At 26.7% G+C, this 57,671-nt stretch carries 58 protein-coding genes, 2 tRNA genes, 2 pseudogenes and 1 riboswitch (2 of these 63 cut by a window edge); of the genes and pseudogenes, 7 read left to right on the top strand and 55 right to left on the bottom strand.

Features of this window, described 5'->3' with window-relative positions; all coding sequences use genetic code 11:
* The 10 genes from DR020_RS08830 to DR020_RS08785 form a co-directional block, all read right to left on the bottom strand.
* Nucleotides 1–1,276 carry the 5' portion of a MutS-related protein gene (locus DR020_RS08830; RefSeq protein WP_112365747.1) on the bottom strand. 284 nt of this gene lie to the left of the window's left edge, so only the first 1,276 of its 1,560 coding nucleotides appear in the window; it begins with the start codon at nt 1,274–1,276; its stop codon lies off the left edge, out of view.
* 216 nt (nt 1,277–1,492) lie between these two features.
* Nucleotides 1,493–1,954: a PIN domain-containing protein gene (locus DR020_RS08825; protein ID WP_055259416.1), complete on the bottom strand. Its 462-nt coding sequence runs from the start codon at nt 1,952–1,954 to the stop codon at nt 1,493–1,495.
* Between the two features lie 117 nt (nt 1,955–2,071).
* Nucleotides 2,072–3,322 carry a YceG family protein gene (locus DR020_RS08820; RefSeq protein WP_112365746.1) on the bottom strand — a complete coding sequence of 417 codons (1,251 nt, stop codon included), beginning with the start codon at nt 3,320–3,322 and terminating at the stop codon, nt 2,072–2,074.
* A 240-nt stretch (nt 3,323–3,562) separates the two neighbouring features.
* Nucleotides 3,563–3,730, bottom strand: a complete 168-nt coding sequence (locus tag DR020_RS08815) for a (2Fe-2S)-binding protein (protein ID WP_070101197.1) — start codon at nt 3,728–3,730, stop codon at nt 3,563–3,565.
* A gap of 92 nt (nt 3,731–3,822) precedes the next feature.
* The gene (gene yjeM / locus DR020_RS08810; RefSeq protein ID WP_112365745.1) at nt 3,823–5,316 is read right to left on the bottom strand and encodes a glutamate/gamma-aminobutyrate family transporter YjeM; all 1,494 of its coding nucleotides are present in this window, start codon (nt 5,314–5,316) and stop codon (nt 3,823–3,825) included.
* 347 nt (nt 5,317–5,663) lie between these two features.
* Entirely contained in the window at nt 5,664–6,218 is a 555-nt protein-coding gene (locus DR020_RS08805) for a flavin reductase family protein (RefSeq protein ID WP_112365744.1), read from the bottom strand.
* Between the two features lie 185 nt (nt 6,219–6,403).
* The gene (locus tag DR020_RS08800) at nt 6,404–7,183 is read right to left on the bottom strand and encodes a histidinol-phosphatase (protein ID WP_055259423.1); all 780 of its coding nucleotides are present in this window, start codon (nt 7,181–7,183) and stop codon (nt 6,404–6,406) included.
* A gap of 35 nt (nt 7,184–7,218) precedes the next feature.
* Nucleotides 7,219–8,877, bottom strand: coding sequence for an acyl-CoA dehydratase activase (locus DR020_RS08795; protein WP_112365743.1), 1,659 nt, complete (start codon nt 8,875–8,877; stop codon nt 7,219–7,221).
* A gap of 10 nt (nt 8,878–8,887) precedes the next feature.
* Nucleotides 8,888–10,150 carry a 2-hydroxyacyl-CoA dehydratase subunit D gene (locus DR020_RS08790; RefSeq protein WP_112365742.1) on the bottom strand — a complete coding sequence of 421 codons (1,263 nt, stop codon included), beginning with the start codon at nt 10,148–10,150 and terminating at the stop codon, nt 8,888–8,890.
* Between the two features lie 122 nt (nt 10,151–10,272).
* Nucleotides 10,273–10,818 carry a DUF6512 family protein gene (locus DR020_RS08785; protein WP_112365741.1) on the bottom strand — a complete coding sequence of 182 codons (546 nt, stop codon included), beginning with the start codon at nt 10,816–10,818 and terminating at the stop codon, nt 10,273–10,275.
* Between the two features lie 202 nt (nt 10,819–11,020).
* On the opposite strand from DR020_RS08785, the gene DR020_RS08780 reads away from it, so the two are divergent.
* A complete protein-coding gene (locus DR020_RS08780; RefSeq protein WP_112365740.1) occupies nt 11,021–11,662 on the top strand; it encodes a VC0807 family protein in 642 nt (213 codons plus the stop codon).
* Between the two features lie 262 nt (nt 11,663–11,924).
* Nucleotides 11,925–13,292 (top strand): SLC45 family MFS transporter, encoded by a 1,368-nt coding sequence (locus DR020_RS08775; RefSeq protein WP_112365739.1) that lies wholly within the window; start codon nt 11,925–11,927, stop codon nt 13,290–13,292.
* A 58-nt stretch (nt 13,293–13,350) separates the two neighbouring features.
* Here the strand turns inward: DR020_RS08775 and DR020_RS08770 are convergent, their stop codons facing one another.
* The 7 genes and pseudogenes from DR020_RS08770 to DR020_RS08740 form a co-directional block, all read right to left on the bottom strand.
* The gene (locus tag DR020_RS08770) at nt 13,351–15,018 is read right to left on the bottom strand and encodes an alpha-glucosidase (RefSeq protein WP_112365738.1); all 1,668 of its coding nucleotides are present in this window, start codon (nt 15,016–15,018) and stop codon (nt 13,351–13,353) included.
* An 86-nt stretch (nt 15,019–15,104) separates the two neighbouring features.
* Nucleotides 15,105–16,019 (bottom strand): helix-turn-helix domain-containing protein, encoded by a 915-nt coding sequence (locus DR020_RS08765; protein WP_112365737.1) that lies wholly within the window; start codon nt 16,017–16,019, stop codon nt 15,105–15,107.
* A 133-nt stretch (nt 16,020–16,152) separates the two neighbouring features.
* Entirely contained in the window at nt 16,153–17,208 is a 1,056-nt protein-coding gene (locus DR020_RS08760) for a sulfate/molybdate ABC transporter ATP-binding protein (protein ID WP_112365736.1), read from the bottom strand.
* A 32-nt stretch (nt 17,209–17,240) separates the two neighbouring features.
* Nucleotides 17,241–17,918 (bottom strand): annotated as a pseudogene (gene modB, locus DR020_RS08755) (molybdate ABC transporter permease subunit).
* Between the two features lie 37 nt (nt 17,919–17,955).
* Nucleotides 17,956–18,771 carry a molybdate ABC transporter substrate-binding protein gene (gene modA, locus DR020_RS08750; RefSeq protein WP_112365735.1) on the bottom strand — a complete coding sequence of 272 codons (816 nt, stop codon included), beginning with the start codon at nt 18,769–18,771 and terminating at the stop codon, nt 17,956–17,958.
* Nucleotides 18,772–18,973: 202 nt separating this feature from the next.
* Nucleotides 18,974–19,183, bottom strand: a complete 210-nt coding sequence (locus tag DR020_RS08745; RefSeq protein WP_055259441.1) for a TOBE domain-containing protein — start codon at nt 19,181–19,183, stop codon at nt 18,974–18,976.
* Between the two features lie 126 nt (nt 19,184–19,309).
* On the bottom strand, nt 19,310–19,783 hold the full coding sequence (locus DR020_RS08740) for a flavodoxin family protein (RefSeq protein ID WP_055259443.1): 474 nt from the start codon (nt 19,781–19,783) through the stop codon (nt 19,310–19,312).
* A 222-nt stretch (nt 19,784–20,005) separates the two neighbouring features.
* Between DR020_RS08740 and DR020_RS08735 the strand changes: the two genes are divergently transcribed.
* Complete coding sequence (locus DR020_RS08735) at nt 20,006–20,353, top strand: winged helix-turn-helix transcriptional regulator (protein ID WP_055259445.1); 348 nt, start codon at nt 20,006–20,008, stop codon at nt 20,351–20,353.
* 90 nt (nt 20,354–20,443) lie between these two features.
* On the opposite strand, the gene DR020_RS08730 is transcribed toward DR020_RS08735, so the two are convergent.
* Together DR020_RS08730 and DR020_RS08725 are read right to left on the bottom strand one after the other, a co-directional pair.
* Nucleotides 20,444–21,181: an NADPH-dependent oxidoreductase gene (locus tag DR020_RS08730; RefSeq protein ID WP_112365734.1), complete on the bottom strand. Its 738-nt coding sequence runs from the start codon at nt 21,179–21,181 to the stop codon at nt 20,444–20,446.
* 139 nt (nt 21,182–21,320) lie between these two features.
* Nucleotides 21,321–22,181 (bottom strand): aldo/keto reductase, encoded by an 861-nt coding sequence (locus DR020_RS08725; RefSeq protein ID WP_055259448.1) that lies wholly within the window; start codon nt 22,179–22,181, stop codon nt 21,321–21,323.
* A gap of 109 nt (nt 22,182–22,290) precedes the next feature.
* Here DR020_RS08725 and DR020_RS08720 point away from each other — a divergent pair, with 109 nt between their 5' ends.
* A complete protein-coding gene (locus DR020_RS08720; RefSeq protein WP_112365733.1) occupies nt 22,291–22,692 on the top strand; it encodes a MerR family transcriptional regulator in 402 nt (133 codons plus the stop codon).
* A gap of 58 nt (nt 22,693–22,750) precedes the next feature.
* On the opposite strand, the gene rlmD is transcribed toward DR020_RS08720, so the two are convergent.
* The 34 genes and pseudogenes from rlmD to DR020_RS08550 form a co-directional block, all read right to left on the bottom strand.
* Nucleotides 22,751–24,106 (bottom strand): 23S rRNA (uracil(1939)-C(5))-methyltransferase RlmD, encoded by a 1,356-nt coding sequence (gene rlmD / locus DR020_RS08715; RefSeq protein ID WP_112365732.1) that lies wholly within the window; start codon nt 24,104–24,106, stop codon nt 22,751–22,753.
* Nucleotides 24,107–24,118: 12 nt separating this feature from the next.
* Nucleotides 24,119–24,367 carry a hypothetical protein gene (locus DR020_RS08710; protein ID WP_055259453.1) on the bottom strand — a complete coding sequence of 83 codons (249 nt, stop codon included), beginning with the start codon at nt 24,365–24,367 and terminating at the stop codon, nt 24,119–24,121.
* Between the two features lie 146 nt (nt 24,368–24,513).
* A complete protein-coding gene (locus tag DR020_RS08705; RefSeq protein ID WP_112365731.1) occupies nt 24,514–25,170 on the bottom strand; it encodes a helix-hairpin-helix domain-containing protein in 657 nt (218 codons plus the stop codon).
* Nucleotides 25,171–25,269: 99 nt separating this feature from the next.
* A complete protein-coding gene (locus tag DR020_RS08700) occupies nt 25,270–26,130 on the bottom strand; it encodes a fumarylacetoacetate hydrolase family protein (RefSeq protein ID WP_112365730.1) in 861 nt (286 codons plus the stop codon).
* 136 nt (nt 26,131–26,266) lie between these two features.
* Nucleotides 26,267–27,157: an RluA family pseudouridine synthase gene (locus tag DR020_RS08695; protein WP_112365729.1), complete on the bottom strand. Its 891-nt coding sequence runs from the start codon at nt 27,155–27,157 to the stop codon at nt 26,267–26,269.
* 2 nt (nt 27,158–27,159) lie between these two features.
* Nucleotides 27,160–28,392, bottom strand: coding sequence for an LCP family protein (locus tag DR020_RS08690; RefSeq protein WP_160110460.1), 1,233 nt, complete (start codon nt 28,390–28,392; stop codon nt 27,160–27,162).
* A 44-nt stretch (nt 28,393–28,436) separates the two neighbouring features.
* Nucleotides 28,437–29,012, bottom strand: coding sequence for a bis(5'-nucleosyl)-tetraphosphatase (symmetrical) YqeK (gene yqeK, locus DR020_RS08685; RefSeq protein ID WP_055259462.1), 576 nt, complete (start codon nt 29,010–29,012; stop codon nt 28,437–28,439).
* Between the two features lie 3 nt (nt 29,013–29,015).
* A complete protein-coding gene (gene nadD, locus DR020_RS08680; protein WP_055259464.1) occupies nt 29,016–29,627 on the bottom strand; it encodes a nicotinate-nucleotide adenylyltransferase in 612 nt (203 codons plus the stop codon).
* A 1-nt stretch (nt 29,628) separates the two neighbouring features.
* Complete coding sequence (gene yhbY / locus DR020_RS08675) at nt 29,629–29,934, bottom strand: ribosome assembly RNA-binding protein YhbY (RefSeq protein WP_055259625.1); 306 nt, start codon at nt 29,932–29,934, stop codon at nt 29,629–29,631.
* 19 nt (nt 29,935–29,953) lie between these two features.
* Nucleotides 29,954–31,240 (bottom strand): GTPase ObgE, encoded by a 1,287-nt coding sequence (obgE, locus tag DR020_RS08670; RefSeq protein ID WP_112365727.1) that lies wholly within the window; start codon nt 31,238–31,240, stop codon nt 29,954–29,956.
* 186 nt (nt 31,241–31,426) lie between these two features.
* On the bottom strand, nt 31,427–31,723 hold the full coding sequence (gene rpmA / locus DR020_RS08665; protein ID WP_055259468.1) for a 50S ribosomal protein L27: 297 nt from the start codon (nt 31,721–31,723) through the stop codon (nt 31,427–31,429).
* Between the two features lie 4 nt (nt 31,724–31,727).
* Nucleotides 31,728–32,102, bottom strand: coding sequence for a ribosomal-processing cysteine protease Prp (locus DR020_RS08660; protein WP_055259470.1), 375 nt, complete (start codon nt 32,100–32,102; stop codon nt 31,728–31,730).
* Nucleotides 32,103–32,109: 7 nt separating this feature from the next.
* Entirely contained in the window at nt 32,110–32,421 is a 312-nt protein-coding gene (gene rplU, locus DR020_RS08655) for a 50S ribosomal protein L21 (RefSeq protein ID WP_055259472.1), read from the bottom strand.
* Nucleotides 32,422–32,540: 119 nt separating this feature from the next.
* Nucleotides 32,541–33,986 carry an Rne/Rng family ribonuclease gene (locus DR020_RS08650; protein WP_112365726.1) on the bottom strand — a complete coding sequence of 482 codons (1,446 nt, stop codon included), beginning with the start codon at nt 33,984–33,986 and terminating at the stop codon, nt 32,541–32,543.
* A 20-nt stretch (nt 33,987–34,006) separates the two neighbouring features.
* Complete coding sequence (locus DR020_RS08645; RefSeq protein WP_055259476.1) at nt 34,007–34,708, bottom strand: TIGR03936 family radical SAM-associated protein; 702 nt, start codon at nt 34,706–34,708, stop codon at nt 34,007–34,009.
* Nucleotides 34,692–36,551, bottom strand: a complete 1,860-nt coding sequence (locus DR020_RS08640) for a TIGR03960 family B12-binding radical SAM protein (RefSeq protein ID WP_055259478.1) — start codon at nt 36,549–36,551, stop codon at nt 34,692–34,694. The genes DR020_RS08645 and DR020_RS08640 overlap by 17 nt, the downstream gene beginning before the upstream one ends.
* Before the next feature lie 110 nt (nt 36,552–36,661).
* Nucleotides 36,662–37,543 carry a site-2 protease family protein gene (locus DR020_RS08635; RefSeq protein ID WP_058992622.1) on the bottom strand — a complete coding sequence of 294 codons (882 nt, stop codon included), beginning with the start codon at nt 37,541–37,543 and terminating at the stop codon, nt 36,662–36,664.
* A 176-nt stretch (nt 37,544–37,719) separates the two neighbouring features.
* Nucleotides 37,720–37,992 carry a cell division topological specificity factor MinE gene (gene minE / locus DR020_RS08630; protein ID WP_055259481.1) on the bottom strand — a complete coding sequence of 91 codons (273 nt, stop codon included), beginning with the start codon at nt 37,990–37,992 and terminating at the stop codon, nt 37,720–37,722.
* A gap of 12 nt (nt 37,993–38,004) precedes the next feature.
* Nucleotides 38,005–38,808, bottom strand: coding sequence for a septum site-determining protein MinD (gene minD / locus DR020_RS08625; RefSeq protein WP_055259483.1), 804 nt, complete (start codon nt 38,806–38,808; stop codon nt 38,005–38,007).
* A 37-nt stretch (nt 38,809–38,845) separates the two neighbouring features.
* Complete coding sequence (gene minC / locus DR020_RS08620; RefSeq protein ID WP_055259484.1) at nt 38,846–39,481, bottom strand: septum site-determining protein MinC; 636 nt, start codon at nt 39,479–39,481, stop codon at nt 38,846–38,848.
* Nucleotides 39,482–39,737: 256 nt separating this feature from the next.
* Nucleotides 39,738–40,418 carry a RadC family protein gene (radC, locus tag DR020_RS08615; protein WP_112365725.1) on the bottom strand — a complete coding sequence of 227 codons (681 nt, stop codon included), beginning with the start codon at nt 40,416–40,418 and terminating at the stop codon, nt 39,738–39,740.
* A gap of 75 nt (nt 40,419–40,493) precedes the next feature.
* Nucleotides 40,494–41,072 carry a Maf-like protein gene (locus DR020_RS08610; RefSeq protein WP_112365724.1) on the bottom strand — a complete coding sequence of 193 codons (579 nt, stop codon included), beginning with the start codon at nt 41,070–41,072 and terminating at the stop codon, nt 40,494–40,496.
* Between the two features lie 168 nt (nt 41,073–41,240).
* Nucleotides 41,241–42,044, bottom strand: a complete 804-nt coding sequence (locus DR020_RS08605; RefSeq protein ID WP_146739592.1) for a hypothetical protein — start codon at nt 42,042–42,044, stop codon at nt 41,241–41,243.
* A gap of 189 nt (nt 42,045–42,233) precedes the next feature.
* Nucleotides 42,234–43,688 (bottom strand): aminoacyl-histidine dipeptidase, encoded by a 1,455-nt coding sequence (locus tag DR020_RS08600; protein ID WP_055259492.1) that lies wholly within the window; start codon nt 43,686–43,688, stop codon nt 42,234–42,236.
* A 148-nt stretch (nt 43,689–43,836) separates the two neighbouring features.
* Nucleotides 43,837–44,989: pseudogene (rpsA, locus tag DR020_RS12680) on the bottom strand (30S ribosomal protein S1).
* Nucleotides 44,990–45,139: 150 nt separating this feature from the next.
* A complete protein-coding gene (locus DR020_RS08590) occupies nt 45,140–45,343 on the bottom strand; it encodes a heavy-metal-associated domain-containing protein (RefSeq protein WP_055259496.1) in 204 nt (67 codons plus the stop codon).
* Nucleotides 45,344–45,461: 118 nt separating this feature from the next.
* On the bottom strand, nt 45,462–45,878 hold the full coding sequence (locus DR020_RS08585) for a CBS domain-containing protein (protein ID WP_112365722.1): 417 nt from the start codon (nt 45,876–45,878) through the stop codon (nt 45,462–45,464).
* Between the two features lie 97 nt (nt 45,879–45,975).
* Nucleotides 45,976–46,905, bottom strand: a complete 930-nt coding sequence (locus DR020_RS08580; protein WP_112365721.1) for a 3'-5' exonuclease — start codon at nt 46,903–46,905, stop codon at nt 45,976–45,978.
* A gap of 231 nt (nt 46,906–47,136) precedes the next feature.
* Nucleotides 47,137–48,879, bottom strand: coding sequence for a DUF262 domain-containing protein (locus DR020_RS08575; RefSeq protein ID WP_112365720.1), 1,743 nt, complete (start codon nt 48,877–48,879; stop codon nt 47,137–47,139).
* Nucleotides 48,880–49,084: 205 nt separating this feature from the next.
* Nucleotides 49,085–50,872 carry a MutS family DNA mismatch repair protein gene (locus tag DR020_RS08570; RefSeq protein WP_112365719.1) on the bottom strand — a complete coding sequence of 596 codons (1,788 nt, stop codon included), beginning with the start codon at nt 50,870–50,872 and terminating at the stop codon, nt 49,085–49,087.
* Between the two features lie 127 nt (nt 50,873–50,999).
* Nucleotides 51,000–51,923, bottom strand: a complete 924-nt coding sequence (locus DR020_RS08565; RefSeq protein ID WP_112365718.1) for a metal ABC transporter solute-binding protein, Zn/Mn family — start codon at nt 51,921–51,923, stop codon at nt 51,000–51,002.
* Between the two features lie 763 nt (nt 51,924–52,686).
* Entirely contained in the window at nt 52,687–52,869 is a 183-nt protein-coding gene (locus DR020_RS08560) for an alpha/beta-type small acid-soluble spore protein (RefSeq protein ID WP_055259508.1), read from the bottom strand.
* 266 nt (nt 52,870–53,135) lie between these two features.
* Nucleotides 53,136–53,210 (bottom strand) — tRNA-Trp (locus tag DR020_RS08555).
* A 28-nt stretch (nt 53,211–53,238) separates the two neighbouring features.
* Nucleotides 53,239–53,313, bottom strand: a tRNA-Trp gene (locus tag DR020_RS08550).
* 183 nt (nt 53,314–53,496) lie between these two features.
* Here DR020_RS08550 and tsaE point away from each other — a divergent pair.
* The 3 genes from tsaE to rimI are packed head-to-tail and all read left to right on the top strand — an operon-like array spanning nt 53,497 to nt 55,104.
* Nucleotides 53,497–53,961, top strand: coding sequence for a tRNA (adenosine(37)-N6)-threonylcarbamoyltransferase complex ATPase subunit type 1 TsaE (gene tsaE / locus DR020_RS08545; protein WP_055259510.1), 465 nt, complete (start codon nt 53,497–53,499; stop codon nt 53,959–53,961).
* A complete protein-coding gene (gene tsaB / locus DR020_RS08540) occupies nt 53,955–54,656 on the top strand; it encodes a tRNA (adenosine(37)-N6)-threonylcarbamoyltransferase complex dimerization subunit type 1 TsaB (RefSeq protein WP_112365717.1) in 702 nt (233 codons plus the stop codon). The genes tsaE and tsaB overlap by 7 nt, the downstream gene beginning before the upstream one ends.
* Complete coding sequence (gene rimI / locus DR020_RS08535) at nt 54,634–55,104, top strand: ribosomal protein S18-alanine N-acetyltransferase (RefSeq protein WP_321523638.1); 471 nt, start codon at nt 54,634–54,636, stop codon at nt 55,102–55,104. The genes tsaB and rimI overlap by 23 nt, the downstream gene beginning before the upstream one ends.
* Nucleotides 55,105–55,146: 42 nt before the next feature.
* Here rimI and DR020_RS08530 read toward each other — a convergent pair whose 3' ends face one another.
* Together DR020_RS08530 and DR020_RS08525 are read right to left on the bottom strand one after the other, a co-directional pair.
* A complete protein-coding gene (locus DR020_RS08530) occupies nt 55,147–55,701 on the bottom strand; it encodes an ECF transporter S component (RefSeq protein ID WP_055259514.1) in 555 nt (184 codons plus the stop codon).
* A gap of 142 nt (nt 55,702–55,843) precedes the next feature.
* Nucleotides 55,844–55,961, bottom strand: a riboswitch (FMN riboswitch).
* Between the two features lie 65 nt (nt 55,962–56,026).
* A protein-coding gene (locus tag DR020_RS08525; RefSeq protein ID WP_112365716.1) for a Tex family protein crosses the window boundary here: on the bottom strand, nt 56,027–57,671 show its 3' portion. The gene runs 515 nt beyond the window's last position; the window shows 1,645 of its 2,160 coding nt (coding positions 516–2,160); the start codon falls outside the window, past its right edge; it ends in the stop codon at nt 56,027–56,029.

The raw sequence follows: 57,671 nt of genomic DNA, 5'->3' as shown, positions 1-57,671 counted from the left end.
TTCTTTCAACAGGATTAGTTCCTCTAAATATCTCATCTATTGCACAAAATACTGGTATTTCATCATTTAAAGCATTTATAATTCTTAAAAGTGCTTCTGCTTCTGCCATATAGTAACTCTTTCCTTCTGATAAATTATCATTAGGATTTATTGAAGTTACTATTCTAAAGAATGGGGCTTCATATTTTTTTGCTACTGCAAAATAAAATGTTTGGGCAAAAATCATATTTATTCCTATCATCCTTAAAAATGTAGACTTACCTGACATATTTGTACCTGTTAATACAATACCCTTTTTCTTCATTTTTACGCTATTTGGAACACCATCTATTAAAAGTGGATGTCTTCCATCTACTATGTATAATTTAGAATTTTTCTTAAATGTTGGTTTTGTATATCTATTTTCTATGCTCTTTTTATAACTTGCTATAGATATTAAAGCCTCTATTTCTCCTAAATCTTCATATAAATTTAAAAAAGTTTCTTTTCTATTTTTAAGAAGGTCTGATATTTTATAATATGCACTTTCTTCTAATAAGAACAATACTGATATGAACTCTAAAAGTCCACCCCACATATTAGCAAGTTGAATAGATTTAGTCGCTAAATCTATTGATTTAATTTCTTTACGAGATTTTCTAACTTTTTCTAAATAAAAATCTATTTTTTCATCTCTTACACTAGACACATCATTAGCTGCATTTATTATATCTCTTAAATACAAAAGACCATGAGATTTAACTATATCTTTCTCCTTATTGTTTATAAGCATATTTATACAAGCTAAAACTAAAAGTCCCATTATGTACTGTGGTCCTAAAAATATAGCCATAAGTATTAATATAATTGGCATAATTTTACCTAAAAAACTGTATACAAAATATTTAGCCTTATTAACCACAAGCTCATCTTGTATCATGTCTAAAAAAGTATTTTTTCTATCTCTACCTAATTTATAAAACATAATACTTAATTTGTTTCTAAGTCTTGCATTTTCATCAAAGTAACTTATAACCCTATCTCTTTCCTTAAGAACTTTTTCATCCTTAGTAGGATTTCTAAGCATTTTATATAAAACTGCTTCCCCTACACTACTATAAGTTCTGTCAACTTTTTTATAGACATTATCCATATCTAAGTCATTCCAAGTTTGTTCATCTAAAGTCTCTTCTTGTTTTTCTACCATATCAAAATATTTTCTAACATTTTTAATGTTACTTTTCTTAGTAGAATCTTTTCCATAATCAGCCTTTACAGCTGCACCGGCAAACTCCATGTTTTAGCCTCACTTTCATTATAGTTTATTTTTACTGCCCTATCTTTTATCATATCATATTAAACTAGACTCTAAAATACAAATTTACAAAAGAAAAATATATTTAATTAAATTAATATAACTTTTTTTTAATATTTTTATTCGCCATATAAAAAATATTTGACGTTAAAAAGTCATATTTAGAAAACTCTAAATATGACTAATTATTATTCTATATTAGTTTAAGCTTATTAGAAATTCTTTTAAATTAATGCTTTTATTATTTCCTAATATATCTTTGCTAGCTTTTAGTAATTTTTTATCTTCAGTTACAATAACTGAATTCTCATTAATACTACAAAGATATAAAAGCATAAAATCTGTTTTAGATAATTTATTTCCATTTACATAATAAATACCACTTAATAATTTTTTAGCTTTTATTTTGTAACAAAAATCATTAATTTTTTCTTTATTTAATTCCTCTTCAATATATGGTAAGAGTTTTAAAAATCTATCTGATAAAACAGATGTCCCTTGATAAACTATAAATTCTTTTTCTGATATTTCTTTAGCTACTTCTTTTGGTATTAAAAAATTAATATTATTATTTTTTATTAATTCATCTAAAATATTAATTTTACTATTCCATATATTTATTATTATATTTGAATCTAAGATATAAATAACATCCTTCATACCTATCACCATCTGATTAAAATAAGAATAAAATCTTTATCTTTCTATATTATAATCTAGACACAGACTATTTATGACAAAATTCAATATATTTTATATAAAAATATTTATATTATGTTACATATCTAACGATAAAAGTTTTACACCTAAAATAAGAATTGCACAAAAGATTACTACAATAATCTTTAAAACTATTAAAAAAGGCACAAAAGTTATTGTATTAAACAATACTAAACTTATGCTTATTATAAGTCCTAAAGTTCCTATAAGGGTTAATTGCCATCCCTTAATTATCTTTCCTATTTTCTTTAAAATAGGTGTTTTAAATAAATTGATTCTTATTTGATATTTTTTAATCGGAGCATTATATCCTAAGTTTTCCAAGCTATTATCAAGCTCCATTACATCAACTTTAAATTTTTTTAAAAGTTTATTTATTTCATTTATCACTCTTAAATCAACATTAGTATTGATATTTTCTAAATTTAAAGCACAAAACATATTTTTACTTAAAATATATTCTAAATTAGCCGCACCAGCTGGAGTAAAAATTAAAATATCTATTCCTAATGTGTGTAGATATCCAAGCATTAGTATATCCAAATTATTAATTGAATTAGAATTTTCTAAGAATAATGTTATTTTAGGTGAAACATTAGAGATTTCAAAATTATTTATTTTAAATACTATTTCATCATTTAAGCTTGTTATATATTCTAAAAGCTTTAACTTTTCCGTATCATCTATTTGAGTTACAAAATAATATCCATTTAAATATTTATTTAACTTATTTAACAAATATCTTTGCATATCTAAAGAATATTTTGATAATCCTTTATCCCTAGATTCTATAATACTTTCAACATCAAATTTATTTAAAACTTTATCAAAATACTTAGAATATTTATATTCATTTATATTAAAAACAGAACTTACTGTTTCCTTAATTTTATTTATATTAACATTTATTTTTTCATTAAGAATTTCTTCTATTTTAGTATTTTTAAACAATCCACTTGTCGTAGATTTTTGATTTAAAAGTTCACTAACATTTTTTATAAAAATATTATTTCTAGCATTTTTGCATATATTTATAAGTTTTAAATATTCTCCTATATCTTTATAAACACCTCTAATACAAGTAAAAAATACAGGAATTTTGACCTTTTCATTTTTATATTCAAAATAAGGTCTAACAACAATACTCTCATCTAAAGAAGCGCTTATATCTTCTTCAGTACAATCTAAAGTTACTATTTCATAATTAAAATTTTTAATATCTCCTTTAATGTAACCATCTTCTACAGGAAAAATAATATTTTGTACTTCTTCTTTTAATATTTTTGTTTTAGTCTTCTTTTTATCCATTAATTATTATTCCTCCTTCGAACTATCCCGAGCACAAAGCCACAAAGATTCTTTAAGTGTAGTTTGGCTATCTTAAATCCTTTTTTGTATAGCTCCCCTTAAAATTTTATTTAAAAAGCTATCTATCCATATATTATAACTCAATATTTATATATATAGTCAACTATGCATTATAATATATTAGAAAAAATCATTAAAAAACCTCTAAGTATAATTTCCTTAGAGGTTTAATATAGTTGTTTATTTATTTTTATTTATTAATTCTTGTATTTTTGTTTTACATCCACCACAACCTGTTCCAGCTTTTGTTTTTTCTCCAACTGCTTCAACAGTTTTTGCCCCTTCTTTTATTGAATTTATTATTTCATCTTCCGTTACTTTATGACACCTACAAATAACATTACTCATACATAACTCCTTTCTATATGACAAAATAAAAAATTATATTTAAAGTTAACTTTAAATATAATTTTATTTTAACTAGTTGCCTACATTAATATTCACATATTTAAATTTATTTTTTTCTTATATCTAGCATAAAGTACTAAACCTATTATTACAAAAAGTATCGGTCCTGCCACTTGAAGAACAGTTGAAAAATAATCATTTTCTTCTATAATTGGTTGAATTATAGTAAATATATTTGCAAACCCAATAATAAATGTCACAATTATTCCCCATATTGCTCCACTCTTATATGACTTAAATATCTTTATTGGTTTATTTATATATTCTTTCTTTTTAAAATATATAAATGCAATAGATAAAAACATGTATGGTATTGTCATTGATACATTTCCCATAAGTATTAAATAATCTAAAAACTTACTTGCACTTTTATCACCAAAAGCTGATAATGCTATTATAATAACAACTACTGCGCATTGAATCCACATAGCATTAGTTGGCATATTATTCTTATTAATCTTTGTCCAACTTTTAGGCCAAATTTTATTTGGTGTTCCCTCTATAAGTTGTTTTATAGGTGAATAAATCACGGTAAAAAATGCTCCAGTTAATGCAAGAAGCATTGAAAGCCCTATAAATCTTGCAAAAAAGTTTCCTAAGATTACTGCATTTCCTTGACTAAATCCCAACACGTTGCCTATCTGAATTCCTAAATTATTAAGCACTATGTAAGCCACATTTGCCATATTTACATTACCTACTGTTAATATACTGTTCCAATTTGTAAAAAAACCTACAAATAATATCGCAATACAATAACCAACACTTATTATTATTGCTGATAATTTTATTGCCTTTGGAAAATTCTTAATTGGATTTTCTGCTTCATCAACTAGGCCAGACACTACCTCAAGCCCACCATAAGAAAATAGAGCAAATACCATAAAACTTGCCATTCCAATAATAGATGTATAATTTTTATTAGGTGAAGATACAAAAGCATGAAAATTAATTGGTTCAGCCGGAGTAAATCCATTACCAACTAAAACAATAATGCCTCCAACTAATAATAAGATATTAGCTATTGTTACAAATATTCCTCCAATAGATGCAATTTTTGATATGTTTTTAAGCCCTTTAGTTGATATATATGTTATCGTTATTATAAGTATAATTCCTAAAATCCCTAAAAGTTTTGAACCACTTAATCCTAATAATTCCCATTCTTGTGTCTTATCACTTCCAAATAAAAAGTTAGAAGCTGGAACCCATATAGATGATGCTACACTTACCATCCATATTATATTAGATGTATACCACATAAAAGTTCCAAGAAAAGCAAACTTACTACCTACTGATTTTTCCATCCAAGAATAAATACCACCCTTTTCATCTTTAAAAGCAGCACCAAACTCAGTCATCATAAAAGCATATGGTATAAAAAATAATATTCCAGATATTATATACCAAGGTATAGCTCCATATCCCATAAGATAAAATGACCTTGGTATATTTGTAAACCCAAAAACTGATGTAAAAATCATTAATACTAATGTATACATGCCTATTTTTTTAGTTTTATTCATGTAAACTCCCCCTAAAATAACTTATAAATATGTATAAAAAACTCTATGAATCTCATGCATATATTATCATTTAAAATGCATAAAATCAATTTGAATTTTTTGTAATATCTGTTGCGTTATTGTATTAATTTTTACAATCAAATTATTTTTTTTAAGTTAATAATTTTATTTTTATCCCGTTTTTTCTTTATATAAAGCCATTTATAAACATATTAAAATTTTTATTATTTATTTTTATCAAAATATTTAACCTTTATTTATTAACATTTAATTCATATTGTTAAATAAAAATTTACAATATATTTTCGTATTTTTATTCATAATTTATAAATGATTAATATTAACATTTACTTATATTTTTTAAAAGCATCATCTACTATATTTCCTACTTCTCTGTATTTTTTATTATCTGTATCTAAAATCATTGGTTGCATTTTTTCTAAACATACTTTTTTATCGGAAGTTACGCTATCATCAACATGAACTTGTAAAATTTCTCCTATGAAAAGTTCATGACTTCCACAATCTATTATTTTTTCAACTTTACATTCAGCATTTAATTTACATTCCTCTATCATAGGAGTTCCATCCAATGTACCATAAAATATGTGGAAAAAATCTGCTTTATTTAAATTTTCCATTCCCACCACTCCACAATAATCTACATTTTTTACTTGCTCTTTTGATGGAACACACATACTAAATGCTTTATTTTCTTTTATTTCAGCACTTATAGTATGTTTTTTACAAAGAGAAATTAAAACTTTATATGGATTTTCACTTACCATAGTAATCCATGATACAGTTAAGAAATCTGATTTACCTTTATTTGTTTTAGAGCCAATTAAAACAACTGGCATAGGATAATTTATTATAGTGCTTCCTAAATTAACCCTTCCCATTAAATATACCTCCAAATTGTTACTTTGTTTATTAGAACTTATTTCAATAATTTTAATTTTTAAATTAAAATTCTATTTTATTATTTCACTATTTTGTTTTATTATTTATAACATCATAAAAATATAAAAAAATAAGCTATATCAAAATAATGTTTTGATATAGCCTATTTTTTTTACAATAGTTATTAAAATTCTAAATGGTCTATTACATCTAAGTTTATCTCTTTTGCAAATTCTATACCTTTGCTTAAATTTTTCATATTATCTGGTTTATGCGCATCTATTCCTACAATTACTTTTACATTATATTCCTTAGCAAGTTCCCAAAAATCTTTTATAGGATATTGATATCTAAGACCATTATTATATTTAATCTTTGCTCTATTCATTCCATTTACATTTATTTCAAGAGGCATGTTTAATCTGTTAGCAGCCTCAAAAATTCTTCTTGATTCTTTTATTGCGTATTCGTCCCAATTCCTATAAGACATTCCAAAAAGATCTGGATGGGCTATATATTTAAACAATCCACTTTCCATTGATTTTATAACATGATCAACATAAACCTTTAATATTTCAGGAGTTAAATCTATATGCCCAACATAAACCCATTCTCCTTGATAAGGAAAAAAATGAACTCCAAGTATCATGTAATCTATATTATAATTTTGTTTAAGCTCTTCATAAAACCATTTAAAATCTTCAAAATACTCTCCCTCAATACCCTTTTTTATAGATATTTTATCGCCATATTTCTTTATAGCTTCATCAATTTCAGCAAAATATTCTGGAATCTCTTCATAAGTCATTCTAGACTCATTATCTATATTCTTTCCTGGATGTGGTAAATGGTCAGATATTCCTATTTCATCAAATCCCTCTTCTATAGCAATTTTTATATAATCCTCAACATTTCCTATAGCGTGATTACATCTAAAATTATGTGTATGATAATTAGTTTTCATTATTTTTGCCCCTTTTCTCTAAATTATATATAAAATTAATTTAATATCTTTTCAAGTCCTATAAGTGCTGCTCCTAATGCCCCACATATTTGAGGCTCTTGTGCTATAAAAATAGAAGTTCCAAGTTTTTCTTCTATACACTTTACAACACCTTTATTTTTTGCAACTCCGCCTGTCATCATATATTTTTCTACTCTACCAACCCTGTCAACAAGACCTACTGTTTTTGTAGCTATCGATTTATTAACTCCATGAATTATATCTTTTCTATCTTTATTATCAGCAATTAATGATACTACCTCAGATTCAGCAAATACAGAACATACGCTAGTTATGGTTAAATCTTCCTTATATGATAACCCTTCTTCTGACATAGTTTTTAAGTCTATTTCTAAAGTTCTAGCTATCATTTCTAAAAATCTTCCAGTTCCAGCTGCGCATTTATCATTCATAACAAAACTTTTTACATTTCCTTTTTCATCTATAGATATGGCTTTACTGTCTTGTCCTCCAATATCAATTATAGTTCTTATTTCATTATTAATAAAGTGAGCACCTTTTCCATGACAAGTTATTTCTGTAACATTTTCATCAACAAAAGGAATATTATATCTTCCATAACCTGTACCAATAATTAAAGATATGTCTTCTTTTTTCAATTTTGCTTCATCTAAAGCCATTTCATAAGCCTTATTTGCCGAATCCATACTTCTAGCACCAGTTTTTACTATTACTTTACTTAAAACATTTTTATCTTTATCTAAAATCACTATATTAGTAGATGTAGAACCACTATCAACACCCATAACATATACTCTATCTTTATCTATTCCCTCTCTCACTTTAACTTTACCTCCTGATAATTGCTCATTAAAAGCTTCTATACGAGTCTTTATTTGACCATTACTTTGATTTGTTAAATCTGTTTCAACTTTTAACATTGGTATATTGCTTTTTTGAAGATTCATATACTCAAATGAATAATGATCACAAAATTTTACTGTATGATAAATTATTCCTTTAAGATTTGGATCCTCAACTAATGCCCTTCTCTTCTTTATATCATCCATCCTCATACATGGAGTGTAAGACAACATTTCTTCGCTATACCATAGAGCTAAATCATCAATATTATCAAATTTTTTTGCATAACTTAAATAATGTCTTTTAAAACACGTATCATTTACTAAAGGATAATCTAGAATATCTTTAGCCTTATTTAAAAAATCTTCTGAAACTTTAGCACCTAATACCTTTATGTATTCTTTCTCTATTTTAGGCTCTGATGATACATACTTATAAATAGATTTATTAAATCTGTCTAAATCAAATCTTTTTCCACTAAAATCTTCATAAGCTTTTATAAATTTTAATATTTCTTTTTTTAATATATCCTTAGAACAGCAATTATTTTTTTTAGGCAAATCCATTATATAAATAAATTTTATAGTATCCACTTTTTCTAAAGTATCTTTAAGCCTCCTTATAGCATCACAACAATTAACTAAAAAGACTTTATCTATTTTTCTTTCTATTATTTTATCCAAAAGCCCTTTACTATAAGAACACATACTAGGATGCATAAGTTTCTCAGATTCAGTAAATTGTTCTATTGAATCATCTATAATTATACCATTTTCATTAAAACCTTCAAAAATGGCAAAAGGGCTATATTTACACATGCAAGCTATCATATTTTTCTCCTTAATTATCTTTTATCATTTCAAAAAATGCCTCTAATCTCGTTTTATTTTGACCATCTTGACCGTTTCTTCTATCCACACCATCACCATCAATGCTTATTGATGGTATATTATTCTTATCTAATAAATCTTTTAAAATCATGCTTCCTCCATTTGATTGTCTACATCCAAAATGGCAAAAATTTATTACTCCATCAGCATTAAACTTTTCTGAATACTTTAATATATTTTCAGCACGCCTACTGTATGGACCATTAAATTTATTTAAAATAAGCTTCTTTGCAATAGAGCCATAAATATCATCTAAATCTATTTTTTGAAGTGAATCTACATTCATATCTGATATTAAAAGTTGATTAATTTCATTTTTATCTAAAAGTGCTTTTATAGATTTACTATAAAAAGGCAATAAATGTACCCATAAAAATCTTTTTCCCGTTATTCCTTCTGGACACTTTGATATATCTTCATCTAAAAGTTTAAAAAATTTTAATGTATCTGCCCTTCCCATACCAGGATGTGTTGCAAAAATTTTATACATCTCTGATGTTAAAGTATTAGTAAAGTATCTATTTTCTAATTTTTTCAAATATGAATTATAATAATCTATTGATTTATTTTCATTTATAATAATTTCTTTTAATTTGTTTTCATTTAATTTTTTATGTAAATTATCCTCAATAAACTCAACCATTTCTTTTAGTTGCTCTTTTACATATTCTTTAGCATCTTCAGAATATTCATAAGGTATATCTATAACAAACCTTTCTATACCATAAAAATCTGAAAGACATCTAAATGTATTGACATTTCCATCGCAAGCCATAGTTGTTGTTATTGCAAATTTTGGCTTTTCTATAACTCCACTTAATGTTGCACCTATAAATGTCTTATGATATGAACATAAACTATCAGCTACACCTAGTGTTTCTGCCTTGTCTATAAGTGTATCTTCAAATTTTGTTCCTGACATATATGATGATAGTGCTTCTATAAGTTGAAAATTCATTCCAAAAGCATGTAAAAATTCTGTTGGCGTAAACACATTTACAAAAGCAGTATTTTGCGGGTTTTTAATTGGCTCTAGAGTAAACTTCATACAAAGTTTTGCTAAATATCTAAGAGATTTAGGAAGAGACCTATCTCCCGCTACTGCCAAAAATCCATATTCTAAGCTATATCCAAGCTTTATTAATTTTCTTACCTTTTCTGGATTATCCATATTTTTCTTTAAATAATCACTATAAGTTTTTAATAAATCCATTTTTTCTCCTTTATATGTAAAATAAATACGCTATTTATAAAAACATATTAATTATACTATCTATTTTAAAATTTAAAAATATTTTAAGAATCCTCCCACCTATTTTTAATATTTCTTAACATTTATTTTTTCTTAATTCCATAAACTCCTGTTTTCTTTTCTTTAAAAAGTGGTATATGAGGTGGATTAAATGTGCATATAACTAAGACACAAAATATCATAGCAACTATTAAAATTACAAAATGCACATCTATACCTTCAAAATTTTTATATATGTGAAAAGATAACATTTGCCCAACAAATAAAGCCACAAGAAGAATACTTATATCAATTATAACTGATTCTCTTCCAAATGCACCTACATAAAAATAATATAAAAAAAATATTCCAATCATTGATACTACTAAAGATACCACCCCTGCTGTAAACCATCTATTTTTATCTATACCTAATTCTTGTCCTTTAATTATATAATATACACTCCACCACAATATCATTGGTAAAAATATCAATTTTAAATGTTCCCATACACTTTCATTAACAGGTGCTATAAGTCCCACTAAAACATTTTTTCTACTTAATGAATAAAAATAATGCATAAATGCACCTGCCACAAATAAAACAGGTATCCCTATATAAATCCATTGTTTTTCTAATAAGAACTCCATACTTTAAAATCCTTTTATTAACTTTATTTCCTTTATTATTATATGAGTTTATTAAAAATATATTTTATCATATGACTAAAATTATGACTAAAGTCACAATACAGAAAAATTTTAATATTTTATAATTACTTATAAAATCAAAAGATTTACTATATAAATCATTTGTTTATATAGTAAAAAGTAACGAATGGAGAATAATTTTATGGATATTAATCACAAAAATAATATTAAAAAAAGTATTATCATAAGCATATTAATAAATGCTATCTTACCTTTAATTACATATAAAATACTAATAAATCATATACCTAGTAGCATAACTGCTCTTATAATTTCAACTACTATTCCTATAATAGATAATATATATCATATAATAAAAGAAAAGAAAATAGATATTTTTGCTAGTCTTATTATCTTAGGCTTTATCGTTGGAATAATTTCAATGTTATTTAGTGGAAGCCAAAAATTACTTCTAATTAGACAATCTTATATAACAGCTGTTGTAGGAATCTTATTTCTAATATCTATGTTTTTTCCAAAACCTATGATTTATTATTTAGCAAAAAAATTTATAAATTCTCAAGATAAATATGCAAAAAACAACAAATCAACCATTGATGAAAAGTGTAAAAATCCTCATTTTAGATTTAGTATGAAATTTCTAACTTTTATATGGGGAATATGCCCTGTTTTAGAAGCTGTTTGCAATATTAGTTTAGTGTTTGTTTTATCTGTTTCTAAATATATGCTAATATCACCTCTTGTATCCTATGGTTTTATAGGTAGTGCTGCATTTATAACTTTCTTTTATAGGAAAAAAATTAAATCAAAATTTTCTAGATAATCACTATAATTCAAATTTAAATTATATAGAGTTTAAAGTAAAAAAATTAAATATTAATTTTTTTACTTTATCATTACATACAAAACAAAAATTAAACTCTTTATAAAAACAACTTTTATTACTTTGTTTATTAAAAAGTAATAAAAGTGTAATTTAAAGTCAATAATCCGTAAGAAGTTTTAAAGAACAAGTTCTAAAATATAATTGTACATATACATAAAACGTTTTAATACAAAATTTATTTAACAGCGGAGGTCTTAATATGACAGAAAAGAAAAGAAATCAAATTTCAATAAAATCTAAAAATAAATTACCCAATTTGCCAATTAGCACAATTTGGATGATAAGTTTTGGCTTTTTCGGAGTTCAAATGGCATTTCAATTACAAAGTTCAAATATGGGACGTATATTCCAAACCCTTGGAGCTAATCCAAATGATTTAGGCTTTTTCTTTATTTTACCACCACTAGCTGGATTAATCGTACAACCTTTAATAGGCTATTTTTCAGATAAAACATGGATTCCTAAAATTGGTCGTCGTATTCCATATTTAGTAGTAGGTTCTGTGGTTGCTGTAATCGTTATGTGTTTACTACCAAACGCAGGAAGTTTTGGTTTTGGCTTTGGCTCTATGGCAGCATTGCTTTTTGGTTCAATTACTATTTTATTTATGGACTTATCATCAAACGTAGCTATGCAACCTTTTAAAATGATGGTTGGAGATATGGTTAATGAAAAACAAAAAGGCTTTGCTTATTCAATTCAAAGTTTTCTTTCAAACAGTGGTGCTGTACTAGCTAGTATTTTTCCATTTATATTGACTATAATCGGTGTTTCCAATACAGCACCTGAAGGAGTAATCCCTCAATCTGTTATAATCTCATTCTATATAGGGGCTATCATTTTGATAATTTGTAGTTTGTTTACAGTATTTAAAGTTAAAGAATATCCCCCAAAGGAATACGCTTTGTATCACGGCATCAATGAAAACGAACCCAAAGAAAAAATTAATGTTTTCAAATTACTTCTTAATGCACCAAAAGTCTTCTGGACAGTTGCTATAGTTCAATTTTTTTGTTGGATGGGCTTTCAATACTTATGGACTTATGGTACTGGAGCCATTGCATTAAATGTATGGCATACAACAGAAGCATATAGTCAAGCTTATCAATCAGCTGGAAATTGGTTTGGTATTTTATCAGCAGTTCAATCTATTAGTGCTGTTTTATGGTCTCTTATCTTATCTCGTACATCTAATAGTAAAAGAAAATTTTTCTATACTCTTAGTCTTATTTTAGGTGGAGTAGGTTTTGGTTCAATATTTTTTATTCATAATGAATTTGCACTAATAATTTCATTTATATTAATAGGAATGGCTTGGGCAGGAATGATGACGTTTCCATTTACTATTTTAACTAATGCTTTATCAGGTAAAAATATAGGTATGTATCTTGGACTTTTCAACGGTAGTATTTGCTTACCACAAATTGTAGCTTCTTGTTTAAGCTTCGCACTATTTCCTTTAGTAGGTTCTTCAATGCCATCAATGCTTTTAATTTCTGGTATCTTACTAATAATTGGAGCATTATCTGTTTCAATTATTAAAGAAAATAAAACTAATAACAAATAAATTTTTATATTCAACAAAAAAGAAGCTATATTTTATAGCTTCTTTTTAGTATATTAAATTATAGTATTTCTATAATAATCCCTTGATATGGCTTTAGCATTAATTCGTTATTAACAAACTTCAAATCTTTATAATTATTAATCAATATCTTATACGTTTTGTTGAAATTAATTATTTGTTCTTTATTTTGATAATTTATTATTACCATTAAACATTTATTAGCTCCCTTCCTATAAAAAGCAATAACATTATCATACACTTCTAAATCTGGTATAAATTCTCCATAAACAACAACTTCTTTATACTCATTTGATTTTCTTAAATTTATAAGTTTTTTGTAAAAACTCAATACGGAATCTTTATCATCTATTTGCAATTTCGCATTAATTTCCTTATAATTTTCATTTACTTGAAGCCACGGAGTGCCCTTTGTAAAACCAGCATTAATGCTATTATCCCATTGAAATGGTGTTCTAGCATTATCTCTGCTAAATTTATTTACAAGCCTTAAAGCTTCTTCTTTACTAAATCCTTCTCTTATAGCTCTATCATAATTTTCTATTGTAGATATATCATTAAACTTATCTATACAATCAACCTTATTATTTGTCATACCTATTTCTTGACCTTGATAAATAAAAGGTATCCCTCTACGCATAACCTCTATAATAGCCAGAGCCTTTTTACTAATATCATTACATTCTCCATCCATTATATAACGACTTGCCCCTCTTGGCTCATCATGATTTTCAATAATATTTGCCTTAAAACCAATTCCTAATGCTTCTATTTGGCTTTTAAAAATAACATCTCTTAATTGATTCGTAGTGAAATCTTTATTTAAATACCAACGATTTGATTGTTCTTGTCCTAAAACTTCCATATCAAAATCAAATATAGATGAAAAATATCCATCTTTTCCTATAAATTTATAAAGTTCACCTTCTTTAGCATTAAAAACTTCTCCAACCGTAAAAGCATCATATTTATCAAAAGTTTCTTCTTTTAATTCCTTCAGCATATCACCAATGCCTATAACTTTTTCTAACATCTTACTCATGTCACAAAGTCCATCATCTCCATCAGCTTCAAAATCTTGAAAACTCAAATCCTTCTTTATATTTATGATAGCATCTATTCTAAAACCAGCTAACCCTTTATCCAACCACCAATTAATCATTTTATATATTTCTTCTTTTACCTTTGGATTTTCCCAATTTAAATCAGGTTGCTCTTTTGCAAATGCATGAAAATAATACTTATTTGTATTAGGTATTTTTTCCCATACGCTTCCACCAAAATAAGAACGCCAGTTGCAAGGTGGTTTATTTCCTTTTCCTTCACGTATATAAAAATATTCTCCATACTCTCCATCTGGATCTTCTAAAGCTTTTCTAAACCATTCATGCTTATCTGAACAATGGTTTACTACCAAATCCATAATCACATACATATTTCTTTTTTTAGTTTCTTTTAATAACGTTTCCATATCATCCATAGTACCAAAACTTGGGTCAATATTATAATAATCAGAAATATCATACCCCTGATCAACCATAGGAGAACAGTAAATAGGAGACAACCAAATTATATCAATTCCTAATTCTTTTAAATAATCCAATTTATTTATAATTCCTTTTAAATCTCCAATTCCATCTCCATTAGTATCATAAAAGCTCTTTGGATATATTTGATATGCTACTTTATCGTGCCACCACTTTTTCATAATTAAAACCTCCTAAAATTAACATTATGTATACTTATATAATAAAACATTCCACAAAAAATTTCTTACATATTATTGATTTTAAATTACATTTTTATGACATCTTCTTTATTATCTTTTCTATACTTCATAGGACTTAATCCAGTTTGCTTTTTAAATGTATTTATAAAATTCCCCATATTATTAAATCCACTTTCTAAGCATATCTGCATAATTTTCATGTCTGTTTTTTTTAACAATTCCTCACTTTTCTTAATCCTATATTCATTTATATATTGCATTGGAGATTTTCCAATAATATTTTTAAAAAATCTACAAAAATACTGTTCATTCATATTAATCTCTTTAGCTAACTCTTTCACACAAATTTTCCTTTTATAATTATTTTCAATATATAAAATAACTTTTTTTATGTACTCTATCTTATAATTATCAACATTTCCACACTCATTAACTAATAAATTATTGTTATATAAAACTGCTAAAATATTAAGTATAGCTATTTTTATCTCGATTTGAGATACCACATTTTTTTTACAATTTTCATCTATATTATTTATATTTTTTTTATATATATTTATAATTTTTTCATACTCTTTATATACATCATTCCAAAAAACATCCTTTTTGTAAATAAATCTCGGCATTTTTAATTTTCCTGTTGAAAGAGGATTGATTAACTCACTCTCAGTTAAATCAAATATATTAAAACTAAGCATTTTCAAATCAAATACTACCGCACTTTCAATACATGGATAATCTCCTTTAACTAAGTGCAATTCCTCACTATTTATAAAACAAAGACACTCATCTTCTATAATATACTTGTCCATATTTACTTCAAACCTAAATTTTCCCTTTTTAAAATGAATAATTTCCAATTCATTATGCCAATGATATTTTGCAAATAAACCATTTTGTTCATTTTCCACTATATAAGCTGCGCAAGGAAAGTATATACTACCATGTTTTATTAGCTCTTTTAAATTAGATTTATCCATAACAAACATTCTCCTTAAGTATTACTTTAAATCTATTTATTTCACTTTTATATTTACTAAAAAAAATAAATAAGTTATACATATTAATTATAACTTATTTATTACTAAAATCTTAATTAAAAATATTTTTTAATTATCTACTTAACAAAATAATATTATTCTTTGGCAGTTTTACATATTTAAAATTCTCTTCAAAAAATTCCGTTTCTAAAAGCTTTTTATCAGCTTCAAAACGAAGTTGATTTTTCTTTTCGCTATGCTCTTTTCCTAAAGAAAAATACATAGTTTGTCCAAATCTTGTTTCACTACTGCTTTCAATTGTATAAGCATATGTGTTTTCTTCCAAAGTCTTAGAATATTCAATATGATGTGCTCTTATACCTATATATTCTACCTCATCTTTAGTAGGTAAAATTTTAACTTCTACTCCCCAATCCATAGCAAAAACTTTATCATTAGCTATTTTTCTAGCTCTTGATATATTTTTACATCCTGTTATTTTTGCAGTAGCAATATTTTTAGGTTCATTAAAAACTTTCTCTTTTCTATCTTGCCTTTTAATTTGTCCATCATCTACCACAACAATTTCTTTAGAAAGTCTATATGCCTCATCTATATCATGAGAAACTAAAAGACTAGTTGTGCTTTCTTCACTTAATATTTCTAAAAGATTTTCCTGCATATGTTCCCTCAAATGATAATCAAGAGCTGAAAATGGTTCATCAAACATTAAAATTTCAGGTTTTGTAGCAAGCATTCTAGCTATTGCTACCCTTTGTTGCTGCCCTCCTGATAATTCCTTTGGATATCTATTTTCTAATCCGTTTAAGCACAATCTTTTTATCATATCACTACTCATTTTTTGTTTTTCATACTTAGAAGCTCTTATCATCCCAGAAAATATATTTTCCCTAACGGTCATATGAGGAAATAATGCATAATTTTGAAATAGATACCCTATATTTCTCTCTCTAGGCTGTAAATTAATTTTCTTTTTACTATCAAACAACACTCTATCATTTAAAACTATTATTCCTTCATCAGGTTTTATAATTCCTGCAATAGCTTTTAACATCATACTCTTTCCTGAACCTGATTTTCCCAAAATCCCAACTCTATTATTGTCAGTTTCCAAAGTAATATCTAAAGTAAAGTTTTTTAGATGTTTTTTTATATCTATATATAACATTTGTCCTCCACGTATCTTAAAATAAGTATTGTTTACACATTTATTTCATAACTTTTATAAGATAATCTATTTATAAAAAATATACTAAGGAATGATATAGCAACTATAAATAAAACCCATATCATTGCACCTTTCATATCTCCACCTTGAGATAAAAAATAAATTGAAATTGGCATAGTTACTGTTTTTCCTGGAATTGCCCCTGCAAGCATAAGTGTCGCTCCAAATTCACCAAGTGCTCTTGCAAAACCTAAAACAATTCCTCCAAGTATTCCTGGTCAAGCTATAGGAAATGCTATTTTCCAAAAAACTCTTCTTTCACTCATCCCTAAAGTTCTAGCCACATTTAAAACATTATTATCTATTTGCTCTAATGCCCCTCTAGTTGTTCTATAAATAATGGGAAAACATACAACAGTAGCTGCTACAACAGTAGCACTCCATGAAAATATAATCTGTATTCCAATATTATAAAGAAAACTCCCTATAATTCCTCTTTTTCCTAAAATGATAAGCAAGAAAAACCCTACTACTGTAGGAGGTAAAACCATAGGTAGAATAAATATTGCATCTATAATTCCTTTTAACTTTTTATTACAAAGCATTACTAATCGTGCTCCATAAATTCCTAGTATAAATGCTATTATTGTTGAAATTGTAGTTGTTTTAAGCGAAATCCACAAAGGCGATAAATCATTCAATAAAAGCACCCTTTCTTTATTTTTAATTATTAATTAATCTTAACTTTTACTTTGTTGTAAATCCATAACTTTTAAAAATGTCTTTACTTTCATCTGAATTTAAAAAATTTATAAATTCTTTTGCTTCTTCAGGATTTTTACTATCTTTTATAACAGCAACTGGATAAACTATAGGATCATGACTATTTTCTGGAGCCTCACAAACTATATTTACATTGCTCGAACCCTTAGCATCTGTTTCATAAACTACACCTGCATCTACATTTCCAGTTTCAACCCAAGTTAAAACCTCTTTTACATCTTTAGCATAAACAACTTTTCCAGAATTTTTCACACTATCTAATATTCCAATACTGTTTAAAACCTGTTCAGTATATTGTCCAACAGGAACTGTACTTGGCTCGCCAAATCCAATTTGTGATACTTTATTACTATTTAAATCTTCAAAAGACGTTAAATCTGCTTTATCCTTAGGTGTTATTAATACAACTTTATTAGTTAATAAATCCATTTTAGTTGAATCTAAAAGAAGTCCTTTACTCTCTAAAGCATCCATCTGCTTAGCCCCTGCTGAAATAAATACATCTGTTGGAGAACCCTGCTCTATTTGTTGCTGAAGAGAACCTGAGCCCCCATAAGTAAATACTAAATCTATATTTTTATGCTTTTCCTCAAAAACACTTTCTATATCAGTAGTAGCTTCTTTTAAACTAGCAGCAGCTGCAACAACCACCTCTTTTTTCTCAGTATTATCTAAGCTTTCCTCCTTTACTGAAGCTGTTGAACATCCCGTCAATACAGTTGCTGTAAGAACTAAACCAAACAAAAACATAGTTGTTATTTTTTTTGCTTTCAAATCCATCTCCTCCTAAAATTTTAATTATTATTTGAATTTATCATTACCAGTCTAATATAACCATTTTTACTTTAATTGTAAATAGTTTTTGAACTTTATTCATTAAAGTTTTAAAATTATTATAAATAATTAATAATTTATACAATTTGTGGATTTTTATAAAACAAAAAGGCCTAGAAAATAATTTTTCTAGACCTTTTTTACAAAATTAATCTACCATCATCATTACTGAAGTAGCTTTTATAACAGCATAAGCTTCTGAACCTATCTTTAAACCTAATTCTTTAATTGAACCCATTGATATAGTTGAAGTAATAATTTCTCCACCCTTAGTTTCCAAGCTTACAATACCATTTACAGCCCCTTCTTTAATATCAACTACTTTTCCTTTTAATTGATTTCTAGCACTAAGCTTCATTAATCTTACCTCCAAAATGCCTGCATTTAATAATTTAATTAATTATACTTAGATTATTGCTCTATTTGCTAAAATATATACATATGATTTAAAATATTGTTTTTTATAATTTTTAACCTTAATATTTTATAATGATTTTGCCCATTTTACAGCTTTATCAATATTATTTGCTGTATCTTTTTTCAAAGGATCTACAAAATCCATAGTGCTTATAACTTTACAATTTGGGCTAAACTTTTTAAATTTCTCAAAACATTTATCAGCTCCACCACCAGCATGACAAGCAAATAAAGCTACTTTCCTTCCATCTAAATTATTTTCCTTTAAAAAGGTTCTAATTGCAGGTGAAAAAGTTCCAGCCCAAACAGGAGTCCCTATAACTAATAAATCGTAATCTAAATTATTATCATAGGCTTCAAGTTCTGGCTTTTCTTTCATTAAAACACTAGTTCCTCCCCATAAATATTTTTTAAATCCACTATTGGCATAATGTTTTTTAGGTTTTAACTCAACAATATCTCCATTAAGACTTTTAGCCACTTCCTCCGCTATAAGTTTTGAATTTCCTTCTAAGGAATAAAAAATCACTTTTACTCTCACAATATTTTCCTCCATTCATTTTATATTATTACCATATAAAATTATTATATAATTAATTTTACCTTAAATAGAAATATATAATATATATTTTTTTAATTACAATAAAATAATTAATTGTATTTGTATTTTATTAATGTTATATTAATTGATATATAATAACTAAGTACTTATCTTTTTGTATTATATAATTCAAAAAGTAAGTATTATATTTTAGGAGGAAAAATGGCTGACTTACAAAAGAAATATAATTGTCCACTAGAATTAACTATGGATTTAATCGGTGGAAAATGGAAATTAATAATACTTTGGTATCTTCTTGATGGTTCTAAAAGGTTTAGTCAACTAAATCGCTTAATGCCTAACATCACGCAAAAAATGTTAACTACTCAACTTAGAGAACTAGAAGAAAAAGGATTAATAAACAGACATGTATATCCTCAAGTACCACCAAAGGTTGAATATTCGCTTACAGAACAAGGATATAGCCTTAAGCACATATTAAATGATATTTGTTCATGGTCTACTTCATATGCTAAAGATAATGAAATACAAATATCTAATATTGATTAATATTTTAAAATTATTAATTTAAATGAAAATATAATTTATTCCATTTAAAGAACCTTCTCAAAAGAGAAGGTCTTATAGTGGGAATTTATATTAATTTTTAAAACCTTGTTTATTTATAGACTGTTTTACATTTGGATAATAAACAGAGTTATATATTTTGGAGGTAAATGTACTCCAATTTACTTCTTTTTCGTATCTTCCAATTTCCTTTAAATATTTCTCCATTTCTTCATCATATATATCTATAGCTTTTTTAACTTTCTCTGCGTCATACAACTCATTATGTTTAAAACTATCAAAAGGCATTCTTGGTTTCTTATGTGAATTATCGACTGGATATCCTATTGCTAGACCAACTATTGGGAATGTATATTTAGGTAAATTTAATAGCTCTATAACTTCATTAGGATTTTTTCTAATTCCTCCTATTGCCACAGTTCCTAACCCTAAAGACTCTGCTGCAATAACGGCTGCACCTAGTTCTATACCACAATCTACAGCACCAACTAAAGTCCCCTCTATATCTTCATGTATAACTTGCTTAAAGCCAGTTTTTTCTCCTGCAAGATATGTTTTATAAAAATCCATAACAAAAACTAAAAATACTGGTGCCTTAGCCACATAATCTTGATTCCCAACAAGTTTAGCTAACTTTTCCTTTTTAGCCTTATCTCTTATAACAATAACTGATGTCTGCTGACCATTTATAGAATTTGGCATACTCTGAGAGCTTTTTATAATTTCATCAATAAATTCCTCCGAAACATCCTTATCTAAAAAATTTCTTATTGACCTATGATCTTTTATTTTACTTATTGTTTCATTCATAACCTTACTCCTTTAAATTAATATCAAACATAGTATTCTAACTTATTTATAAATTATCCATAAATAAAAGAACTCCTAAGAAGTATATTTTATATAACATCCTAAAAGTTCTAAATTTTATTTTTTATTCTTTTTACTATTAATTTTTATTTCTTCTTTGTTCTACAAATTTAACAAATAAGTCTACTGTACTTGCTTCTTGGTGATTAAAGAATAAACTCTTTCCAGTATCCAAATTTTTAATTGTTTCCATATCCTCTTCTGATAATTTAAAATCAAATATATTAAAGTTTTCTTCCATTCTTTCTACATGAGTAGATTTTGCTAATGCAACTACACCTCTTTGGATTAACCATCTTAAAATAACTTGCGCAACACTTTTTCCATATTTAGCACCAATATCCTTTAAAACTTCATTATCAAACATGTTATTTCTTCCCTCTCCAAATGGAGCCCATGCTTCAATTTGAACATTATTTTTAATCATATTCTCTTGCGCAAAAATTTGTTGATTTAATGGATTTACCTCAACTTGATTTACTTGAGGAGTAATCTCATTAAAAGCAGCTATATCTGATAATCTATCTGGATAAAAGTTACTTACACCAATAGCTTTAAGTTTTCCTTCTTTATATAAATCTTCTAATGCATGATATGCACCATAATAATCACTAAATGGTTGATGTAATAAAACTAAATCTAAGTAATCAACCTTCAATTTTTTCATTGAATTTAGTACAGAAGCTCTAGTTTTTTCATACCCATAATTATCTATCCATACCTTTGTAGTAATAAACAATTCTTCACGTGGAACACCACACTTTTCAATTGCATTTCCAACAGCTTCTTCATTAAAATAACTTTGAGCTGTATCAATTAAACGATATCCAGATTTTATTGCATCAAGTACACATCTTTCACATTCTTCCTTTGTCACTTGATAAACCCCATATCCTAAAAGTGGCATTTTTACACCATTATTTAAAGTTATATATTCCATATTTATTCCTCCTTGATTTACAACTTGTTTCTTAATACAATGTAATTGTACTCTCCGGTAGTAAGACCCGGTCAATACCTAAATTTATATTTTTTTGGAGGGCTTTTTAATGTATACTATGAATCAAACTTGTGAAGAAGTGGGAATGAATTACGAAACACTAAAGTTTTATTGTAATGAAGGATTGATTCCTAATGTAAAAAGAAATAAAAATAATCATAGAATATTTGATGAAAATGATATAGAATGGATAAAAAATTTATCTTGTCTTAAAAATTGTGGAATGACCATTAACGATATGAAGATTTACATTAATTTATGCCTAGAAGGAGAATCTACAATTTTAGAACGAAAAACAATACTTGATAGTCAAAAACATGTTATCTTAGATAAAATAAAAAAATTACAAGAATCCGTAAACTATATAAATCAAAAGCAACAATTTTATGATGATGTACTAGATGGAAAAATTAATTATTATAGCAATCTTATAAAGGTTACAGAAAAATAAAAAATGTGTAATGAGAATATTTATTCTCATTACACAATCTAATATAAAAAACTACATATTATTTTTTAATTAACTTAACTACTGTTTCAACATGTGGAGTATTTGGGAACATATCCATTAATAATGTTTTTTCAACTTTGTATCCATTGCCCTCAAGTACGCTTAAATCAACTACTAAAGATTTTGGATTGCATGAAACATATACTATTTCCTTTGCATCAAATTTTATAACATAATCCAATGCTTTTGGATGAACCCCACTTCTTGGTGGATCTAAAATTATAACATCTGGCTTTTCTTTAATTGTTTTTATAGCCTCAGCAACATCTCCTGCTATAAATTTACAATTATTTAATCCATTTAGTTTTGCATTTTCATTAGCCGCTATAACAGCCTCTTCTATAAGTTCAATTCCTATAACTTTTTTAGCTTTTCCTGCTGCTATTTGACCAATTGTTCCTGTTCCACAATAAAGGTCAAATACAACTTTATTATCTGCACTCCCCATAAAATCTCTAACTATACTATAAAGCTTTTCTGCACCTAGAGAATTTGTTTGAAAAAATGAAAATGGTGATATTTTAAAATTTAATCCTAAAAGATTTTCTGTTATAAAGTCTTCCCCATAAAGAACATTTAATTTATCACATATTACAGCTTCAGAAAACGAATCATTTTCTGTATGTAATATAGATTTTAAAACTCCCTTATAACTTGCTTTCTTTAAAATATTAACATATTCAGTTAAATCAAAATTAATTTGAGTAGTTGTAACTAAATTTATAAGTATTTCACCAGTTTTTACTGATTTTCTAACTATAAGATTTCTTAAATATCCTGTTCTTGGCATTATTTTGTAAAAAGGAAGTTCTTTTTCTCTAAAATACCTAACAGTTAAATCTAATATTTGTCTAAAATCAGCATCTACTAAAAAGCAACCATCAACATTTACTATTCTAAAAGGATTTCCTTTTAAATGCATTCCAAGTGTAAGCTCTCCACCTTTTTCCATGTCTCCAAAGGTAAATTCCATTTTATTTCTATACTCCCATGTTACAGGGCTAGTTTCTATACCTAAAAATTCTCCAGTTTGTACATTTCCTTGTTTAAACAAATCTAAAACTTGTTCTACTTTAAATTCTAATTGCTTTTCGTAAGGAACTGTTTGAGATGAACATCCTCCACAAAATTCAAAATGAGGGCATTTTGTATCTATTTCATACTCAGCTCTCTCAACTACCTCATTAACCTTTATCTCTGCATAGTCTTTTTTCTTTTTAGATACTCTACCTAAAACTTTTTGTCCTGGGAATGAATTTTTTGCATATACTTTTAAACCTTCACAGAATCCATATCCCTTCGATGGGAACTCCATCTTTTCAATTAATACCTCTATATTGCTACCTTTTTTCATTTTTTTCCATCCTTATTTATATATTAGTTTTCCTCCTAATGTTTCTCCAAGTGGTGATGCCTTCATTATAGGTCTGTATAAAATATTAATTATTACATATGCAATTAATAATACACTTGCAACACTTATTATATAATAACCTGCAAATGATAGTATTGCTGCAAAAATAAATACAATCATAAGTGATATTAATATTATTATAATTTGATCAATCACTTGAGCAACTAACATTCTTAATAGCCCATTTTCTTCTTCTAACATAGTCACCCTCCCATTTCTTATTATAAATTATTCTTATATAATACTACAATTAAATACTTATGTAAAACATAGAAATACTGCAAACATGGGGTTTAACAATTCCTCATATACAATTTTTTATTTAAATGCATAAGACCTATATAATTTTAATTAATAGTTATACTCTCCTTTAACTTTTCAACAGTTTTCTCACCAATTCCATCAACATTTTTTAATTCATCTACATCTTTAAATCCACCTATACTATCTCTATAGCTAATAATTGCCTGTGCTTTTGATTCCCCAATTCCTGATAATTTCATTAAATCATCTCTTGATGCTCTATTTATATTTATCTTGTCATCTTTATTTTGTGATAATGATATAGACTCTTTTATTCCATTATTTAATTCATCAATGCTTTGTACATTTTCTTCATCCATTATATTTCCTATAACTATACATTGTCCATCTACTAAAACTGAAGCTTTATTTATATTTTTATCATCTCCAAAAGGAGTCAATCCTCCTGCTAAATCTATAAGTTCATAAATCCTACTTCCTTCATTTAATGTATAGACATTGGGGGTATTAACTTCACCTTTAATTTCAACTATTATTTTATTGTTATTTTCAGTATTAATTGAGTTGTTCTCTTCACTATAAAGATTTTTTTTATTATCCATATCTGATTCTACAAATATTTTTTCTAAATCATCTTTAGAGATATTTTGTGGTCTTGTATTTACATAACCGAAAACTAAAAATATAGCTATTATTCCTAAAAGAACAATACTTCCTACTATTTTATCTTTATTTTTCAAAAAATAATTCCTCCTAAATATAATTATTACAATATGATTATTAACACAATTTCTTATTTCTAACATTTATATTTAGGATATTACTTTTTCACTCTACTCTTATTTTAATACGTTAATAAGAGTGCCTATATTTTCTATTGATATCTTTATTTCATCTCCTGATTTTAACCATTGCTTATTAGGATTTGTATCTCCTAGTATTACACCTCCTGGAGTTCCTGTAAAAATTATATCCCCTGGTTTTAAAGTTATATATTTTGAAACATAACTTACAATTGAATAACAATCGAAAATCATATCCTTAGTGCTAGCTAACTGTCTAACTTCACCATTAACTTCGCATTTTACTTCTAAATTGCTTATATTTAACTCATCTTTACTAACTATTATAGGTCCAACTGGAGTAAATTTATCAATCACTTTGCCTAGTGTCCACTGACTAGTTAAAAATTGCAATTCTCTACTTGTTAAATCATTTCCTATACTGTACCCAAATATATACTCATCAGCATTTTCTCTCTTTATATTTTTACCTTCTTTACCTATAACAATAATTAACTCTGCTTCATAATCAAATTCATGTAAATCCTTTGGCAATTCCATTTTTTCTTCATGTGCAGCTAAAGAACTATTAAACTTACTAAAAATCACAGGTTCTTTTGGTATATCTAGATTGCATTCCTCTCTATGTGTAAGATAATTTAAACCAACACAAAGTATCTTTTCTGGATTCATTACACAAGGTGCATACACAATATTATTTTTATCTAATCCATCTTCATTTGCTTTACATAAATTTTCTATTTTCTTTATACTGCTACTATCATTTAATACTTCTTCCATTGTAATAGGTACGTCAGCATTATATTTTAGCGCTATCTTTTCTATATCTATTATTTTATTTTCTTTTTCAATTCCTAATTTTATTTTCCCGTCGTCAACAAAATTTAATAATCTCATTTTTATCTACTCCTTTAGTTAATTTAAAATTAATCTACTTTTCTCTGTATATCATATAAAATATTAAACTAAATTTATTATAAAACAATCAAAATAAAAAAACAGCCCAAAATTTTAGACTGTTTTTTATCAATCTTTATTTTAACCTTTGAATCAATTCTTCTATATCATAAGGAAGGTTTGCTCTTAAACTTAATTTTTCTTTAGTCTTAGGGCTGTAAAAATCAAGACCATATGCATGCAATGCTTGCCTTTTTATATAATCTTTATCCTCTGTCCCATAAAGACTATCTCCAAATATAGGATGCCCTAAACTGCTTAAATGAACCCTTATTTGATGAGTTCTACCAGTTTCTAATAAACATTCAACTAAATCTGCATTTTTAAAGCTTTTAATTACCTTATAATGTGTTATACTCTCTTGACCTCTAGGGTCTACTATCCTCTTTATAGAATCTAATGATTCTCTATAAATTGGAGCATTTATAGTTCCTTCTTTTTGTTTTAGATTTCCATGAACTATAGCTAAATATCTTTTTTGAAATTTATCAGTTTTCATCTCGCTAGATAACATCATGTGAGCATACTGATTTTTCCCAATTATTATAAGACCTGATGTATTCATATCTAATCTACTCACCAAACGAACTATACATTGTTGATTAGTTTCCTTAAAATAATAAAGTATACCATTTGCTAAAGTTCCTGTTTGATGACTTTTTGTTGGATGAACAACCATAAAATGTGCTTTATTTAAAACCAATATATCTTCATCCTCATAAACTACATCTAAAGGTATGTTTTCAGGCTCAATATTTTGCGACTCTTCTTTAGATAAATTAACTTCTACTTCCTCATTACCATCTAAAACATAATTCATCTTAACAGCTATACCATTTACTTTTATTCTTTTTTCTATAGCTGCTGACTTAATAAATCTTGACGATAAATTTAACTCTTCTTTTAAAAACTCTCTTATCTTTCTTTTATGAAATTCATTAGTTACTTTGCTTTTTAAAACACTCATTTTTACTTTGTTTCTCCAACTTTTTTATAATCTTTACCAAGAGCAATAACTACATCATATTCTTTATCTTTATCAAAACTACTTGGCATATTTTTTTCTACCTTATAATAACCAAAATCTTTTAGGATAAGTTCTTTATATTTCTCATCATTAAAATATATTTCTGTTTTATTTAACTCATTCGTTCCTGAAACAGATATATTACTATATCCTAAACTCTCAAGCTTATCTTTCGCCTCTAATGCTAATCCCTTTATTTTGGTGCAATTTATAATTTTAATTTTAATTGTATTTTTATAAGCCAATGCATTTAACGACTCTAAATTTTCATAAGTTGTATCTAATGACTCTATTTGTGATTTATCATATAAGAAATAAGATATTCCATCAACTTCCTTAATTTCACCCTTTAATGTAGTAACTATTATATCTTCTTTATCCATTTTTGCAAATGATAATCCATAAGCCATTATTTGATTTAATGATAAGTCTGTTTGTACATTGTCTTTTATGATTTTAAATATTTCATTAACATTACTTATACTACTAAAAGACATAACTTTCTCAATAACTTTATCTATTAACAGTTTTTGATTTTCAATTCTATCTGTATCATCTAAATAAATATTTTCGGTATCATTATTATTTCTCCATCTAAAAAACTCTTCAGCCTTTTCTCCATTTAAATGAACAGTTTCTCCAGCTTTAAAATTTATATTAAGATTCTTTTCAATATCATCATAGTACATATCCTGTTCTATACAAATATCAATTCCACCCATAGCATCTATTATTTTTCTAAAACCATTTAGATTTACTTTTATTATTCCATCTAAGGATATGTTATTTAACATATCCTCTATACTATTTTTAACAAGAGTTTCTCCTCCAGTTTTATATATATACCTTAATTTCATATTACTATTTTCATAAGGAATTAAAGTATCCCTTGGAAATGATATTATCTGACAATTTTGCGTTTTCAAATTATAATTAACTAAAAATGTACTATCTAATTCTCCCGCACTATCCTTAAAATCTTCACTATCTATTCCTAAAAGCAAAACTGTCAAAGTATCATCTAAAGTTTCACTTTGCATTGCACTAGTTAAATTTTTATTAAAAATATGCACAGAAGTCATAAACATAATGATTACAAAAGTAATAAAAGATATTATATATACTTTCTTTCTTCTTTTGTTTAAATTTTGAAAAATATTTATTAACCTCTCCAAAACTCCCATATTCTACCCCATACTAGATACCAAACCCACCATCTCTATTTATTCTTTATCTCTAGTAATAAGTAATTTCTCGCATTTATTGTATCTATGTGTATAAGTTGCCTCTCCTTTAATAGATGAAGCATAGTATTTTCTATACCCATAAATACGCCATTATCTAAATCTTTAAATACCACTTCTCTAATTTTATCTACACCCTCATATTTTCTATTTGGTTCAACATAATCTGCTATATATATTATTTTTTCTAAAGTAGTCATATTTTCTTTTCCTGTTGTATGATACTTAACTGCATTTAAAATATCTATATCTTCTATGCCCATAATTTCTTTTGCTAAAATTGCTCCTACAGCACCGTGTAATATTTGAGGAGAATTTAAAAGATATTTATCCATTTTAACTCCATTATTTTTTAAGATTTCAAACTGTTTATCCTTTGGCATACACTTTGCCATATCATGAATAAGAGCTGCTATTTTCGCTTTTTCTTCATCTACATTATTCATTTTTGCTAATTTTATCGCAGTTTCCACAACACCTAATGTATGAATATATCTAGCTTCATTTATATTTTTTTTAAGATAATCATGAATTTTATCTTCTGTCCACATAAATTACTTCTCCTTTAAATATAAATTTTCTCTTTGTATAATAGATAAAACATCCTCTGGCATAAAAAATCTAACCTCTAAACCATTTTTTATTCTCTCTCTTATTAAACTAGAACTTATATCTAATTCAAGCAAATCTAAAAATATTATATTAGTATTATATTTTTTTTCTACCTTTATCTTTTCCTTTAAAATACTCTCTTTGCTAAATCCAGGTCTATTAAAAACAACAAAATTACAATACTTCATTATCTGATCAACATTTTTCCAAAGATGCAAATCTATTAAACAATCAGCTCCTGTTATAAAATAAAGCTCAACTTCACCTAAACTCTGCTTTAAATATTTTAAAGTTTCATACGTAAAACTTAAACCCTGTTTTTCTATTTCATAATAATTTATAGCAAAAAAGCTATATGGGGCTATAGCTTTTTTTATCATATCACATCTTATTTTATCATCCGTTATGTTTTTGCCCCTTTTATGAGGAGGATTTCCATTTGGCATAAATATTACTTCATCTAGCCCTAATTTTTTATATGCCTCATACGCTATATAAATATGACCATTATGAATTGGATCAAATGTTCCTCCAATAATTCCTATTTTTTTCATATTATCTTGAATTTTTAACAGGAAGTTCTATTTTAGGTTTCTTAGTTGATTGTTTAAAAAGGACTATTTTACTTCCTATTGCTTGAATCCCTTCACAACCTAATTGTTCACATATATAATTTGAAGCTTCTCTTGTCTCTAAACCACTATTTTCTAAGACTTTTATCTTTATAAGTTCTCTAGCTTCTAATGCATCTTTAACTTGTTTTAAAAAATTTTCTTCTATTCCACCTTTTCCAATTTGGAATATTGGTGATAAATCATTCGCTAATCCTCTTAAATAAGCTCTTTGTTTAGTTGTTATCATATAAATTTCTCCTTTTATCTTATAGCATATATTCAAATTCAAAGTCATTTACTCTTACTACATCACCATCTTCTATTCCCATTTCTCTAAGCTCGTCAAATATTCCTTTATTTTTAAGAACTTTATGGAAATACCTTAAAGAATCTGGCTCATTTACATTAACTGCTAAAAGCAATCTATCCACAAATGTACCTTCAACTACAAATACTTTTAATCCATCCTCTTCAACTTCATTAATTGTATAAGTAAATCTCTTTTCTTCTGGTATAAATCTTTCATCATCTGCGATTTCTAAATCAGTTAATGGTATTTCTTTAAGAAGTTTAGAAGCTTCTTGCATAACAGCTTCTATTCCCTGTGATGTGGCTGCTGACATTTTAAACACCTTATTATATCCCATTTTTTGTACAGCCTTTTTAAAATTTTCATAAACACTCTCATCATATAACATGTCGCATTTATTAGCTACAACTATTTGAGGTCTATCCCATAGCTTTACATTATATTTTTTAAGCTCTTCATTTATTTTTTTAAAGTCTTCAATAGGATCTCTTCCTTCTAACCCTGATATATCAACCACATGAATCAAAAGTCTTGTTCTCTCTATATGTCTTAAAAAGTCTATTCCTAAACCAACACCCTCAGATGCTCCTTCAATTATTCCTGGAATATCTGCCATTACAAAAGGCTCTATTCCTTTTACCGCAACAACTCCAAGATTAGGTTTTAATGTTGTAAAATGATAATTAGCTATCTTTGGCTTTGCCTTAGTTACTACTGAAAGGAAAGTTGATTTTCCTACGTTTGGAAAACCTAAAAGTCCAACATCAGCTAAAAGCTTAAGTTCTAAACCAACCCATCTTTCTTCTCCTGGCATACCAGGTTCTGCAAAATTAGGTGCTTGTCTTGTTGGGGTTGCAAATTTTACATTTCCTTTTCCCCCTTTACCACCTCTACAAACTACAAATTCATCATCACTGTGAGAAAGATCTGCCATTATTTTATTAGTCTCTATATCTCTTATTATTGTTCCCATTGGAACTTTAATAATAAGCTTAGATCCATCTTTTCCGTAGCATTTAGATCCTTCCCCATTTGTACCTTTATCAGCTACAAATTTCTTTTTATATTTAAAATCTAAAAGCGTAGTGATATTAGTATCGACTTTAAAGACTACATCTCCACCTCTACCACCATCACCACCATCTGGGCCTCCAAGTGGTACATATTTTTCTCTTCTAAAAGAAATACAACCATGTCCACCATCCCCTGATTTAACAAAAATCTTGGCCGTATCTATAAACATATGTCTATCATCCTTTCTTCTAAATGTTAAAAAACAATATACTCAATCCATTATATTATAACCTTACCTGTCATAAAAAAATCAAGTGTATGATTCAAATTTATTATGAAAAATATTAATTTTAATATTTCATAAAAAAAAGCCCCCTAATTTATAGGGCGCTTCCTTTTATATAAAGCATAAAAATTATTCAGCTACTTCAACTTCTGTTGCATAAACTGAAGCTTTTTTCTTATCTCTTCCAAGTCTTTCATATCTTACGATTCCGTCTACCATAGCAAATAAAGTATCATCTTTACCTCTACCTACGTTAGTACCTGGATGAATCTTAGTTCCTCTTTGTCTAACTAATATATTTCCAGCTAGAACAAATTGTCCATCTGCACATTTAACACCAAGTCTTTTACTCTCAGAATCTCTACCATTCTTAGAGCTACCAACCCCTTTTTTATGAGCAAATAATTGAAGGTTCATTATTAACATACCACTACACCTCCTCTTTCTTTATCTTTATATATTTGCAACGAGTTTCTTTACCTAAACTCATGTCTAATCCTAAAATTAAACTTTCTAAACTCTTCTCAAAAGTTTTTAACAACACTTGAGCTTTTTTTATTTCCTCTCTAGTAAATCCATTAAGATCTACCTTAAGGTATCCTTCACCAATTTCATAATTTACGTTAAGATTCAAAACCTCATCTAAACCAATTATGACGCTTTGAGATAGCACAGATGTAGAGTTACATACCATATCATAAGCCTCTCCTGCTAAAATGGCATCTCTGTTTTCCATAGCATGCCCTTTCATAGTGAATGATATTATATTTTTTTGTTTGTCAGATTGAATACTTACTTTTATCATAACAAAATTAAGCTTCTATCTTTTCAACAACTATTTTAGTGTAAGGTTGTCTATGACCATTTTTTCTTCTATAGTCTTTCTTTCTCTTGTATTTAAATACAACAACTTTCTTAGCTTTTCCTTGAGCTAATACTTTTGCAACAACCTTAGCGCCTTCTACTACTGGTGCACCAACTTTTAATTCTCCGTCTTTTGATACTGCAAGAACTTCAGTTAATTCAACAGTTGAGTCAACTTCAGCATTTAGTTTTTCAACGAATAAAACGTCTCCTTCACTAACTCTGTATTGTTTTCCTCCTGTAGTTAATACTGCGTACATAAAAACACCTCCTCATAACGGTCTCGCCACTTAAGGTACAGAAACTCTGTTTTAAACCCAGTCGTGTGCGGTTTACAAATGCCATTTTAACATAGCTATAATCTTTTGTAAAGCTAATTTTAGCATTTTTCTATATTGTTAACTAGATATTGTTTTACATTTTCTATCTGATTTTTAAATATTAAAGGTTCAACTTTATAAAATCCATTACTTTCCTTAAATTCTAAATATATATTTAAATTTAATCCATTAATATCCTTTAAAAAACCAAATATGTCTTCTTTTATGTCTTTTTCATATACACTACTAATTTCTATATAAAAATCCTTAATTTGCCCTAAGCTACTTCTTTTTAATATTTCATTTTTTATAAGAAGGTATATATATGATAATTTAAGTCTTTTACCATGACCATTGCAAGTTGTACACGGTTCTTCTATATAATTATAAATGCTCTTGCCAAACCTAGCTCGTGAAATTTGCACAAGATTTAATTCAGTAAAGTTAAATACTTTTGTTTTATTTTTATCATCTTTAAATTCTTCTTTTAAAGTATCTATAATTAGCTTTTTATCTTCATCCTTATGCATATCTATAAAATCTACTAAAATTATTCCACCTAAATTTCTAAGCTTTACTTGTCTTGCAACTTCTCTTGCCGCTTCTAAATTAGTTTCTTTAGCAGTTTTTTCAATATTTCTTTGATTTATATGTTTTCCAGAATTAACATCTATAACATACATAGCTTCAGTTTTTTCTATTATTATAGAGCCTCCACATTTTAAGGAAACCTTGTTATTTCTAAAACTTAAAATTTCCTTTTCAATTCCATAAAAATCAAACAAGGTTATACCATTTTCAAATAACTTAATATCTACATCTAAACTTTTATTTTTATCTAAAAACTCTTTTAATTTAACATAATCTTCTCTAGAATCAACAAATATGTTTTTAGTATTATCAGATATTTTATCCCTTATAATTTTCCCTATAAAATCATCATCACCATAAAGCTTTTTAGGCTTTAAAGAATACTTTCCTTGTCTTAAAATATCCTCATAAAGTGTATAGAGCTTATCTATCTCATCTTGTATGTCCTCTAAATGTGCAAATTGACCTTTAGTTCTAATAGTTACTTTTATACCATTTGTATTTATGTTGTTTTTAAAAAACATTTTTAAATTATTATCTTGAATTTTTTTAGATATAATAAGAGAATCTTCTCCATTTTCTAAAACTACATATCTTCCTGGCAATGAAAAGTTAGGTGTTACCTTAGCCCCTTTACTTCCTACACCTTCTTTAATGACTTCTAAAATAAGTTCATCTCCACATTTTAAATTTTTATGCTTTGAATCTATTATCATATAACATTGTTTTTTGTAACCTATATCTATAAAAGCACTATTAAGACCTGGAACAATCTTTTTTACAACCCCTTTATATATGCTTCCTAAAGAAGGTCCTTCTTTTTCTTCATCTATATAACATTCTTTTAATATATCATTTTCTTTAATTGCTACTCTTAAATTTTTTTCTCGTCTTTCAACATATATATCATTCATAATAAAACTTCCTTAAAATTTTAAATATACTTGCATAAAGGTACTAATTTTTTTCCTTTATAAGCATACATTTCTACCCTTTTTATATAAGTGAAAGTATTTTCTGCATAATTTTTTGTATTATCTTTAATAAGAGTTGCTAAAAGGTCTGCTGATAAATTCTCACGACTACCACAACTTATAAGAGCATTTACAACAAGTTCATTATCTTTAACCCAATATTTTATATTTTTTATCATAGGCTTTATATCAACCATTTTTTCGCCTTTTTTGCTTTTTTTAAGAACTGTTATCTCATCCTTCTTAAATAATTCATCAAGGCTTTCTAAAAGATTTTTTGTATCATTATATTTTATCTTTATTATATAACTTGCAGCATCAATAAGAGCCATAGCTTGAGGAAGTCTTTTAACATTTTCTATGACAGGACTTTTAGAAACTTCTAAAAATTTAATTCCATTTACTGTATTCTCATTAAGAATATTTTTTACATCTATTTCCTTCATATCCTCTTCTAAATTAATGTCTAAATAATCTCCCTCTGAAGACACTCCAACTGATAGTGGCTGAGCAATTCCAAGTGCCATATGTGGATTAAACCCTTTTGAGTATTCTATATTTATTTTAGATCTTCTTATTACCCTTTGAATTGTTCTCATAAGATCTAAGTGAGATATAAATTTTATGTCATCACCCTTAGTAAATTTAATTAGATATCGCACCGTAGAAACACTCTCCTTCTTTAAAGTTTACGTTAACTCCACATCCTGTACATCCTTTTCTGCAGTTTTGTGTAAGAACGCATTTTTTAGCTTTTTCATTCTCGTTTTCTAAGTATTTTCTATTAACACCAATGTCTACAAAGTCCCATGGAAGTATTTCATCATATTCTCTTTGTCTGTATGCATAAAAATCTCCATCTACATTACATTCCTCTAATGCCTCCATCCATGCATCAAACTTGAAATGTTCTGACCAACCATCAAACTTAGCACCCTTTTCATAAGCCTTTATTAAAACATCACAAAGTCTTCTATCTCCTCTTGCAAAGATTGATTCCATATATGATGTTTGTTGATGATGATAATTGTAGTTTATAGCCCTTGTTTTTATAGAACTTTTAACTGCACTTATCTTTTCTGTTACTGAATCTATTTTTTCCATCGGCGCCCATTGGAATGGTGTAAATGGCTTTGGAACAAATATTGATGTACTTACTGTTATTTTTAGACCTTTATTCCTAACTTCTTTTGGAATGCTATAATACTCGTTAGCTATCTTCTCTGCCAAATCGCCAATTCCTCTAGCATCTTCAACTGTCTCATAAGGAAGTCCTAACATAAAGTATAATTTTAATGTACTCCAGCCTGATTCAAAGGCAGTTCTTGACGCTTCTAAAATTCTTTCTTCTGTTAAACCTTTATTTATAACATCTCTCATTCTTTGTGAACCAGCCTCTGGTGCAAATGTTAATCCTGTTTTTCTAACCTTTTGAATTTCTTTTAAAAGGTCAACAGAAAATGCATCTACTCTAATTGAAGGTAATGCCACACTTGTATTATTTACTCCATGTTCTTTTATAAGGTCTGTAACAAGCCCTTTAATGTCTGAATAATCACATGTGCTTAAAGATACCAAAGATATTTCATCATATCCTGTCTTATTTACCATGTTTCTTGCTTGCTTTAAAAGTGTTTCTCTTGATTTTTCTCTAACTGGTCTATAAATCATACCTGCTTGGCAAAATCTACATCCATTTGTACACCCTCTAAAAAGCTCTAACACTACCCTATCATGAACTATTTCCCCATAAGGAACTATTTCATTTTCTGGGAATGGAACTTTGTCAAAATCGTAAATTATTCTTTTCTTAACTTTTTTAGGTACATCACTATATTTAGGTTTAAATTCTTTTATCGTTTTATCTTCATTATAAGTAACATCATAAAGGGATGGAACATATACACTTTCAATTTTTGTAGCTTCTCTTAAAAATGCTTCTCTATTAAAATTTCCACTATCTTTATGTTTTCTATAAAGATTTAAAACATCATCTAATCCTTCTTCACCTTCACCTAATTGAAATATATCAAATATATCATAAACAGGCTCTGGATTATAAGCACAAGGCCCTCCTCCTAGAACTATTGGGTCATCATTTTTTCTCTCTGATGCTCTTAGTGGTATCTTTGCCATATTAAGCATATTTAAAACATTGGTATAACTCATTTCATATTGAAGAGTAAATGCCAAAAAATCAAAATTTGTTATAGGATCTTTTGATTCTAAAGCATATAAAGCTATATTATTTTCCCTCATTAAATTTTCCATATCTGGCCATGGTGCAAAAACTCTTTCACAATAAGTATCTTTTCTTTCATTTAATGTGTGATACAGTATTCTTGTTCCTAAATGAGACATTCCAACTTCATAAACATCAGGAAAACAAAAAGCAAATCGTATATTTACATCTTTTGGATTTTTTATTATCTCGTTTAATTCTCCTCCAACATATCTAGAAGGTTTTTCAACTCTATATAAAATATCATCACTTATTCTTACCAATTTAGATCCTCCTAAGTTTCTAATTTAATGCTTGAAAAAAAAAGAAGTATTCATAAATACTTCTCTTTATCATTCTTTATTTTATCACAAAGTAAATTAATAACCAATATTTATTTATTTCTAGTATTATAATAATCTTTCAATTTAATATTTCCATAATTGTTTAAAATATTTATAAATTCATCTTCCTTAAGAATATATAAAATTTTCATATTATTATCTAATACATAAAATATATGAAACTTATCTTTTTCTAAAAATTTCAACAAATCTACACTATATGATTCACAATATACTGAGATGCTTTTATTTTTCATATATTTTTTTCTTAATATTATTTCTTGCTTTTTTAATAATCCCTGCATAACTATATACATTGCTCTTTTTCTATTTTTAATTGTAGTGAAAATACTAAATACACATATAAACACTATAAAAATTGCTAATACATATTTATATACTAAAAGAATTATAGCGCATACAATTAAAAAAATATTAGTAATATAGCTAATGAAAGTGGCTATCTTATTAGCATTTATATAAGAAAATTTTAAAGAAAAAATTGATAAAATCAACTTAAATCCATCAAGTGGACATATAGGCATAACATTAAAAAATGCTAAAGATAAATTGATTTCAACTATAGTCATAAAAAAATCTTTATTTAAAAATTTCCATATTACAAAAAAAATCAATCCTATTATAACATTAAACATAGGTCCTGCTATACACACAACTATTTGTTCTTTAAGGGTTAAATTGTCATAATCCTTTATTTCTAAAGTTGCTCCTAAACAATGTAACTTCACTTGCCTAATTTCTAAATTCATAAATTTTGCTACTACTAAATGAGTAAGTTCATGCAATACTATAAAGAAAAAACAAGCAATAAATTTTTTATTTAATCCAAATATGAAAAGTATAATAAGCTGAAAAATTAGCCATTTACTAATCTTTAGATTTAATTTTCCTGTTGATTTATAACTTTCCATATAGTAAATTCCTTTATGTATTATTCAAAGATCTATATTTTATTATATTTCTTTAAATTATTTATAGAACAAACTTATTTAAATTTGCAAAGTATAACTAAATAAGCCTAAGTTAAAATTGTAATTTTAACTTAGGCTTATTTCCTGTATAATTTTATATTAGTTGAACACTAAAATTATCTTTTAACATTTTTTATTGGAATATTAGCTATTAATGCTGGACCTGCCTCACCCTCAACACTATCTTGACTAGCTACTGTTATATCCATATCCTCATCTTTTATCTCAATATATTTTGCAAGTACTTCTAACAATTCAGTTTTTATTTTCTCTAAAACTTCATTTGGAAGTTCTCCTCTGTCGTGTATTAATATTAATCTTAATCTATCTTTAGCTACTTGCTTTGGAGTGGCTTTATTACCTGAAAATACTTTATTAAAAAATGCCATCTCTTGTTCCTCCTATCCCCTTTTAAATAATTTCATTAATGAATTAAAGAATCCTCCATTACTTGCACTTGTTCCACTTAAATCCATTATTGGAACTTCTTCACCCATTATTCTTTTTGCAATATTTCTAAATGCTTGTCCTGCATTTGCATCTGTTAATACTATTGGTTCACCTTTATTAGTAGATATAGTTATATCTCTATCATCTGGAACTACTCCTAATAATTTTACTGAAAGAATTTCTAATATGTCAGGTATATCTAACATATCACCATTTTGAGTCATAGTGTAATTTAATCTATTTATTACTAATTGATGATCATTTAATCCCTTAGCATCTAGTTTTCCTATAACCCTATCAGCATCCCTTACAGATGTAACTTCTGGATTTACAACAACTATAGCTTTATCAGCTCCTACTACAGCATTTTCAAAACCTTGTTCTATTCCTGCTGGACAATCTATAACAACATAATCGAATTCTTCTTTAAGTTCTGCAACAAGTTTTAACATTTGTTGAGTACTTATATCATCTTTATCTTTAACTTGGGCAGTTGGAAGTAAGCAAAGATTTGGAAATCTTTTATCTTTTATTAAGGCTTGTTTTGTTCTACATCTACCTTCAATTACATCTATTATTGTATATACTATTCTATTTTCTAAGCCCATTAATACATCTAGGTTTCTAAGTCCTGTATCTCCATCTACCACAACAACTTTTTTTCCTTCAGCAGCAAGTGCTGTACTTATATTTGCACTAGTAGTTGTTTTACCAACTCCACCCTTTCCTGATGTTACAACTATAGATATTCCCATAATAAAATTCCTCTCCTTAATATAGTTTGATTTTAATTTAATATATATATTTATCTGGTAAGTATGGTTCAAGAATCATTTCACCATCTTTTAAACTTGCAACTTCTGGATATCCGGATTTTTCAAAATTATCCGGTGATACTGTGATTTTTCCTGCAATGGACAGTAACTCTGGTGACATACTAAAAGCTGCTATTATTGATTTCTCGTTACCATTATCTCCAGCATACACTCTACCATTTAAACTTCCTAAGACTATAATATTGCCTAATGCTTTAACTTCTGCTCCATGGTTTACATCTCCTACTATTATTATGTTACCTGGATATGTTAGCATTTGACCGCCTCTAACGGTAGTTCTTATAAATTTTGTTCTTCCTTCATAGACTCCATCAAAAACTTTTTTTACATTTTCTTCTTTTTGTCTAAATTCACAATTTTTAACCGCAATTTGATCAAAAATAGAATCTTTTAATATTTTAGCCTGTCTTTCATTAATACTATTTAATTCTGTAGTAATGATTAAATTAGCTCCTGTAAAAAAATTTTTTCCTTTTTTTAATTTATTTAATAATGCTTCTAGCATTTCATTAAAATCGCCAAATTTATCCATTTGGATTATGACATTAAATCCATCTTTATTTCCTTTTATAGCAATTCTTTCATCATACATAGTAAAATTGTCCTCCAAATTAACTTATCACTAGCTTTTTTATTAATGAAACTTAGAATATATTAATAAATTTCAACAAGACTCATATATATTATATAGATAATTCCTTATCAATAAAAGTCTTTTTGTCAAAATAAAAATAAAACTTTAAAAATTTGTTTTTTATTTTTGTTTTTTTGGAAATCATTTTGTATTAATTTCATTTTTTACCTTAATATCGCTCATATTTTACAATATAAGTAATATTTTTATTCATCTATAAATAACCTCTCTCTTTTAAACTTATATATTTATTATCACCTATTATTATGTGATCTAAAAGTTCTATTCCCATTATATTGCCACACTCTTTAATTCGCTTAGTGACATTTATGTCTTCTTTGCTAGGTGTTGGATCTCCAGATGGGTGATTATGACAAACTATTATAGACGCTGCACTATTTTTTAAAGCTTCTTTAAAGACCTCTCTTGGATGCACTAGTGATGAATTTAAACTTCCCTTAAATATTTCCTTTTTAGATAATATATTGTTTTTACCATTTAATGTTATAACCATAAAAACTTCTTGTTGCATAAAAAAAATATCAGTCATTATTAATGAAACAATATCCGAAGGTTTTTTTATTGTAATTCTTTTTCTAGGTTTTGATAATCTCTTATAAATTTCGCACACTGATAAAATTTGAGTAGCTTTTGCAGTTTTTATCCCCTTTATACCCATAAGATCCTCTACTGAACAGGTTAAAAGACCATGTATTCCTCCAATATCGTTTAAAATTCTTTTCGATAATTCTAAAACATTCTCATCTTTATTCCCTGTACCTAGTATAATAGCTAATAATTCTTTATCTGTCAAAAAATTACTACCATATTTTAAAAGTTTTTCTCTTGGTCTTTCATCTTTAGGTGTATCTAAAAGTTTAATACTTTCTTTCATATACCCTCCTAATATCAACAAGTAAATTAAAATTAGTTATAGCTTATACTTTTATAACATTAATCAGAAATTATATTATAAATTAGTAATTTTATAACCACATAAAAAAGCATTTAATTTATTTATAGGTAAGCCCATCACATTGTAATAACACCCATCTATTTTCTCTACAAAAACGCCTCCTAACCCCTGTATTCCATAAGCTCCCGCTTTATCCATAGGTTCTTTAGACTCTATGTATCTATCAATTTGATCATCAGTTAACTTAGAAAACTTAACCTTTGTTTCACATACAAAACTTTCTATATGTAAATTTTCAGTATTTACTATACAAACTCCTGAATACACCTTATGAGTATTACCACTTAAAACTGATAACATACCATAAGCATCATCATAATTTTTAGGTTTTCCTAGTATTTTGTTATTATAAAAAACTACTGTATCTACTCCTATAATTAATGATTTATTATTAACTTTTTCTTTAACGGCTAACGCTTTACCTCTTGCTAATAACTTTACATATTCCTCTACATCCCCATTAAATGTTATGCTATCCTCATCAAAATCTGATTCTATTATTTTAAAATCATTAACTACTCTTTTTAAAAGTTCTTTTCTTCTAGGCGATTTAGACGCTAAAACTACTTCCATTAAAATTCAACTCCATTCTTTTTATTTATATTTTAAATTTGATAATATATTTTATATAAATACTTATTTTAAAATCATACCCTATCAAATAATTATACATTAATCATTTAAAATTATGTAAAAAGGCTATATAAAAGTAAACATTTTTATATAGCCTCCTAAATAAAATTATTCCCTAAAATTAGTTAAAACTTTATATATTGAATTATATGATGCTTCTAAATCATTTTTTGTTATCTCTTCACTTAATGAATTTATATTTTCTTTTAGTTGATTAAATATAGAAATATTAGTAGCATTTTTATCCTCTTCTAAAGCATTAGTCCATTCTTTAAATTCAGCTGTTTTAATACCACTTACTGCATCATCATCTAATTTATTTAAAATTTGAATATATCCATTTAACATTTCAGCTATTTTATTATTACAATTATCTGACTTTAATATAGAAAATTTTGTTTTGCTAGTTGCTATATTATTACTCTCTAAAGTATTCACAATATTATTTGCTTCACTTTCATTTCCAATATAAGAAATTACTCTATACTTTCCATCCTCCTCTATAATTGCTCCTAAGCTAATATTTTGTAAGCTACTTAAAACACTCTGTGCTCCTTCTGCCTTTGAATATACCCCACATTGCACCATAACATACTGCTCTTTACTAGAATTTTGTATCGCTTGACCACTTGTAGCTTGTTCTTTATTACCTGTTGAAATATTACCTTCTCCACTACCTGTATCTTTATTTTGTCCTAAATTTTCACTATTTGATGTAGCATCACTAGTATTTGTATCCTTAGATAAAATCTTATTTATATTTTCTCCTGCCGTAGTTGGTAAAATAACAAATCTATACAACCCTATACCTACAATTAAAGCAACAACAATAACCCCTAAAACAGATACTAACATTTTCTTTCGTTCATTCTTCCTTTTTTTTATGTTCAAGTCATACCTTGTATACTTCATCTCACTTCACCTGCCATACCCTTTAATAAAATTCTATATAATATTTATTTTACAGATATTTGAAATTTCCTCTTTAACAAGTAATTTTTTTAGTAAAAATGAACAAAAAAATAAGCTATTTATAAAGTTTAGCAATTAATACTTTATAAACTAGCTTATTTTATAGACTATATTTTAATATATTCAATATTATTTTATTTCTTTTAATATTTCTAATAAAAGTTTCCACACATTCATTGTTGAAGATATACTTAGATGTTCATTTGGTGTATGCACATCAAACATATTAGGTCCAAAAGATATCATATCTAAATCTTTTATTTTTTCACCTAAAAGTCCACACTCAAGTCCTGCGTGAATTGCTATAATTTTAGCATCTTCTCCTGTTACATCTTTATAAACTTTTTTACAAAGTTCTCTTATCTTTGACTTAGGATTATATTGCCACTCTGGGTATGGTGCTGCTATTTCACATTTTGCCCCTAAAACTTCTGCAATATCACTTGTTTGTTTAACTATCTTTTCTTTTAATGTTCCAACTGAACTTCTTGTAGCATTTTTAAATATTATTGATTTGTTATTTGTTTCAACAACCCCTAGATTTGTTGAACTTTGAACTAAATCTTTTATTGCCATACTCATGGTATCTACTCCATTTGGTATAAGATTTAGAATCTTTATAGCCTTATATGTTGAATCCTTAGAAAATACTTCATTTGGAATTTCTAAAGTTTCACAAACCTTAACAGTAACATCTTTATCATTAGCTTCTAACTCATTCTTAAACATTAAGTCAAACTCTTTGCATATTTCTATGACTTTTTCAATATTGCTTTCTTCTAAAACTATTAAAGCATCACATTCTCTTGGAATAGCATTATCTTTAGAACCTCCATTAATATATGCTAATGAAAAATCTACATTTTCTAAAAGAGCATTTAAAACCCTTCCCATAAGTTTATTAGAATTTCCTCTTTCCTTGTTTATCTCCATTCCTGAATGGCCACCTTTTAAATTTCTTAATGAAATTTCTAAGGCTCTTAAATTTTCCTTTGTTTCTTCCCATTTTATATCTAAAGATACATTAGTTCTAACTCCACCTGCACAGCTTACAAGGAAAAAACCTTCTTCTTCTGAATCAAGATTTAATAATATTTTTCCATCTAAATGTTCTCCGTTAAGAGCCATAGCCCCGCTCATTCCAGTTTCCTCATCAGTTGTAACTAAAAGTTCTAAATTAGGATGTGGTATATCATTTGATGCTAATATAGCCATTCCATAAGCTATTGCTATACCATTATCCGCCCCTAAAGTTGTACCATTTGCATAAATAAAATCACCATCAACTTTAAGCTCTAATGGATCTTTTGTAAAGTCATGAACCGTATCTATATTTTTTTCACATACCATATCCATATGTCCTTGTAAGATTACAGTCGGAGCATTCTCATAACCCTTTGTTGCTGGTTTTTTTATTATAATGTTTAAAGCTTCATCTTGTATTGTTTCAAGACCTAAATCTTTACCAAACTTAGCTAAATAATCACTTATTCTTTTCTCATCTCCTGAACCTCTAGGAATTTGTGAAATCTCCTCAAAATATTTAAATACATCATTTGGTTGCAAGTCTTTTAAAATATTCATAATATATACTCCTTCCATCAATCATATTATAAAATATAGTTATCAAATTTATTCTTTTATTTATTATAACAGAACTTTCTTATAATAACTAATAAATTTAGAGCAATAAAAAAGGAGAATTCTAATTTAGAATCCTCTTTTTCATTCTTTATTTATTGGTAAATTTAAAATCTTTAAATAATTCTCCTAAACAAAAACCTTCATTTTCATCATTATATTGCATATATTCTTTTGATTTTTCTATGGCATCTTTTATACTTAAAGCTATTTTATTTTCATCACTATTTATATCTAATATTTTAACTTTAACCTTTTTACCTATTTCTAAAGCGTCAGATGGCTTTGATATATTTTCATCTGTTATCTCTGATATATGAACAAATCCTTCAACACCTGGCTCTATTTCTACAAATGCACCAACCTTTATAAATTTGCTTACAACTCCATCTAAAACATCATTAACCTTATATTTAGTTTTTATATTATCCCAAGGATTTTGTAAAATATCCTTTAAAGACAAAGAAATTCTCCCTTTGCTTTTATCAACTTCTTGAACAAAAACTTCAACATTATCTCCAACACTTACAACATCTTCTGGCTTATTAACTCTTGACCAAGACATATCATTTAGATGAATTAGTCCATTAACTCCTCCTATGTCTACAAAAGCTCCAAACTTAACAAGTTTAGTTACAACACCCTGTCTTTTTTCTCCTGATTTTATGCTATTCCATATTCTTTCTTTCTTTCTCTTCTTTAGCTAAAGTCTCTTCCACAACTCTTCTTGACACAACAATCTTATTATTTCTTTTTTCAAACTCTATAACCTTAACATCTAATGACTTTCCAAGCAAAGCATTAAAATTTTCGATTTTTCTTATACTACACTGAGAAGCTGGCATAAATACTTTTACACCATTAGCGTCACAAGATAAACCGCCCTTTATAACTTCTTTTATCTTTACACTTATTAATTTATTTTCTTCAAATGATCTTTCTATATTTTCTATTGTTTTTTCTTTATCAGCTCTCTTTTTTGATAATAAAACATTTCCATCCCCATCATCACCACTTAAAACCATAACATATATAATATCATCTATACTTAGAGAATTGATATCAAATTCGTCATCATTTGAAATTTCATTTTTAGGTATTATTCCATCTGCAAAATGACCTATATTAACCACTATTTCATCATTTTTCACGCTAACAACTTTACCTTTTACTATTTCCCCTTTATGAAAATTTTTTAATTCAAAGTCGCTCATTAATTCTTCCATTGTCATTTCTTTATCCAAAAATATCAACTCCTTAGATTACATCATACATTTATTTTACATAATTACTTTTCTTTGCACAAGAAAAAAGCTGAATCAATTATTAAAAAATTCTAAAAATTACAAAATCATTTTTTAAAACTTAATCATAATCGATACAGCAAAAATTATCTAATCAATATTTAAAAGTTCAAAGCCTTCTTCTTCTAAAGCTTCCCTTATCTCATCTTCTGAAATTTCTCCATAAAGTACAGCACTACCAATTTCAACCTCCGACACTTTATCCACTCCATCTAATTCTAGAAGTGTATTTCTCACATGATTAATACAATGAGTTCCTGCCATGCCGTCTATCTCTAAAATAATTTTACTCATAAGATTCGCCCCTTTTAACCTTAAAATTATTAATTACAATTATAAAATATTTCATTTTATAATTATTGTCAATATATTATTTAAACTTTTATTTTTGAATATTAAAAGGCAAATTAATTTAATTTATTTTATCTTTATATAAATTATTATAACAATAATTTATAATATCACTTCTTTTTATTATTCCTATAAAAATTCCATTATCATCTATTACAGGAACGAAATTTTGAGATATAGCTAAGGAAATTAAACTTTCTATATTCGCGCTTATACAAACACTTTTATGTCTAACACGCCTTGGTATATCCTTAAGCTTTACAGTATTTACATTTTGGAAATTTAATTTTGGAGTGTTTTTTAACTTCCAAAGCAAATCTCCTTCTGTTAATGTTCCAACATATCTTCCCTCTTTATCTATCATAGGAACAGCAGTATACCCATGTCGTTCCATTCTCTCTATTACTTGTCGCATGTTTGCATCTATATTTTCATAAACTACTTCGCTTTTTGGCGTTAGAAAAAATGCAATATTCATATTGAATCCCTTCTCTATTTTAATTTATTCTTTTTATTGTTTATCAATTTATATACTATCATAAGTCTTGATAATTTACTTTAAATAAATATTAAATTTATAATTTATTTACTTTATTATTACTGTGATTTTGTGCTCTTTTAAACTTATAATCCATATCCATATATTCTATATCACTTAAAATAGAATTTACCTTATTAAAAACCACCTCATCAGATAAAGTTTTCTTTAATACAACTTCTTGTAAAAGTTTATGATTACACTTTGGACATTTTCCAAGAGATAAAAATCTCCAGCTAAAAAGCCTTAAAGGGTGCTCCCTATCAACTTCTATATTGCATTTAGGGCATAAAAAATCTATATTATAACTTTCTATATTATATTTTTTGAGTTCTTTAATCCTTATAGATGGCATATTGTATACATCTTTTACAATATAATTTTTTACTATTTTATTGTTATATAGCCTTTTAAAAACCTCTGCTGTATAATTTGCATCATTTAAAGCATCATGAAGTTTTGATTTATCCACCTTTATTTTAAGTTCATCTAGGGCATTTTTCAAACTTAGCACCTTTTTATGAGCTAATATCTTTGTACAATATTCTTGTATATCTAAATATTCCTTTATCCATTGTATATTTTTATAATTATGATAATTTGCATTATCTATAATATGAACTATATCATCTGTTGCCCATGAACATATTATTTGGTTTTCTCCAACAAAACTTTTTAATTCATCCATTGCACTTTTAAAATTTTTACCTGTTTCTAAATCCTTTTCTGTTATTCCTGTTATTTCAGTTATTTTAGGATTTAAAATTTTAAATGCTTCAGGTTTTATATAAGTTTTATATTCATCTATTTTTTGCATAAATTTATTAAGCTTTACTGCCCCAATCTCTATTATCTCGTTATCTATAGATAAATTTTTAATTTCCGCATATTCATCATAAATCTTAGGATAATATTTAGTTATACTCTGCATATTATTAAACTCTAAGTCAATAATTATATATCCCATCATTTTACATCCCTTCACCATTAATACATATATAATTATGCCATGGATTTAGGTATTTTTCACTCTTATTTTATATTTTTAAAAATTATATCTAAAAGCCCCTAAAATTAATTATATTTTATTTAATTATTACTTTTAGTAAATTTTAAATAAAATGCTATATCAAAATGAATAACATTCCACTTTAATATAGCATTTATATAAATTTACTTACATCTTATTAAACTCAAACTAGAATTTTGTCCAAAGATTTAAAGCTCTATTCATTAAACTTTCTTGTCTACCAGCTACAGACTCTATTTTCCAATCATTAAGAGCTAAAACTTCTTTAGTTATTTCAAAATCGCTCTTCTTACTTAAATATTGTTCAACTTTTTCAGCAAAAGCTTTATTATTTAATTTTGTATTTTTAGTTCCATTTATTATAACTAAATTTCCAAGCTTATTACACCAATTTTTTCTCTCATCTACTGTAAAATTAGTAGTCCAATAAGCATCTTTAGCATTTCTAGGTAAAATATGTTCTAACATTATTTTATTTGTATAATCTAAAATTTCACCATTTCTTTTTTCCATATCAAGTCTTATTAAAATATATTTTGGAACTAACATTCTTCCTTTACTATAAAACTCAATATCATCTAAAGAATTTCTAAAATATGCAGTAGTTCTTTCTAAATCGCTTATAAACACATTAGACTTTTTAATTTCTTCTAAAGAAGAGCTTGAATCTATAACCTCTAATATCTTATAAACCCTTGCTAATCTATCTGCAAAAGAATTTCCATTTACCCAATCAATTACTATTCTCTTTTCTAATACTTTCAAGAATTCTAATATATCTTCATCATTTTTGAATTTCTCAATAAATTTAATTAAAGCAACCATCCATTCATCATATGGAATAAAATCTCTCATGATTCTTACTAAATTTTGATAGTATATAGAATTGTCTTTACTTGAAAGCTCTATATTTCCTTCATTTATATACTTATTATATAAATCTTTAATTTCTTTTAAATGCTCTACAAAATTAACTCCTATATAATCTGGTTCAGAGACAAATATCTTTTTACTGAATTCTTCATAAACAGTAGCTGTTGCTTTTCTATTTTGCTTCATAGTCCTCATAAAGCCAATTATTTGCTCTAATTTATCCTTACCTAATTCTTGTCCTATGTTTTCCCACATATCAGTATAGATATTTCTCTTATCTTCACTTATAACTCTTAAATTTTCACTTTTTAAAAGATCAGCATTAGTTAAAGGTAAGCCCCTTGCATTTATTACATTAAACAATCTAAATGCTGAAGTAAATGAGTCTGTTGTTATAACAACAACCACTACCTTTTGTAAAAAATATTTTGTAAATTCATCTAGTTTAGATTCTAAAACTTCTCCATTTTCATCTACAAATACTTCTTTAAATGTCTTTATAGCATTTAACATATTTTGCTTTGCTTCTGAGATTTCCTTTTCATCAATCTCATTAACTAAATCAGTTCCACCATCTGTTAAAACATATTTTTTAAAGAATTCAGCTTCTTTTCCTCTAACTCTAACTCTTATGCTTTCCTTAATTCCCATAAGCTCATTAGGTTTTTGGTATATTAAAGATGATAATATGTTTTTATATGCTTCATTTTTAGTTAAATCTCTAATAGTTGCAATAAGTATTATTATAGATGTAAGTCTTTGTTGTCCATCTATAACATCATATAATCCTGAACCATCATCTTTATACTCTTTAGAACATAAAACAATACTTCCTATGAAATATGGTTCATACCCTTCAAAAACGTTATTATTTTCTTTATTTAGTCCTATAGAATCCATTATATCATCTATTAATTGCTTTAAATTATCTTTATTCCATGAATACGCCCTTTGATAGTCTGGAATATCAAATAAAAATTTATCATTTAGCAAATCTTTTATATAATGCTCTTTAGCTTTAACTTTATCTGTAAACAAAATGTCATCTCCCTATAAAAATATTTATTAATTTATTTAATAAGGTTTTATTTTAAATAAACACATAGTTTAAAACAAGTCCATTTAAAACTTATCCTTCTCTAAAATACATTCACATAAATAAAAAAGCCTTTAAAAGGCTTTTTTATTATAACAAATTTTGATATGTTTGTCTAAAGTTATATTATCAATACAATAAGCTAGATTATTCTATATCAATACCAGCCATTTTCATTAAATATTTAGCATTTCTAGTTTTAGAAACACCTTGCCTTATTTTGTAATCAAACATTATTTTATTGTTTTTATAATATTCCTTAAAATAATAGTTTGATACAAAGTCATTATTTTTTTCCATATCACAAAGTTCTAAATCATGAGTTGATACAAGACCTAATGTATCGCCCTTTAAAAGTTGATTTATCAAAACCACAGCCCCTTCATGCCTATCTATTGAATTAGTTCCCTTAAATATCTCATCTAGCAAGAAAAATATTCTCTCATTTCTCTTTGTACCATCTACTATACCTTTTACTCTTAAGATTTCAGAATAAAAAGATGATATATTATTTTCTAAGTCATCACCAGTTCTCATACAAGTATAAATATTAAAAATAGGCACATTAAACTCTTTTGCAGGAACATTTAACCCTAAATAGCTTAATATCATATTGAAGCCAACTGTTCTTAAAAATGTACTTTTACCTGACATATTTGAACCTGTAATTAATAATACCCTAGTATTTTTATCCATATAAAAATCATTTCCAACAGCTTCATCTCCTAATAATGGATGAGTCAAGTCCTTTCCAGATAAAACACTGTCAGTAATGTTTGGTACTTCCCATAATGGATTATTAAACACCAATGTGCTTAAAGAGCTCATAGCTTCAAACTGTCCTAAACACTCCATATAAGCATTAAACTTATCCTTGTTTTTGTATTTCCATTTTTCTAATTTTTTTATCATTTGATAATCCCATAAAAATAAACAATTTAATATTATATAAAATGCATTATGCCTATCATAAAGCCATGAAGTTATCTTCTCAAGCTCTAACAAATCTTCACTAGCTAAAGAATTACTATCTTTAAAAATACTTTTTAATTTATTCAACTCACTAGATTTAAATTCTTCATTTTCTATTATTTTAATAGCCTTTACATAAGTTTTAATCTTATATTTTAAATCCTCAAAAATAATCAACCCTTTTTTTACATCACTATCAATAAACTTTAAAAGATAATACGATATCCCTAAAGTGACTAAAATATCTATCCACTCACCTATGCCAACTATAGTTAAAATTATTACTAATACATTTATTATTGGCATTCCTATTCTAATTAAATCAAAAAATTTTATATGTTTTTTATCATTCTCTTTTACCCAATCTCCTATAAAAGTTTCATCATTTTTATTTTTGTCACTTTTTAAAGTTGATGTTAACTCTTGTCTAAAATCAATTTTATCAGCAAGTTCCTTTAAAGAACTTTGCCTTTCTAAAATTTCTTCTCTCCTTGGAAGATTATTAAACATCATTAAATTTTTTAAAGATTCTCTACCGTAAGTTGTTTTAGTATTATTAACCCATTGAAATAAAGAATTCTTACCAAAAATATCTAAATCATTAATAAACGGATGCTTTAAGTCTAAATATTCCTCTCCTTTATCATCAAAGCTTTTCCATTTTCCATTTATTCTCTCTATTTCTTTCTTATTTAATTCTATAAATCCTTTAACCCTCTCTTTATTTATATATATTTTCTCATGAATTTTAACTAAAAATAAAAATAATATTATGTGAAGCACAAATAATACTATTCCAAAAAATAAATCTCTTCTTGTGTAACAAAAAACTTCAAAAAATATTGCACTTATTACAGTTAAAATTCTTAAAAGACTTATACTGTTATAGTTTCTGTTTAGTTTTTCTATTTCCAATTTCTTGGAACCAATTCTCTTATTATAAAAAGCTACCCTATCCTGCATAAACACCTCTTAAATTAACAATTCTTTTTAATCTTCAAATCTTAAATAAAGCTTATTACCCCTTATTTTTAACTTGTATAAATAGAAAGATTTTTAATAATCATCTCTCTTATTAAATACATTATCTTTATCTGCTTAGACTTTCATAAATAATATTTAAATTCTCTCTCATAGCTTCTAGATAAGTTAAATTTTGAGGTATACTCTCTAAGCTATGAATTTTAACAACTTTTACATTCGCTTCATTTGCTAAAGTTTCTGATAATCTTTTACTTGCAACCTCAGGCATAAATACAGTTGTTATATTATTTTCCTTACAAAAATTAACCAAATCCTTCAACATACTTGGAGTAATTTCTCCTTCCCCAAATAACTCCTCAATACTTACTTGATTTAGCCCAAAGTCCTTACAAAGATATCCAAAAGCTGTATGACTTGTTACAAAATTTTTATTTTCTAAACTATCAAATTTTTCCTTATATTCCGTATAAAGAGAATCTATTTTAGAAACAAACTCATTATAATTATCCTCGTAATAATTGCTATTTTCTAAATCTATGCTTTTAAGCGCATTTTTAATATTCAAACTTTGCACTTTACATTGAGTTAAACTAAGCCATATGTGAGGATCTACCTTTTTCTTTGTCATGCTTTCATTATAATTATCTATACTATTTCCATTTTCATCTATAACATCTACATTTTCAGATGTATTAATTACAACGACCTCCATATCTTTTATACTATCTACTACTTTATTTACCCATTCCTCCATCCCCAAACCATTATATAGAAATATTTGAGAATTATTTAAAGTAATTAAATCTTTACTTGTTGGTTCATAATCATGGGGATCAATACCATTTTTAATAATATTCTTAGTGATTATCCTATCTCCCCCTATAATTTGGGTTACTTCTCTTATAGGTTCTATAGATGTAACTACTTGTATTTTTTCTAAATCAGTATCAAAAGCAGTTTCTACTTTATTGCAACGAATAAAAAAAGTAGGAATGATTAAAACAATAGCCATCATTATTTTTTTTAACATTTTTCCTCCTTAAATAATTTAATGTTTATATAAAATTATTATACTATTTATATTGAAATAATCACCTTTTTTTAATTAAATTAACATAAAATAAATTTAATTTTAAATTCAAACAAAGAAAGACTATTAAAGAAAAATTTCTTTAATAGTCTCCTTTTTGAATGGTATTTGAATTTATAACCTTAATTTTCACCAATATCTATAATTATGATATTATAAAATATTTGGTGGTATATCCGTTTATGTTTTTATAATCAGCAAAAATTATATATTATAAATAATTTTTTATTTTATTATAAAAACTTTTGTTTATTTACAATCGCAATTTTGTAAATGTTGTTTAAACAACCTCTGCCTTTCGGACAAGAGCGCAGACTATATCATTACCTTTCATTAATTATTAATGTTTTAGGTACTCTCCACTTCCATCACCCATACTTGTGATGTACTCCTTTTTAAGGATAGTCGTTGAGCTTTCTCCTATTCGGAGCTTAGTTGCTGATTATCCATTATAATAATACTTAGGATTTAACCATATATTATCTAACTAATTTTTTCTACTTTCGTAACTTTCACACTCACCCTTATTTCATGGTCATGTTGTAGTTTAGTTAGCTTTAGGAACTTCCAGCAATTCAAAGAGTTTAGATGAAATTAAAATTTCATCGTTCCATGCTCTTTACAAACATGGGAGGTATTAATCACCCCTACGGTCATTTCATCCTCTTTCACAGAATTTTTCATCTGTATAACACTTTTTAGGTTATTTTAAGTGGCTTTCGTATTCTTCTACCATTCTTTTAACCATTTCGCCACCCACGGAACCGCATTGTCTAGCGGTTAAATCACCATTATAATCTGAAAATGGTACTCCTAACTCTCTAGCTACCTCTGTTTTAAATGTCTTTAATCCATTTTTTGCTTCGGGAACTAATGCTTTTGACATAACAAATTCCTCCTTTGGCCTTGGTATTTTTATCTTATAACAAAAATATTTTATTAAATAAATTTAAGATTATTGTCTTTTTATTTAATTAATATCTTATCTTTGCTACACTATTATATTACCCATTATTTTTTTTTATATTACAGGTAATTTTTTCTATTATAATTATCAATTAAATATCAATTATAAATTTTTTAATACTAAATCATTAAATAAAATATAATTTTACAAAAAAATAAACTAGAAAAATAAATTTTCTAGTTTATTGGCAGGGGCAGTAGGATTTGAACCCACAACCAATGGTTTTGGAGACCACTACTCTACCGTTGAGCCATACCCCTATGATAGTTTTTTATATTTGATTTTAAATGGCAGGGGCAGTAGGATTTGAACCCACAACCAATGGTTTTGGAGACCACTACTCTACCGTTGAGCCATACCCCTAAGCACATTATGTATTATATAATAAAGTTAGATTTTTTACAATACTTTTTAATAAATATTATTTTAAAATTATTTTTGATTATACTTAATACATTTTGCATTTAACTCTATACACATCTTTTCTTTTCTTTAAAACTTGGATAAAATATTAAATAAGACCTTATTTTTAAAAGGAGAATTTTTATGGAATTTATAGTAACTAGTGTTGAAGAAACATTTAATATAGGAAAACAGATTGGTAATCTTGTAAATCCCGGTGATATAATATGTTTAACTGGAGATTTAGGAACTGGCAAAACTCATATAAGTAAAGGAATTGCTCTTGGTCTTGGAATAAAAGAACATATAACAAGCCCAACTTTTAATATAGTTAATGAATATTCAAGCGGAAGACTTGGTTTAAATCACTTTGATGTATATAGGATAAATGATCCAGATGAAATATACGCAATTGGTTTTGATGAGTATATATTTAGTGACAGAGTAAGTCTTATTGAATGGGCAAATTATATAGAAGATTTGATTCCATCAGAGTATCTTTATATAAATATAAAAAAGATTCCTGAAAAAGGAGAAAATTTTAGAAAAATAATTATTACTAGTTTCGGGGATAGATATAATTACATAAAGGAGATTAAAAAATGTTAGTTTTAAGTGTAGATTCATCTTATAGTACTGCAACTTGTGCTTTAATTAAAGATGATAAAATTTTAGCTGAAATAAATTTAAATGATAAAAAGCAACATTCTGTTATACTTATGCGTTTAATAGATTCTATTTTAAAAGAATATGAAATAGATATTAATGATATTGATGCTTTTATAATCAGTAGAGGTCCTGGTTCATTTACCGGTCTTAGAATTGGTATGGCTACTTTAAAGGGTTTAGCTTTTGCATCTAAAAAGCCTTTAATTTCTGTATCTACATTAGATGCTTTAGCTTATAATTCTATATCATTCCAAGGAATAATTTGTCCTATAATGGATGCTCTTAGAGATAATATATATACTTGTCTTTATAAAAATGAAAATAATAACTTAACACCTTTAATTAAAGAACAATGCTTAAACATAAATGAGTTAGTAACTATTTTAAAAGAGCAAACTTTACCTATAATTTTTGTTGGAGATGGAGTAGCTAAACATAAAGAATTTTTACAAGAAAACATTCCAAACAGCTTCTTTGCACCAAATCATAGTAATTTTCCTAAAGCTTCTTCTGTTGGAGAACTTGGAATTAAAAAAATTAATGATGGGATTATAGAAAATATTGATTCTATTAATCCTATTTACCTTAGAAAATCTCAAGCTGAAAGAGAATATGAAAAAAGAATGGAGATTTAAACCTATGGATGTAGATATAGTTCCTATGGAACTTTGCCATATTGATTCTGTTGTTAAAATAAGCGAGGAAAGTTTTCCTGTTTCTTGGAGCAAAGAATCTTATATAAATGAAGTTAAAAATCCATTAGCACATTATTTAGTAGCTATTTTTAATAACAAGATTGTAGGATTTATTGGTGTTTGGATAGTAATTGGAGAAGCTAACATAACCAATATTGCAGTATCTAAAGATTTTAGAGGGCACGGTTTTGCAAATTTATTAATGAATACCGCGCTAAATCTATGCAAAAAAAACAATGTAATAGACATCAATTTAGAAGTTCGAGCTTCAAATATAAAGGCTCAAAACCTTTATAAAAAGTTTGGCTTTATTGAAGAAGGAATTAGAAAAAAATACTACGAAGATAATAAAGAAGACGCTATCCTTATGTGGATGCATAACCTTTAATCTTAAAAAAGCTGTATCAAAATCTGATACAGCTTTTATTTTTTATATGCTTTCTCTTTTAAAAACTTTTCCTACTAATCTTCTATATAGTAAAAATGTTACAACAGACGCTATAATAGCTTTTATTCCATTAAACGGAACAAGCCCAATTAATATATAATCAACAAGCTCAGCACCAACTAAATGCATACCGTAAAGAGGTAATAAAAGATATATATTGGCTAATATTCCCACAACTTGCATACATATAGCACCAATTATCATACCTATTACTGCACTTTTTGCACTATTCCACTTTCTATATATAACAGCTGATGGAACCACTAAAGATATTCCTATTAGAATATTTGCAATTTCTCCAACAAAAGCTGATTGTGTTCCTTTAACTAATACTATTAAAATATTTTTTACTATTTCTATAATTATTCCTGCCATTGGTCCAAATGCAAATGCCCCCATAAGAGCTGGTACATCACTTAAATCAATTTTTAACCATGGAAATGGAGTTATAGGAAATTCAATATACATTAAAACTAATGCTATCGCACACAATAGTGCTATTTTCATAAATTTGTTCAAATCTTTTTTTTGCCCCATAATTTTCCCCTTATAATATTATTCTTTTTCGGAGCTTTATCACAATTATTCTATTTGCACTTAAATTATTTTTAAAATTTAAAATCCCCGATGAATAAATCATCGGGGTTACTGATATCATTACAATAAGAATATATTTATGACACATCTTCTCTCATCCAGACTTTAACTGTCGGCTTTGGAATTTCACCAAATCTGCTACTAAAAGCTTGCGGGCTATAACCGCCGGTGAGGATTTACACCTCGCCCCGAAGATTCTATTTATTTACACTATTAATCTTATCAATATTGCAGTTTAATGTCAATATTTTATCGTAATGTTTTTTTAAACATCTTTCATAGAAAGTGATATTCTCTTTCTTTTTTCATCTATTTCTAATATCTTGACCCTTACAATATCTCCAACCTTTACTATATCTAATGGATGTTTTACAAATTTATTTGCCATTTGACTTTTATGAACTAAGCCATCTTGATGAATTCCTATATCTATAAAGGCTCCAAAATCCGAAACATTTCTTACAGTTCCCATAAGAAGTATATCTTTCTTTAAATCTTTTATATTTATAACACCTGATTTTAAAATAGGTTTTGGAAGTTCTTCTCTTGGATCCCTTCCTGGTTTTTTTAATTCTTTTATTATATCTTTTAACATAAGAATTTCCACACTCAACTCATCAGCTAATTTATTAATACCAATAATCTTTATCTTTTCATCAATATCTTTTAATTTTCCAAGTTTCAAATCTCTTTTATCATATCCTAAAATTTCTATTAATTTTTTAGCAACCTCATAAGATTCTGGATGAACAGATGTATTATCCAAAACTTCATCGCTTTCTGAAACTCTTAAAAATCCAGCACATTGCTCATATACTTTTTTTCCTAATCTTTTTACTTTTAAAAGTTCTTTTCTATTTGCAAACTTTCCATTTTCTTCTCTAAAATTCACTATATTTTTAGCTATTGTTCCGTTTATTCCAGCTATATAACTTAAAAGAGATGGGGTCGCTATATTTAAATCTACTCCCACGTTATTAACACAATCCTCAACTACACCTTTTAGGGATTCATCTAATTTTTTAGAACTCACATCATGTTGATATTGTCCAACTCCTATAGCTTTTGGATCTATTTTAACAAGTTCAACTAATGGATCTTGAAGTCTTCTACCTATAGATATTGCACCTCTAACTGTAACATCTAAGTTAGGATATTCCTTATTTGCAAGTTCTGATGCTGAATAAACAGATGCCCCAGCTTCTGATACAATTACATAATATAAATCCTTTCCTTTTTCCTCTTTAACCTCTTTAATAAGCCTTTCAATAACATCTTCTGACTCTCTTGAAGCCGTTCCATTTCCTAAAGATATAACATCTACATCGTATTTATAAATTAACTCTTTTAAAATTCTTATACTTCCATCTATATCATTTTTAGGCATTGTTGGATACACCGTTGCATTTTCAATAAATTTCCCTGTATCATCTAAAACTGCAATCTTGCATCCTGTTCTAAACCCTGGATCAAAACCAATTACAACTTTGCCTTTTATAGGTGCTTGCATTAAAAGTGACTTTAAATTCGCCTTAAATATACCAATTGCACTGTCTTCCCCTCTAGATGTCAATTCAAATCTAATTTCTCTTTCTATCGAAGGATAAATAAGCCTTTTAAAAGAATCCCTCACCGATTTTTTTAAATATTCATCAGTTACTTCATTATTTTTTAAAATATTTTTCTCTAAATAATTAATTACTCTTTCATCATTAAAATTTAATTTAACTTGAAGTACCTGTTCTTTTTCTCCTCTGTTTATAGCTAAAATCCTATGAAATGGAATAGATTTTATAGGCTCTTTATATTCATAATACATTTCATAATTATTTCTATCATCACTTTTTCCAATAGTTTCTATGCTTCCTTTTTCTTTTATAAACTCCCTTATCCATTTCCTAAAGTTTGCA

Origin of the sequence: Sarcina ventriculi (assembly GCF_900456775.1) — a bacterium.
In the GTDB taxonomy this organism is placed as follows: Bacteria; Bacillota; Clostridia; order Clostridiales; family Clostridiaceae; genus Sarcina; species Sarcina ventriculi.
The sequence above is the reverse complement of the archived record's forward strand: the minus strand, read 5'-3'. Positions and strand labels throughout refer to the sequence as shown.

What these genes read in the sequence shown, in the direction of transcription:
- DR020_RS08660 (WP_055259470.1), bottom strand. Translation starts at nt 32,102, where the DNA reads ATGATAAAAGTAAGTATTCAATCTGACAAACAAAAAAATATAATATCA.
- rimI (WP_321523638.1), top strand. Translation starts at nt 54,634, where the DNA reads ATGAAAAAAGAATGGAGATTTAAACCTATGGATGTAGATATAGTTCCT.
- DR020_RS08805 (WP_112365744.1), bottom strand. Translation starts at nt 6,218, where the DNA reads ATGGGAAGGGTTAATTTAGGAAGCACTATAATAAATTATCCTATGCCA.
- minD (WP_055259483.1), bottom strand. Translation starts at nt 38,808, where the DNA reads ATGGGAATATCTATAGTTGTAACATCAGGAAAGGGTGGAGTTGGTAAA.
- DR020_RS08585 (WP_112365722.1), bottom strand. Translation starts at nt 45,878, where the DNA reads ATGAATATTGCATTTTTTCTAACGCCAAAAAGCGAAGTAGTTTATGAA.
- DR020_RS08700 (WP_112365730.1), bottom strand. Translation starts at nt 26,130, where the DNA reads ATGAGATTATTAAATTTTGTTGACGACGGGAAAATAAAATTAGGAATT.
- DR020_RS08800 (WP_055259423.1), bottom strand. Translation starts at nt 7,183, where the DNA reads ATGAAAACTAATTATCATACACATAATTTTAGATGTAATCACGCTATA.
- DR020_RS08570 (WP_112365719.1), bottom strand. Translation starts at nt 50,872, where the DNA reads ATGCAGGATAGGGTAGCTTTTTATAATAAGAGAATTGGTTCCAAGAAA.
- DR020_RS08720 (WP_112365733.1), top strand. Translation starts at nt 22,291, where the DNA reads ATGTATACTATGAATCAAACTTGTGAAGAAGTGGGAATGAATTACGAA.
- DR020_RS08565 (WP_112365718.1), bottom strand. Translation starts at nt 51,923, where the DNA reads ATGTTAAAAAAAATAATGATGGCTATTGTTTTAATCATTCCTACTTTT.
- DR020_RS08780 (WP_112365740.1), top strand. Translation starts at nt 11,021, where the DNA reads ATGGATATTAATCACAAAAATAATATTAAAAAAAGTATTATCATAAGC.
- minE (WP_055259481.1), bottom strand. Translation starts at nt 37,992, where the DNA reads ATGGCATTTTTTAATAAAGTATTTTCAGGTAATAAAGCCACTCCAAAG.
- DR020_RS08735 (WP_055259445.1), top strand. Translation starts at nt 20,006, where the DNA reads ATGGCTGACTTACAAAAGAAATATAATTGTCCACTAGAATTAACTATG.
- DR020_RS08695 (WP_112365729.1), bottom strand. Translation starts at nt 27,157, where the DNA reads ATGAGTGTTTTAAAAAGCAAAGTAACTAATGAATTTCATAAAAGAAAG.
- DR020_RS08560 (WP_055259508.1), bottom strand. Translation starts at nt 52,869, where the DNA reads ATGTCAAAAGCATTAGTTCCCGAAGCAAAAAATGGATTAAAGACATTT.
- rlmD (WP_112365732.1), bottom strand. Translation starts at nt 24,106, where the DNA reads ATGAAAAAAGGTAGCAATATAGAGGTATTAATTGAAAAGATGGAGTTC.
- DR020_RS08745 (WP_055259441.1), bottom strand. Translation starts at nt 19,183, where the DNA reads ATGAAGCTTAGTGCTAGAAATCAATTAAAAGGAAAAGTAGTTGATATT.
- nadD (WP_055259464.1), bottom strand. Translation starts at nt 29,627, where the DNA reads ATGAAAAAAATAGGAATTATTGGAGGAACATTTGATCCAATTCATAAT.
- DR020_RS08785 (WP_112365741.1), bottom strand. Translation starts at nt 10,818, where the DNA reads ATGGAGTTCTTATTAGAAAAACAATGGATTTATATAGGGATACCTGTT.
- DR020_RS08730 (WP_112365734.1), bottom strand. Translation starts at nt 21,181, where the DNA reads ATGAATGAAACAATAAGTAAAATAAAAGATCATAGGTCAATAAGAAAT.
- DR020_RS08530 (WP_055259514.1), bottom strand. Translation starts at nt 55,701, where the DNA reads ATGGGGCAAAAAAAAGATTTGAACAAATTTATGAAAATAGCACTATTG.
- radC (WP_112365725.1), bottom strand. Translation starts at nt 40,418, where the DNA reads ATGAAAGAAAGTATTAAACTTTTAGATACACCTAAAGATGAAAGACCA.
- rplU (WP_055259472.1), bottom strand. Translation starts at nt 32,421, where the DNA reads ATGTACGCAGTATTAACTACAGGAGGAAAACAATACAGAGTTAGTGAA.
- DR020_RS08600 (WP_055259492.1), bottom strand. Translation starts at nt 43,688, where the DNA reads ATGAATATTTTAAAAGACTTGCAACCAAATGATGTATTTAAATATTTT.
- DR020_RS08580 (WP_112365721.1), bottom strand. Translation starts at nt 46,905, where the DNA reads ATGGGATATATAATTATTGACTTAGAGTTTAATAATATGCAGAGTATA.
- DR020_RS08765 (WP_112365737.1), bottom strand. Translation starts at nt 16,019, where the DNA reads ATGGATAAATCTAATTTAAAAGAGCTAATAAAACATGGTAGTATATAC.
- obgE (WP_112365727.1), bottom strand. Translation starts at nt 31,240, where the DNA reads ATGTTTATAGATACGGCCAAGATTTTTGTTAAATCAGGGGATGGTGGA.
- DR020_RS08610 (WP_112365724.1), bottom strand. Translation starts at nt 41,072, where the DNA reads ATGGAAGTAGTTTTAGCGTCTAAATCGCCTAGAAGAAAAGAACTTTTA.
- DR020_RS08760 (WP_112365736.1), bottom strand. Translation starts at nt 17,208, where the DNA reads ATGTTATATATAGATATAAAAAAACATCTAAAAAACTTTACTTTAGAT.
- tsaE (WP_055259510.1), top strand. Translation starts at nt 53,497, where the DNA reads ATGGAATTTATAGTAACTAGTGTTGAAGAAACATTTAATATAGGAAAA.
- modA (WP_112365735.1), bottom strand. Translation starts at nt 18,771, where the DNA reads ATGGATTTGAAAGCAAAAAAAATAACAACTATGTTTTTGTTTGGTTTA.
- DR020_RS08605 (WP_146739592.1), bottom strand. Translation starts at nt 42,044, where the DNA reads ATGAAGTATACAAGGTATGACTTGAACATAAAAAAAAGGAAGAATGAA.
- DR020_RS08775 (WP_112365739.1), top strand. Translation starts at nt 11,925, where the DNA reads ATGACAGAAAAGAAAAGAAATCAAATTTCAATAAAATCTAAAAATAAA.
- DR020_RS08650 (WP_112365726.1), bottom strand. Translation starts at nt 33,986, where the DNA reads ATGAATGATATATATGTTGAAAGACGAGAAAAAAATTTAAGAGTAGCA.
- DR020_RS08635 (WP_058992622.1), bottom strand. Translation starts at nt 37,543, where the DNA reads ATGGAAAGTTATAAATCAACAGGAAAATTAAATCTAAAGATTAGTAAA.
- DR020_RS08825 (WP_055259416.1), bottom strand. Translation starts at nt 1,954, where the DNA reads ATGAAGGATGTTATTTATATCTTAGATTCAAATATAATAATAAATATA.
- DR020_RS08815 (WP_070101197.1), bottom strand. Translation starts at nt 3,730, where the DNA reads ATGAGTAATGTTATTTGTAGGTGTCATAAAGTAACGGAAGATGAAATA.
- yhbY (WP_055259625.1), bottom strand. Translation starts at nt 29,934, where the DNA reads ATGATAACAACTAAACAAAGAGCTTATTTAAGAGGATTAGCGAATGAT.
- minC (WP_055259484.1), bottom strand. Translation starts at nt 39,481, where the DNA reads ATGTATGATGAAAGAATTGCTATAAAAGGAAATAAAGATGGATTTAAT.
- DR020_RS08710 (WP_055259453.1), bottom strand. Translation starts at nt 24,367, where the DNA reads ATGTTAGAAGAAGAAAATGGGCTATTAAGAATGTTAGTTGCTCAAGTG.
- DR020_RS08820 (WP_112365746.1), bottom strand. Translation starts at nt 3,322, where the DNA reads ATGGATAAAAAGAAGACTAAAACAAAAATATTAAAAGAAGAAGTACAA.
- yjeM (WP_112365745.1), bottom strand. Translation starts at nt 5,316, where the DNA reads ATGAATAAAACTAAAAAAATAGGCATGTATACATTAGTATTAATGATT.
- rpmA (WP_055259468.1), bottom strand. Translation starts at nt 31,723, where the DNA reads ATGTTAATAATGAACCTTCAATTATTTGCTCATAAAAAAGGGGTTGGT.
- DR020_RS08590 (WP_055259496.1), bottom strand. Translation starts at nt 45,343, where the DNA reads ATGAGTAAAATTATTTTAGAGATAGACGGCATGGCAGGAACTCATTGT.
- yqeK (WP_055259462.1), bottom strand. Translation starts at nt 29,012, where the DNA reads ATGTGGACAGAAGATAAAATTCATGATTATCTTAAAAAAAATATAAAT.
- DR020_RS08795 (WP_112365743.1), bottom strand. Translation starts at nt 8,877, where the DNA reads ATGATAGCTTGCATGTGTAAATATAGCCCTTTTGCCATTTTTGAAGGT.
- DR020_RS08725 (WP_055259448.1), bottom strand. Translation starts at nt 22,181, where the DNA reads ATGGAATATATAACTTTAAATAATGGTGTAAAAATGCCACTTTTAGGA.
- tsaB (WP_112365717.1), top strand. Translation starts at nt 53,955, where the DNA reads ATGTTAGTTTTAAGTGTAGATTCATCTTATAGTACTGCAACTTGTGCT.
- DR020_RS08790 (WP_112365742.1), bottom strand. Translation starts at nt 10,150, where the DNA reads ATGGATTTATTAAAAACTTATAGTGATTATTTAAAGAAAAATATGGAT.
- DR020_RS08770 (WP_112365738.1), bottom strand. Translation starts at nt 15,018, where the DNA reads ATGAAAAAGTGGTGGCACGATAAAGTAGCATATCAAATATATCCAAAG.